The organism is Gluconacetobacter tumulicola (genome assembly GCF_014174215.1).
Taxonomy (GTDB): Bacteria; Pseudomonadota; Alphaproteobacteria; order Acetobacterales; family Acetobacteraceae; genus Gluconacetobacter; species Gluconacetobacter tumulicola.
Map to the genome: position 1 here is coordinate 55,426 of NZ_JABEQL010000010.1, position 55,934 is coordinate 111,359.

Below are 55,934 nucleotides of genomic sequence, written 5' to 3' on the forward strand. Positions count from 1 at the left end.
CGGCCTGCTGCCGGCCATGCTGCGGACGATCCATCTGGGATACGTCACCATGGCGCTGGAGGAGAGGACGGACGGCATCGCGCGCCTGCTGGGCGCCACCCGGCAGGAAATGCTGCGGATGGATGGCGTGCTGGAGCGACTGGCGCGCAATGCCTCGGCCATGTCGTCGTCGATCGACGAGGCACGGCGGCGGACGCGGGTGGTGGCGAAGCAGTTGCGCGGGCTGGACGGGATCGACGCGGCCGCCATCCCGCCGCTGGACGAGGAAGTGGCGGGGCGGGGTGAAACCGAATTTAATGGTGCTTGAGGCGGGGGGAGATCATGCCTGACCGGACCATGAATGCGACATCGACCTCAGAACCGTTTTCCCACTCCGGGGGGGCTGGACCGGGCCGCGAGGGCCGGCCGCGGGTGCTGCTGGTGGAGGATGACGGCAAGATCGCCCAGGAAGTCGCCGAGGAACTGGAAAGCCGGGGCTTTGCCGTTCGTCATGCCCAGACGGGACGGGACGGGCTGGCGGCGGCCATGGCCGAGACGTTCGACGTGATGATCGTGGACCGGATGCTGCCGCAGATGGACGGGCTGACGCTGATCGAGACCCTGCGCGGGCGCCAGGTGCCGAGCCCGGTGCTGGTGCTGTCGGCGCTGTCGGCCGTCGATGACCGGGTGAGCGGGTTGAAGGCGGGTGGCGACGATTACCTGACCAAGCCCTTCGCGATGGAGGAACTGACCGCTCGGCTGGAGGCGCTGATGCGCCGCCCCAACAATACGCGCGAGACCATGCTGCATGTCGGGCCGCTGAGCATGGACCTGATCGAGCGCACGGTGACGCGGGACGGACAGCCGATCGACCTGCTGCCGCGCGAATTCCGGCTGCTGGAGTATCTGATGCGCCGGCCGAACCAGGTGCTGACCCGCACCATGCTGCTGGAAGATGTGTGGAACTACCGCTTCATCCCGCAGACCAACCTGGTGGATGTCCATATCGGCAAGCTGCGGCGCAAGATCGACGACCCGGCCGGGGTGCCGCTGATCCAGAGCATCAGGGGCACCGGATTCATGCTGCGCGTGCCCGAATAGGTCATGCAACTGGGCGAGGTGCTGCGCACCGCGACGTTCCGGCTGACGCTGGCGGTGGTCGTGGCGATGATCGGTACGGCGGCGCTGCAATTCTCGGTCGGATACAGCCAGACCAAGGCGTTCGAGTTCCGGCGCACGGACGAACTGCTGCATCGCGAGGCTGCCCTGCTGGCGCGCGAGCAGAAGCAGGATCTGGAACACAAGATCAGCGAGCGCGCGACCGACGATCTGCGCGTGGTGATCAATCAGGCCGCGCTGTTCGATACCGCCCATCGCCATATCGCGGGCGACCTGCATACCTGGCCCGAAGGGCTGGTGGTCGATGGCCATGTCCATGAAGTGACCGTTCTGCCGAACGAGGATGCGCCCTATGTCCTACGCATCCTGGCCGTGCCGGTTGAGGGCGACCGGGTGCTGGTCCTGGGGCGCGGCCTGCACATGATTGCGGAATGGCGGCTGATGATGCGCCATTCGCTGCTGGTCTCGATCGTGCCCACGGTGCTGTTCGCGCTGCTGTGCGGCATCGTGCTGAGCCATCGCGCGCTGGGGCGCGTGGGCCGGATGCATGAGGCGATCGACCGGATCATGGATGGCGACCTGCATGAGCGTCTGCCTGCCGGGCGCCAGCGGGACGAGATGCAGCGCCTGGCCGGCAGCGTAAACCGCATGCTGGACCGGCTGGAGCATCTGATGGGCGAGATCCGCGATGTCGGCAACGACATCGCCCATGACCTGCGCACGCCCCTGGCCCGCGTACGCGCCCGTCTGGACCGCGCGCAGGCGGGCATGCTGTCAGCCGATGACCTGCGCACCGTCATCGCGCGCTCGATCGACGATCTGGACCAGTGTTTTTCCATCATCACCGCCCTGCTGCGGATCGGCGAGATCGAGAATGCCCGTCGGCGGGTCGGATTCTCGGTCGTGGACCTCAACGAGATCGCGACCGATATCGTCGATCTGTACGAGCCGATCGCCGAAACGCGGCAGATCAGGCTGGCATTCCGCGCGGCATCGGGGCCCGTGCCGGTGCATGGCGACCGGGACCTGCTGATCGAGGTGCTGGCGAACCTGATCGATAATGCGTTGAAATTCACCGATCCCGGCGGCGACGTCACGCTGGCGACCTATCCGGACGGCCAGGGCGGGGTGCGGCTGGAGGTCGCCGATACCGGCATCGGCATCATGCCCGAGGAGCGGCAGGCGGTGATGAACCGGTTCTACCGTTCGGACAAGAGCCGCCATGTGCCGGGCAGCGGGCTGGGCCTCAGCCTGGTTTCGGCCATCCTGCGCCTGCATAACGCGCAACTGACCATTTCGAGCGCCCGCCGGCACGATGCCCGGCCCGGCGCGCTGTTCGGGGTGGCATTCCCGCCTTCCACGCCGGTCGCGGCCCCGCCGGCCCAGGCCGGTTTTTAAATGGGAATTTCATTGGCGCGTTCGCATGGCGTGCTAACGAGGCCCCCGAACGATCGGGAGTGACGACGATGCACGCTTGCGGGCCAGATCGCAGGGGCGTGGCGGACAGGCGGGATGGACGGCGCGCGGACCCGCGCGCAGGAGGTTCGCGCCGCGCATGAACGCCATTGTCGTCACCGCGCTCAAGCGGCCCTATACGTTCGTCGTCCTGTCGATTCTTATCGTCGTCTTTGGTGTCCGGTCGATGGTCCAGACCCCGACCGACGTCTTCCCCAGCATCAAGATCCCGGTCGTCGCCATCGTCTGGACCTATACCGGCCTGATGCCGGAAGACATGTCGGGGCGCGTCATCTACTATTACGAGCGCGCGCTGACCGCGACCGTCAACAATATCGAGCATATCGAGAGCCAGTCCTATTACGGGCGCGGCATCGTCAAGGTGTTCTTCCAGCCCGGCACCGATACCGCGGTGGCGCAGACGCAGATCACCTCGGTCTCGCAGACCGTGATCAAGCAGATGCCGGCGGGCATGACGCCGCCCCTTGTGCTGACCTACAATGCGTCCTCGGTGCCGGTACTGACGCTTCAGGTGTCGTCGGACTCGATGACCGCGTCGCAGATCTACGACATGTCGTCGAACCTGATCCGGCCGGCCCTGGTGTCGGTGGCGGGGGCCGCGATTCCGAACCCCTATGGTGGCCAGCCAGGCAATATCATGGTCGATTTGGATCAGGCGAAGCTGCTGGCGCATGGGCTGTCGGCCACCGACGTAGGCAATGCGCTGGGCAAGCAGAATATCGTGCTGCCGGCGGGTGACCAGAAAATCGGGGCGCTGGACTTCATGGTCCAGACGAATGCGACGCCCCGCGCGATCGACGAATTCAACGCGATTCCGATCAAGCAGGTCGGCAATGCGGTCGTCTATATGCGTGACGTGGCGTGGGTGCATCAGGGCGGGCCGCCGCAGACCAACATGGTGCTGGTCAAGGGGCATCAGGCGGTCCTGATCGTGATCATGAAGAGCGGCGACGCCTCGACGCTGGACGTGGTCAGCGGGGTGAAGGCGCTGCTGCCCGGCGTGACCGCGACGCTGCCGCCCGGGGTGCAGATCAAGGTGCTGAACGACGCCTCGACCTTCGTGAAGGAGGCGGTGCGCGACGTGGTGCAGGAAATGGGCACGGCGGCGCTGCTGACCAGCCTGGTGGTGCTGGTGTTCCTGGGCTCCTGGCGCTCCACGGTGATCATCGCCACCTCGATCCCGCTGGCCATGCTGTGCTCGATCATCGGGCTGGGCTGGGCTGGGCAGACGATCAACGTCATGACGCTGGGTGGCCTGGCGCTGGCGGTCGGCATCCTGGTTGATGACGCCACCGTCATGATCGAGAATATCGATGCCCATCTGGAGATGGACAAGGATCTGGAAACCGCGATCATCGACGCGGCCAACCAGATCGTGATCCCGACCTTCGTCTCCACCATGTGCATCTGCATCGTCTGGATGCCGTTGTTCCAGCTGACCGGCGTTGCGGGCTGGCTGTTCATGCCGATGGCCGAGGCCATCATCTTCGCGATGATCGCCTCTTTCATCCTGTCGCGTACCCTGGTGCCGACCATGGCGAAATACCTGCTGGCGGCCCAGGTCGCGGCCCATCATGCCGCCAAGCATGGTCATGCGGCGCCGAAGGGCTTCTTCGGCCGCTTCCAGCAGGGATTCGAGGCCCGGTTTACCGCCTTCCGCCATGCCTATCGCGACCTGCTCACGGCGCTGGTGGCCGCGCGCATGCGCTTTATCGGCACCTTCCTGGGGCTGGCCGTGGGCTCGGTGGGGCTGCTGGTGTTCGTGGGGCAGGATTTCTTCCCCGAGATTAATTCGAACGCGCTGGCGATGCATATGCGCGCCCCGCTGGGCAGCAAGATCAACGAGGCGGGCAAGATCTCGATGCTGGTCAGCGGCGAGATCCATCGCCTGCTGCCCGGCGAGGTCGATGACATCGTGGCCAATTGCGGCCTGCCGTTCAGTGGCCTGAACCAGGCCTTCATCCCGACCCCCACCGTCGGCGCGCAGGATTGCGACCTGACCATCACCCTGCGCGACGAGGAGGCGCCGGTCGCGGCCTATCGCGATATCCTGCGCAAGGGGCTGGCCGAACGGTTTCCGGGCACCGAACTGACCTTCATGCCGGCCGACCTGACGGCGAAGATCCTCAATTTCGGCCTGCCGGCACCGCTCGACGTGCAGATCAGCGGCCGTAACCTGGCGGAGAATTTCACCTTCGCCCAGCATCTGGCCGAGCGGCTGCGGCATGTGACGGGCGTGACCGACGTGTCGGTGCAGGAGCCGATGACGACGCCCACCCTGCGGGTGAACGCCCGGCGCTCCTACGCGCTGGGGACCGGCCTGACGGAAGCCGACATCGCCAACAACGCGCTGGCGACCCTGTCGGGCAGCGGCCAGGTCTCGCCGACCTACTGGCTGGATCCGAAGACCGGCGTGTCGCATCTGGTCGATATCCAGACGCCGCTGCAGTTCCTGCAGAGGCTGAACGATCTGGAGACGATTCCGATCGACCGGGGCGACGGCAACCCGATGAGCAAGGCGCCGCAGATCCTGGGCGGGCTGAGTCAGATCGTCCAGACCGGCACGCCCGGCGAGGTCTCGCACTACAACATCCTGCCGGTGTTCAACATCTACGCCACCAATAACGGTCTGGACCTGGGTGCGGTCTCGCGCGCGGTGAGCCGGGTGGTCGAGGCGTCGCGCCATGACCTGCCGATGGGCTCCAGCCTGGTCGTGCGCGGGCAGGCGGTGACGATGAACGACGCGTATCGCCAGTTGGGCATCGGATTGGCGATGTCGATCCTGCTGGTGTACCTGATCATCGTCGTCAATTTCCAGTCGTGGCTGGACCCGTTCATCATCATCACCGCGCTGCCCGGCGCGCTGGCGGGGATCGCGTGGAGCCTGTTCCTGACGCATACCGCGCTGTCTGTGCCGGCGCTGACGGGGGCGATCATGTGCATGGGCACCGCCACCGCCAACTCGATCCTGGTCGTGTCGTTCGCCCGTGAGCGGCTGGAAGTGCATGGCGATGCCGTGAAGGCCGCCATCGAGGCCGGGTTCGAACGTATCCGGCCGGTGTTGATGACGGCATCGGCCATGATCATCGGCATGCTGCCGATGTCCCTGAGCAATTCGCAGAACGCGCCGCTCGGCCGGGCGGTGATGGGCGGGCTGATGGTAGCGACGGTGGCGACGCTGCTGTTCGTGCCTTCCGTCTTCGCCCTGCTGCATGGCAGGCGGTCCGAGAGACACCGTAGCGCCGAAGGAGAACGCGCATGAGCGCCGTGGAACAGACCCGCGGACCAAAACCGTCGGGGCGCGGGAAGCTGCTGGCCGGCGTCGGCGTCATCCTTGCGGTGGTGGTGGTCGGCGGCGGGATCATCCAGCGGCAGGCGCATCTGGGCGCGCTGCGTCACCAGACGGAAGATGCCGCGATCCCGCGGGTGCAGCTGATCTCGCCCGGCAAGGGGCCGAGCATCCGCACGCTGGACCTGCCGGGCAATATCTCGGCCTGGTACCTGGCGCCGATCTATGCCCAGGTCTCGGGCTATGTGCGCATGTGGTACAAGGATTTCGGCGCCGAGGTGAAGGCGGGCGACGTGCTGGCCACCATCGACACGCCGGGGCTGGATGCGCAGTACGCCGCGTCGAAGGCGAATTTCGACGTGGCGATGGCGCGCTACAAGCTGGCACAGATCACGGCGAAGCGCTGGAAGGCGCTGCAGGGCACGCAGGCCGTATCCCAGCAGGAAGTCGACGTGCAGGCCGCGAACGCCGAGGCCGAGCAGGCGCAGGTGGAGGCCGCCCGGCATGAGGTGTCGCGCTATGCGGCGCTGATCGGCTTCAAGCAGATTGTCGCCCCCTTCGACGGGGTGGTGACGTCGCGCCTGGCCGATGTCGGCGATTATGTGAATGCCGGCGGCGGCGATGTCAGCGCACGCGGGACCGCGACAGAGCTGTTCAGCGTGGCCGACGTGCATCGCATGCGCGTGTTCGTCTCGGTGCCGCAGGATTATGCCGATATCATCAGCCCCAAGCTGACGGCCGAAGTGACGGTACCGCAGCATCCGGGGCGGGTGTACAAGGCCACGTTCCTGGCCACTGCCGGCGCGTTCAACGCGACGACCCGCACGGTGACCACCGAACTGACGCTGGATAACAGCGACCGCACGCTGTGGCCGGATTCCTATGCCACCGTTCATTTCCGCGCGCCGGGCGACCCGGACATTCTGGTGATTCCGGAAGGTGCGCTGATCTTCCGGGCCGAGGGCATGCAGGTGGCGCTGGTCGACGAGCATAACCGTATCCGCCTGCATAATGTGACCGTCGGGGCCAATCTGGGCACCACGGTGCAGATCCGGGGCGGGCTGAAGGCGACCGACCGGCTGGTCAACAACCCCTCGGCCGGCCTGCTGGACGGGCAGGAGGTCCGGGTGGTGGATGCGACGCCGGGCTATAACGCGCAGCCGGCCGTGGCGAACGATTCGGCCCGTACCGACGATGTCCGTGCCATGCCGAACGATCGGTCGGGTGCGGAGGAGGCGGGAGCCCGTCAATGACTCTGTCCTCTCCCGCGCGGCGATTGCGGCGCCGTTCCGCCGGCCGGCTGCAGCACGCGGCCCGCTGGGCCGGCGGCCTGGCGCTGCTGACCGGCCTGGCCGGGTGCGACATGGCGCCCGCCTATCACCCCGACCATTTCGTCTTTCCCGACAATTGGAAGGGCGAGGGCACGGTGCGCTACGCCGCGCCCGACGAGGCCGCGTTGCGGGGGGATTGGTGGACCCTGCTCGGCGACCCGATGCTGAACCGGCTGGAAGAGCAGGCCAATCGCGCCAATCCGGACCTTCAGGTCGCGGCCGAGACCTTCACCCAGGCGCGCGACATGGCGGCCGAGGCCCAGGCGGGCCTGTATCCGCAGGTGACGGCGGGTGCGGGCATGGCCAAATACAAGGGCTCGGCGCATCGGCTGTGGCGCGGGGCAGGATCGACCGGCCCGACTTATATGTCGTCGGAGCAATATAGCGGCACCGCGACGTGGGAGCCTGATTTCTGGTCGGCGATCCGCAATCGCAAGCGGATGCGCGTGCAAGCGGCGCAGGAACGCGCCGCCGATTACGCGCTGACGCGGCTGAGCACCGACGCCGAACTGGCGTCCGATTACATCGCCCTACGCGGGCTGGACGTGCAGGACGCGGTCTATCGCGACTCGATCAATACCTACAAGCTGGCGGTGCAGATCACGCATATGCGCCAGGCCGGGGCGATTGCCGCCGGGTTGGACGTCTCGCGCGCCGAAAACCAGCTCTATGCCACCCAGGCGCAGGAGACCGACCTGCTGGCGCGCCGGGCGGTGCTGGAACATGCGATCGCGGCGCTGGTGGGCGTAGCGCCGGCATCCTTTCGTCTGGAGCCGGAAAACCAGATGCATTTCCCCGATGTCGGAGTGCCGATGCTGCTGCCCTCGGCGCTGCTGGAGCGTCGGCCGGACGTGGCGGCCGCCGAGCGCGAGATGGCCCAGGCCAACCGCGCCATCGGCGTGTCGCGCGCCGCGTTCTATCCGAACGTGTCGGTGAACGCGATGACCGGATTCATGGATAACGGCTTCACCCTCGCCGACTTGTCGAACAGCATGTATTCCTATGCCGTGCAGGCGGCGATGCCGCTGTTCCAGGGGGGGCTGCGCCGGGCGGAGCTGCAACGCACCTGGTCGCAATATCGCCAGGCAGAGGATAATTATCGCGGCGTGGTGCTACAGGCCTTCCAGGATGTCGAGGACGGGCTGACCATGACCGGGCAGCTACGTACCGAACTGGCGCAGCAGCACCGTTCGGTGCAGGCCGCCGTCCGGACCCAGGGCATGACCATGGCGCTCTATACGGGCGGGCTGACCAACTATCTGGACGTGGTGGTGGCCCAGATCGCCGCCCTGACCGCGCGCACTGCCGAGGTCCAGGTCGAGACCCGCCGCCATCAGGCGACGGTGGCGCTGATCCGCGCGCTGGGCGGCGGATGGTCGCGGGCCCAACTGCCGTCCGACAAGTCGGTCATGCCCTTCGCGCCCCTGCAGTATGAGGGGCTGCGTGTGCCCAGGGAGGCCGGGGGCATCGCGACCGGCAGCGGGCCGGACCAGCTGAACCTGACCGGGACCGGCCTGGCCGGAGCGGGGTTGACAACCCCGGCCCAATAGGGTTAGGGACCCGCCTCTTACGGAACGCGGGAGGCCGCGTCCGCCGTCTTGCACGGCGGGCCGGCCGCAGGAACCGCGGTCCGGGTGAAACAGTCAGGAGCCCCGGATATGGCCAAAAAGATCGTTGGCTACATCAAGCTACAAATTCCCGCCGGCAAGGCGAATCCGTCCCCGCCGGTCGGCCCGGCGCTGGGTCAGCGCGGCCTGAACATCATGCAGTTCTGCAAGGAGTTCAACGCCAAGACGCAGGGTCTCGAGCCCGGCATGCCGATCCCGGTCGTCATCACCGCCTATGCCGACCGCACGTTCACCTTCATCACCAAGACCCCGCCGAACACCTATTTCCTGATGAAGGCTGCCAACATCAAGAAGGGCAGCTCGACGGTGGGCAAGTCGGCCGCGGTCGGCAGCGTCACGATGACGCAGCTGCGCGAGATCGCCGAGCAGAAGAAGCAGGACATGAATGCCAACGACATCGACGGGGCTGTGCGGATGCTGATCGGCTCCGCCCGTTCGATGGGCCTTACGGTGGTGGAGGGCTGATCCAATGGCCAAGAACAAGCGTCTGACGGCCGGCCAGGCCTCTGTCGACCGTAACAAATCCTATGGCCTCGACGAGGCGATCGGTCTGGTGAAGCAGACGGCGACCGCCAAGTTCGACGAGACGATCGAGATCTCGCTGAACCTGGGCATCGACCCGCGTCACGCCGACCAGATGGTCCGTGGCCTGCTGTCGCTGCCGAACGGCACCGGCAAGACCCTGCGCGTGGGCGTGTTCGCCCGTGGCGCGAAGGCCGAAGAAGCCCTGGCCGCCGGCGCCGACGTGGTGGGCGCCGAGGATCTGGCCGAGAAGGTGCAGGCTGGCGAAATCGCTTTCGACCGCTGCATCGCGACGCCGGACATGATGGCCCTGGTCGGTCGCCTGGGTAAGATCCTGGGTCCGCGCGGCCTGATGCCGAACCCGAAGCTGGGCACCGTGACGATGGACGTGAAGGGCGCCGTGACGGCGGCCAAGTCCGGCCAGGTCGAGTATCGCGCGGAGAAGGCTGGTATCATCCATGCCGGTATCGGCAAGGCGTCTTTCGACAGCGAGAAGCTGATCGAAAACATCCGCGCCTTCGTCGATGCGGTGCAGAAGGCCAAGCCGACGGGCGCCAAGGGCACCTATCTGCGCAAGGCCGCTCTGTCGTCCACGATGGGCCCCGGCGTGCGCGTCGACGTGTCCTCGTTCTCGGCGGGCTGACACGCAAGAGATGACGTGATGCCTGCAAGGGTATCGCGGACAGGAGGCGGGGCGCCTGCGTGCCTCGTTCTTCCGAACCTGTCCATGACCGGATGTGGCTGATGCCTTGATGGACCTTCGGGTCCGCAATCGGAAGACGGGGATTGCCGGATAGGGGTGGCTACGCCGCCCGCACTGGTTGTTCCGTTGTTCACAGGACAGGCGAACCGGAGGGTGGGCCGCAAGGTTTCGTCCTCCTAGGGTAAACCCGGCCTGTTGGGGCATCCCCGGCAGGTCACGACGGAGACGGGAATTGGACCGTACGGAGAAGCGGGAGTTTGTTGCCTCCCTCGCAGCCGTGTTCGCCGAGACGTCCATGGTTGTCGTAACCCGCAATGACGGGCTGACGGTGGCTGATGCGACGATCCTTCGGCAGCGCGTGCGCGCGGCTGGAGCGACTTACAAGGTCGCGAAGAACCGGCTGGCCAACCTCGCCCTGGCAGGGACCCGATTCGAAGGCATTTCGCCGCTGCTGAAGGGGCCGACCGCGATTTCGTGGTCTGCCGATCCTGTGGCCGTGGCCAAGGTGCTTGTCGAGTTCGCCAAGACCAACGAAAAGCTCGTTCTGCTCGGTGGAGCGCTCGGCACCCAGACATTGAATGTCGATGGGGTCAAGGCGCTGGCCGAGCTGCCGTCCCTGGATACGCTCCGGGCGCAGCTGGTGGGGATGATCTCCACGCCGGCCACGCGCATCGCGGGTGTTCTCCAGGCGCCGGCCGGACAGCTTGCGCGGGTTTTCGGGGCCTACGCCAAGAAGGACGAGGCTGCCTGAGCCATCTGCGCTCCGCATGCGCGGGGTGATGAAATTTGCACAGTCTCGTGAAATCGGGATTGTGTTGCGCCAATCAGTGTATACATTAGGAAGACCAAATCATGGCCGATCTGACCAAACTCGTTGACGAGCTGTCCGCCCTCACGGTTCTCGAGGCCGCCGAGCTCTCGAAGCTGCTGGAAGAGAAGTGGGGCGTTTCTGCCGCCGCTCCGGTTGCCGTTGCCGCCGCGCCGGCCGCTGCCGCTGCTGCTCCGGTTGAAGAGCAGACCGAGTTCACTGTTGTCCTGGCCAAGGCCGGCGACAAGAAGATCAACGTCATCAAGGAAATCCGTGGCATCACCGGCCTGGGCCTGAAGGAAGCCAAGGACCTGGTCGAGGGTGCGCCGAAGACCGTGAAGGAAGGCGTGAACAAGGACGAAGCCGAGAAGATCAAGAAGGTTCTTGAAGAGAACGGCGCGACCGTCGAAGTGAAGTAATCTGCCGGGTGTTGGCGGCCCCCGGGCTGCCTCTCCTGCTTGATGCCAGGTGAGGGCGGGAACCCGAAAGGGTCCCGCCCCCTTGGCCGTTCTGGCGCCCTGACCGCAAGGTCTCGGGCGCCTTCGGCGGTAGAAGGCCCATCCTTCGGGGTGGGCGGGGGTGCCGGCTGCGGTGCCCAGGCATAGACGGTTTGTGATGATCCGCTTTCGGTCGCCGTGGCTCCGGGTTCCGGGCGCGGAAAGGTACGGGTCGTCGGGGATGGGGGCAGGATAGACGATGAACGCGATTACGAAATCGTTCACGGGACGCAAGCGCATCCGCAAGAGCTTCGGGCGGATACCCGAAATCGCTCCGATGCCCAATCTGATCGACGTGCAGCGCGCCAGTTACGAGGCGTTCCTGCAGATGAACGTGTCGCCCGACAGCCGGACGCAGACCGGCCTGCAGGAAGTGTTCCGTTCGGTCTTCCCGATCAATGATTTCGCCGGGCGCGGCCGCCTGGAGTTCGTGCATTACGAACTTGAGGAGCCGAAATACGACGTTGAGGAATGCATCCAGCGCGGCCTGACCTTCGCGGCCCCGCTGAAGGTGGTGCTCCGTCTGATCGTGTGGGATGTCGACGAAGATACGGGTTCACGCTCGATCCGCGACATCAAGGAGCAGCCCGTCTATATGGGCGACATGCCGCTGATGACGGATAACGGCACCTTCATCATCAACGGGACCGAGCGCGTCATCGTCAGCCAGATGCACCGCAGCCCCGGTGTGTTCTTCGACCACGACAAGGGCAAGACCCATTCGTCGGGCAAGTTCCTGTTCGCCGCCCGCGTCATCCCCTATCGCGGCTCGTGGCTCGATTTCGAATTCGACAGCAAGGACCTGATCTACGTCCGCATCGACCGCAAGCGGAAGCTGCCGGTGACGACGCTGCTGTACGCCCTCGAGGGCGAGGCTTCGGCGGCGGCCCGCGCCGCTAAGATCGCCGAGGGCGGCGACGTCGACGCGCTGGAGATCCGTGGCATGGATGCCGACGAGATCCTGGGCTATTTCTACAATCAGGTCGTCTTCACCAAGACCCCCAAGGGCTGGGCCCGTCCGTTCGACGCCGAGTCGTTCCGCGGCATGAAGCTGCTGGAGCCGCTGGTGGACGCGCAGAGCGGCGAGGTGGTGGCCGAGGCCGACGCCAAGCTGACCGCCCGCATGGTGCGCAAGATCGCCGAGACGACCAAGGAAGTGCTGGTCGGCGCGGCCGGTCTGGTCGGCCGCTACGTGGCGCATGACCTGGTCAACCCCGAGACGGGCGAGATCTATGCCGAGGCCGGCGAAGAGCTGAGCGAGGCGCGGCTGGAAGCGCTGGAAGAGGCGGGTGTCGATTGCCTGCCGACGCTGGCGGTCGATGCCGCGAACGGCCCGTGGATCCGCAACACGCTGGCGGTGGACAAGAACGGCTCGCGCGATGACGCGCTGACCGACATCTATCGCGTGATGCGCCCCGGCGAGCCGCCGACCCCGGAAACCGCCGAGGCCATGTTCTCGGGCCTGTTCTTCGACGCGGACCGCTACGACCTGTCGGCGGTCGGTCGCGTGAAGATGAACATGCGTCTGGGCCTGGACGCGCCGGACACGATGCGCGTGCTGCGCAAGGAAGACATCCTGCGCACCGTCAAGATCATGTGCGAGCTGAAGGACGGCCGCGGCGCGATCGACGATATCGACAATCTGGGCAACCGTCGTGTCCGCTCGGTTGGCGAGCTGATGGAAAACCAGTATCGCGTCGGCCTGCTGCGCATGGAGCGCGCGATCCGCGAGCGCATGGGTTCGGTCGATATCGACACCGTGATGCCGCACGACCTGATCAACGCCAAGCCGGCGGCGGCGGCGGTGCGCGAGTTCTTCGGCTCGTCGCAGCTCAGCCAGTTCATGGATCAGACCAACCCGCTCTCCGAAGTGACGCACAAGCGTCGCCTCTCGGCGCTTGGCCCGGGCGGTCTGACGCGTGAGCGCGCGGGCTTCGAGGTGCGTGACGTCCATCCGACCCATTACGGCCGTATCTGCCCGATCGAGACGCCGGAAGGGCCGAACATCGGTCTGATCAACTCGCTGGCCACCTACGCCAAGGTGAACAAGTACGGCTTCATCGAGACCCCGTATCGGCTGGTGCGTGACGGCGTGCTGCAGGACGGCTGGAAATACCTCTCCGCCATGGAAGAGGAAAAGCTGATCGTCGCCCAGGCCGATGCCAAGCAGGATGGCGAAGGCCGCCTGACCGACGAGCTGGTCTCCGTGCGCCGTGGCGGCGATTTCCGCTTGGTGAAGCCTGAAGAGGTCACGGCCTGCGACGTGTCGCCCAAGCAGCTGGTCTCGGTCGCGGCGGCGCTGATTCCGTTCCTTGAGAACGATGACGCCAACCGCGCACTGATGGGCTCGAACATGCAGCGTCAGGCGGTGCCGCTGGTGCGCTCCGACGCGCCGCTGGTCGGCACGGGCATGGAAGCGGCTGTGGCGCACGATTCGGGCGCGACGATCGTGGCCAGGCGCAGCGGCGTGATCGACCAGATCGACGGCGCGCGTATCGTGGTCCGCGCCACCGACGCGGCCGGGGCGACCCAGGGCGTCGATATCTACCGCCTGCGCAAATATATGCGCTCGAACCAGTCGACCTGCATCAACCAGCGTCCGTTGGTGCGCGTGGGCGACCAGGTGCTGGCCGGCGACATCATCGCCGACGGTCCGTCGACCGAGCTGGGCGAACTGGCGCTGGGCCGGAACGTGCTGGTCGCGTTCATGCCGTGGAACGGGTACAATTTCGAAGATTCGATCCTGATTTCCGAGCGGATCGCGCGCGATGACGTCTTCACCTCGATCCATATCGAGGAATTCGAGGTCATGGCCCGTGACACCAAGCTGGGTCAGGAGGAAATCACCCGCGACATTCCCAATGTCGGCGAGGAGGCCCTGCGCAACCTCGACGAGGCGGGCATCGTCTATGTCGGCGCCGAGGTGAATCCGGGCGACATCCTGGTCGGCAAGGTGACGCCGAAGGGCGAAAGCCCGATGACGCCGGAAGAGAAGCTGCTGCGCGCCATCTTCGGTGAGAAGGCATCGGATGTCCGCGATACGTCGCTGAAGCTGCCGCCCGGCACCACGGGCACGATCGTCGATGTGCGCGTCTTCTCCCGTCGCGGCGTCGACAAGGACGAGCGCGCGATGGCGATCGAGCGCGCCGAGATCGAGCGTCTGGCCAAGGACCGCGACGATGAGCGCGCGATCCAGGAGCGGTCGTTCTACAACCGGCTGCGTGAGCGCCTGGTGGGTCAGGTCTCAGGCACCGGCTTCAAGGGCCTGCGTTCGGGCACCGAGATCACCGAAGAGGTGCTGGCCGAGCATCCGCGCGGCGCATGGCGGAACATCACCGTTGCCGCCGACGCGGTGATGGTCGAGCTGGAAGTGCTGCGGCGCGAGTTCGATGCCGCCGTGGCCCGCATCCAGGCGCGTTTCGAAAGCAAGGTCGAGAAGCTGCAGCGCGGTGACGAGCTGCCGCCCGGCGTGATGAAGATGGTCAAGGTGTTCGTCGCGGTGAAGCGGAAGCTGCAGCCGGGCGACAAGATGGCCGGCCGCCACGGCAACAAGGGTGTCGTCTCGCGCGTCGTGCCGGTGGAAGACATGCCGTTCCTCGAGGACGGCACGCCGGTCGATCTGGTGCTGAACCCGCTGGGCGTGCCTTCGCGCATGAATGTCGGGCAGATCCTGGAGACGCATCTGGGCTGGGCCTGCGCCAATATCGGCCGCGGCATCGGCGGACTGGTGGACGAGTATCAGCGCACCGGCGAGAAGAAGCAGGAGCTGCTGGACCGCCTGAAGACCGTCTATGGCGACAAGGTGTATGACGATTCCATCGTCACCCTGCCCAACGAGCAACTGGTGGAGCTGGCCAACAATCTGCGCAAGGGTGTGCCGATCGCGACGCCGGTGTTCGACGGCGCGTCGATCCCCGATATCGAGGCGATGCTGACCTATGCGGGGGTCAACAAGTCGGGCCAGTCGCAGCTGATCGACGGGCGCACGGGCGAGACGTTCGAGCGTCTGACCACGGTGGGCTACATCTACATGCTGAAGCTGCATCACCTGGTCGACGACAAGATCCACGCCCGCTCGATCGGTCCGTACTCGCTGGTCACGCAGCAGCCTCTGGGCGGCAAAGCCCAGTTCGGCGGTCAGCGCTTCGGCGAAATGGAGGTCTGGGCACTGGAAGCCTACGGTGCGGCCTACACGTTGCAGGAAATGCTGACGGTGAAGTCGGACGACGTGTCCGGTCGTACCAAGGTCTACGAAGCGATCGTGCGCGAGAACGACGATTTCGAGGCCGGTATTCCCGAGAGCTTCAACGTTCTGATCAAGGAACTGAAGTCGCTCGGCCTGAACGTGGACCTGGAGCAGAGTGGCGACTGACGTCGGCGTCAGTCACACCATTCCGTCTCTGTCTGTTCTTTTTTCATGGATGGTTGCGGCCCGGCGGGTCGCAGCCATTCATTTCCCCCAGGGGGTTTGCGGCGCATGAACGAACTCATGAAGATCCTGGGCCAGACTGGCCAGACCACGGTCTTCGATCAGATCAAGATCCAGCTCGCCTCGTCCGAGCAGATCCGGTCCTGGTCGTACGGCGAGATCAAGAAGCCCGAGACCATCAACTACCGGACCTTCAAGCCCGAGCGCGACGGCCTGTTCTGCGCGCGCATCTTCGGGCCGATCAAGGACTACGAGTGCCTGTGCGGCAAGTACAAGCGCATGAAGTTCCGCGGCATCATCTGCGAGAAGTGCGGCGTTGAGGTCACGTTGGCCAAGGTACGCCGCGAGCGGATGGGCCATATCGAGCTGGCCAGCCCGGTCGCGCATATCTGGTTCCTGAAGTCGCTGCCCAGCCGTATCGGCCTGATGGTCGACATGACACTGAAGGATCTGGAAAAGATCCTGTATTTCGAAAGCTACGTGGTGCTGGAGCCCGGCACCTCGCCGCTGAAGCAGTACAGCCTGCTGACTGAAGACCAGTATCTCGACGTCATGGACGAGCATGGCGAGGAAGGAATCGAGGTCGGAATCGGCGCCGAGGCCATCAAGAAGGTCCTGGAGCGAATCGACTGCCGCGCCGACAAGGACCGGCTGCGCCAGGAGCTGAAGGACACGACGTCCGAGGCCAAGCGCAAGAAGCTGGTCAAGCGGCTGAAGCTGATCGAGGCGTTCGCCGACAGCGATTCGCGCCCCGAATGGATGATCATGGACCTGATCCCGGTCATCCCGCCGGAACTGCGTCCGCTGGTCCCGCTGGATGGCGGCCGCTTCGCCACGTCTGACCTGAACGACCTGTACCGCCGCGTCATCAACCGTAACAACCGCCTGAAGCGGTTGATCGAGCTGCGCGCGCCGGACATCATCGTCCGCAACGAAAAGCGCATGCTGCAGGAATCGGTCGATGCGCTGTTCGACAACGGCCGTCGCGGACGTGCGATCACGGGCGCCAACAAGCGGCCGCTGAAGTCGCTGTCCGATATGCTGAAGGGCAAGCAGGGCCGCTTCCGCCAGAACCTGCTGGGCAAGCGCGTCGATTATTCGGGCCGTTCGGTGATCGTGGTCGGGCCGGAACTGAAGCTGCATCAGTGCGGCCTGCCCAAGAAGATGGCGCTGGAGCTGTTCAAGCCGTTCATCTACTCGAAGCTCGAAAAATACGGTCACGCCACCACCATCAAGGCCGCAAAGCGGATGGTGGAGAAGGAGCGTCCCGAGGTGTGGGACATCCTCGAAGAGGTGATCCGCGAGCATCCGGTGATGCTGAACCGCGCGCCGACGCTGCATCGCCTGGGCATCCAGGCGTTCGAGCCGGTGCTGATCGAAGGCAAGGCGATCCAGCTTCATCCGCTGGTCTGCACCGCCTTCAACGCGGATTTCGACGGCGACCAGATGGCCGTGCACGTCCCGCTGAGCCTTGAGGCGCAGCTGGAAGCGCGCGTGCTGATGATGTCGACCAACAACATCCTCAGCCCCGCCAACGGCAAGCCGATCATCGTGCCGTCGCAGGACATCGTGCTGGGGCTGTACTATCTCAGCCTCGAGACGCCCGAATTCCTCGTCACGCCCGACCGCAACGAATATGATGCCGAAGGCCGGATCACGGTGCAGGGCGCGTCGTCCTTCGCCACGGTCGGCGAGGTCGAGTACGCCCTGTCGGCCGGCGCCATCAAGCTGCATGACAAGATCGTGGCGCGTTTCGAGACGGTCGATGCCGACGGCAAGCCGGCGCGCCAGACCGTCATCACCACGCCGGGCCGCATGCTGATCGCGCAGATCCTACCGCGCCATGCCGCGATTCCCTTCTCGCTGATCAACAAGCAGCTGACGAAGAAGAACGTGTCGGACGTGATCGACGCGGTCTATCGCCACTGCGGCCAGAAGGAAGCGGTGATCTTCTGCGACCGGATGATGGGGCTGGGCTTCCGCCACGCGGCGAAGGCCGGCATCTCGTTCGGCAAGGATGACATGATCATCCCGAACGAGAAGAAGGGCCTGGTCGAGCGGACCGCCACCGAGGTGAAGGAGTTCGAGCAGCAGTATCAGGACGGTCTGATCACCGCTGGCGAGCGCTACAACAAGGTGGTCGACGCCTGGTCGCGCTGCACCGACGAGGTGCAGGCCGCAATGATGAAGGAGATCTCGCGCCAGGAGGTCGGCAAGGTCACGAACTCGGTGTGGATGATGAGCCACTCCGGTGCCCGTGGGTCGCCGGCGCAGATGAAGCAGCTGGCCGGTATGCGCGGCCTGATGGCCAAGCCGTCGGGCGAGATCATCGAGCAGCCGATCATCGCCAACTTCAAGGAAGGCCTGTCGGTTCTCGATTATTTCACTTCGACCCACGGCGCCCGCAAGGGCCTGGCGGACACCGCGCTGAAGACCGCGAACTCCGGCTATCTGACGCGTCGTCTGGTCGACGTGGCGCAGGATTGCATCATCGTCGAGGAAGATTGCGCCTCCGAGCGCGGCCTGACGGTGCGCGCCGTGATGGATGGCGGCGAGGTCGTCTCGTCCCTGTCCGAGCGGATCCTGGGCCGCACGGTCGCGGCCGATGTGCTGGACCCGGCCACGGGCGACGTGCTGGTCAAGCGCGACCTGCTGATCGACGAGGCCCTGGCCGAGAAGATCGAGAAGGCGGGCGTGGAAAGCATGCTGATCCGCTCGGTCCTGACCTGCGAGAGCCGGGTCGGCGTCTGCGGCCTGTGTTACGGCCGCGACCTGGCGCGCGGCACGCCGGTCAATATCGGCGAGGCGGTCGGCGTGATCGCCGCCCAGTCTATCGGCGAGCCGGGCACCCAGCTGACCATGCGTACCTTCCATATCGGCGGTGCGGCGCAGCGTGGTGCCGAGCAGTCGATGGTCGAGGCGTCGCGTGACGGGCATGTGACGATCAACAACCGCAACGTCGTCCATAACAGCCAGAACGTGCCGATCGTGATGTCGCGTAACTGCGAGATCGTGCTGACGGACGAGAAGGGGGTCGAGCGTGCCCGCTTCCGCGTGCCTTACGGCGCGCGCCTGCTGGTGGACGAGGGCGCGGCGGTCACGCGCGCCCAGAAGCTGGCCGAATGGGACCCGTACACCCTGCCGATCATCACCGAGCAGTCGGGAACGGTCGAGTATCTGGACCTGATCGACTCCATCACGCTCGTCGAGCGGATGGACGAGGTGACGGGCCTGACCTCGAAGGTGGTCGTCGACTACAAGCAGGCGGCCAAGGGTGTGGATCTGCGTCCGCGCCTGCAGCTGAAGGATGCGAACGGTCACGTCATCAAGCTGTCCAATGGCAACGACGCCCGCTACTTCCTCTCGCCCGATTCGCTGCTGTCGGTCGAGAACGGCGCGCAGGTCAGCGCCGGTGACGTGCTGGCCCGTATCCCGCGCGAAGGCTCGAAGACCCGTGACATCACGGGTGGTCTGCCCCGCGTCGCCGAACTGTTCGAGGCACGGCGTCCGAAGGACCATGCGATCATTTCCGAGACCGACGGTCGCGTCGAGTTCGGCAAGGATTACAAGGCCAAGCGCCGGATCATCGTGAAGAACGACGAGACGGGCGAAGAGACGGACTACCTGATCCCGAAGGGCAAGCATGTCTCGGTCCAGGAAGGTGATTTCGTCCGCGTGGGCGATCCGCTGGTCGACGGTCCGCGCGTGCCGCATGACATTCTGAAGGTTCTGGGTGTCGAGGCGCTGTCGGACTATCTGGTGAACGAGATCCAGGACGTCTATCGACTGCAGGGCGTGAAGATCAACGACAAGCACATCGAGGTGATCGTTCGCCAGATGCTGCAGAAGGTCGAGATCCTCGAGCCCGGCGACACGACCTATCTGGTCGGCGAGACGGTGGACCGGATCGAGTTCGAGACCGAGAACACGAAGCGCCTGAACATGGGCGAGCGCCCGGCCGCGGCCATGCCTGTGCTCCAGGGCATCACCAAGGCCTCGCTGCAGACCCAGTCCTTCATCTCGGCGGCTTCGTTCCAGGAGACGACTCGTGTCCTGACCGAGGCAGCGACGGCCGGCAAGCGCGACACGCTGAATGGCCTGAAGGAAAACGTGATCGTCGGGCGCCTGATCCCGGCGGGCACGGGCAGCGTGATGAACAAGCTGCGGGCGATCGCGGCGGGGCAGGACCGCCAGCGCCTGGCGCAGGGCCGTCCGGTGGTCACCAAGGCCGGCTGAGCGGCGTCTGGCTGGGCGCCTCTCTGGGGGCGTCTGGCGCAGCTGTGAAGATGCGCAGTGATGAAGGGGCCGGGTGGCAACACCCGGCCCCTTTCATATAGGAGCGTGCTCCTGTATCTGATGGCCGACCGGATCGTGCCGAATCGGATGATTGGCACGATCGGGATGCGCGATGATGGCGCGACGGCGGGCCTGCCGTAACTGCATGCCCGCCATCGCCGGCCCGACGAGATAATTCGGCGGGAATCGGCCGCGAATCCCGAGGTAACACTTGACTCAAGGGCAGGGGCTTCGTAGGTTCCGCGCCCTCGGCTAGCCCCGTCTTGTATGACGTCGTTGGCCGTCGAATGCAGCATGCAGGCATGCGGCGCCGTGATCCGAGAGGGTCGCCAAGGCCGGATGTAAATATGATGCCCAGGCGAATGATCCTCATTCGGTGGGATTTTGTTGTGAACGACAGTCGGCAACCTAAGACGCGGTTGGCCGGCCGAAATTTGTAAGGATCGGGAAAGGCGTATGCCGACCATCAACCAGCTGATCGCCAAAGGCCGCGAGCCCGCAGCCAAGCGCAATAAGGTGCCTGCTCTGCAGGGTTGCCCGCAGAAGCGCGGTGTCTGCACCCGCGTCTACACAACCACACCGAAGAAGCCGAACTCGGCTCTGCGTAAGGTTGCGAAGGTGCGTCTGACGAACGGCTATGAGGTCGTCAGCTACATCCCCGGTGAAGGCCACAACCTGCAGGAGCATAGTGTGGTCCTGATCCGTGGTGGCCGCGTCAAGGATCTTCCGGGCGTGCGTTACCACATCCTGCGTGGCGTTCTGGATACCCAGGGTATCGCCAAGCGTCGTCAGCGTCGCTCGCTCTATGGCGCGAAGCGTCCGAAGTAAAAGGAATAACCAGGCATGAGTCGCCGTCATCGCGCCGTGAAGCGCGAGATTCTTCCCGATCCGAAATTTGGTGATGTCGTCATCACGCGCTTCATGAATGCGCTTATGTATGACGGCAAGAAATCCACCGCCGAAGGCATCGTCTATGGTGCGCTTGAGGTGTTGCGTCGCCGTGGTGGCGCAGCTGCCGATCCGGTTGTGATGTTCCACAGCGCGCTGGACAACGTGAAGCCGGCCGTCGAGGTCCGTTCGCGTCGCGTCGGTGGTGCCACCTACCAGGTGCCCGTCGAAGTGCGCACGGAGCGTCGTCAGGCTCTGGCGATCCGCTGGCTGATCGACGCCTCGCGCAAGCGTGGCGAGAACACCATGCAGGAGCGTCTGTCCAACGAGCTTCTGGACGCGGTGAACAATCGCGGGTCCGCCGTGAAGAAGCGTGAAGACACGCATCGCATGGCCGAGGCCAACAAGGCGTTCAGTCATTACCGCTGGTAAGAGGCGCTGCTCCGGTCTAAAGACCGGCACGCTTCCGGTTAGGAACATTTCAACCCGACTCCCGGCCCGAGGGCCGAGGTAACGGAGATAGACGATGGCAAAGGCTAAATTCGAGCGGACGAAGCCGCACTGCAATATCGGCACGATCGGTCATGTCGACCATGGCAAGACGTCGCTGACCGCCGCGATCACCAAGACGCTGGCGAAGACCGGTGGTGCGATCTTCAAGGCGTACGACCAGATCGATGCGGCGCCGGAAGAGCGCGCCCGTGGTATCACGATCTCGACCGCCCATGTCGAGTACGAGACCGCCGCGCGCCACTATGCGCACGTCGACTGCCCCGGCCACGCCGACTACGTGAAGAACATGATCACCGGTGCGGCGCAGATGGACGGCGCCATCCTGGTGGTTTCGGCCGCCGACGGCCCGATGCCGCAGACCCGCGAGCACATCCTGCTGGCGCGCCAGGTCGGCGTTCCGGCACTGGTCGTGTTCCTGAACAAGGTTGACCAGGTCGACGATCCGGAGCTGCTGGAGCTGGTCGAGATGGAAGTGCGCGAGCTTCTGTCGGCCTACCAGTTCCCGGGCGACGATATCCCCATCGTCAAGGGTTCGGCTCTGGTCACCCTGGAAGATGGGGATCCGGAAGTCGGTGAGAACCGGGTGCGCGACCTGATGGACGCCGTTGACGCCTACATCCCGCAGCCGGAGCGTCCGATTGACCGTCCGTTCCTGATGCCGATCGAAGACGTGTTCTCGATCTCGGGCCGCGGCACCGTGGTGACCGGCCGTGTCGAGCGTGGCGTCGTGAACGTCGGCGACGAAATCGAAATCGTCGGTCTGCGTGCGACGCAGAAGACGACGGTGACGGGCGTCGAAATGTTCCGCAAGCTGCTGGATCGCGGCGAGGCCGGTGACAATATCGGTGCGCTGGTCCGTGGCACGAAGCGTGAAGACGTCGAGCGTGGTCAGGTTCTGGCCAAGCCGGGTTCGATCACCCCGCACACGAAGTTCAAGGCCGAGGCGTACATCCTCACGAAGGAAGAGGGTGGCCGTCACACGCCGTTCTTCACCAACTATCGCCCGCAGTTCTATTTCCGCACCACCGACGTGACGGGTGTCGTTCACCTGCCCGAGGGCACGGAAATGGTTATGCCGGGCGACAACGTCGCGATGGATGTCGAGCTGATCGCCCCGATCGCGATGGACGAAGGTCTGCGTTTCGCCATCCGCGAAGGTGGCCGCACCGTCGGCGCCGGCGTGGTGGCCTCGATCACGGCCTGATCGGGTTTGTAACCAGAACTGGAGGCGCCCCGGCCGGAGTAATCCGGCCGGGGTCTCCTTTGGCGGCTCGGGTTCCCCCGAACCATTGAAGTTGGACTGAATAGACGATGGACAACCAGAACATCCGCATTCGCCTGAAGGCGTACGATCATCGGGTGCTCGATAACAGCACCAAAGAGATCGTCAATACGGCGAAGCGTACGGGTGCGCGGGTTCGGGGTCCTATCCCGCTGCCGACGCATATCGAAAAATTCACCGTTAACCGCTCTCCCCATGTGGACAAGAAAAGCCGCGAACAGTTCGAAATTCGGACTCATCGCCGGCTGCTCGACATTGTCGAGCCGACCCCGCAGACCGTGGACGCACTCATGAAGCTCGACCTCGCCGCCGGCGTGGATGTCGAGATTAAACTTTAAGGTCCAGACGATGCGCACCGGATTGATCGCAAAGAAGCTGGGCATGACCCGGCTGTTTAAGGAAGACGGCACCCATGTGCCCGTCACTGTCCTGCATATCGACAATGTGCAGGTGGTGGATGTCCGCACCCAGGAACGCGACGGCTATACCGCCGTGCAGCTCGGGCTCGGCAACGCCAAGGTGAAGAACGTCTCCAAGCCGAACCGCGGCCATTTTGCCCGCGTGAAGGTCGAACCCAAGAAGAAGCTGGTTGAATTCCGCGTTGCGGAAGATGCCGTGCTGGAAGCAGGCGCCACTCTCTCTGCCGCCCATTTCGTGGTGGGGCAGAAGATCGACGTGACGGCCACCAGCAAGGGCAAGGGCTTCGCCGGCGCCATGAAGCGCTGGAATTTCGCGGGTCTCGAAGCTTCGCACGGCGTGTCCATCAGCCATCGTTCGCATGGTTCGACGGGTAACCGCCAAGATCCGGGCAAGACCTTCAAGAACAAGAAGATGGCCGGGCACCTGGGCTCCGAGCGCGTGACCACCCTCAACCTTGAGGTGGCGGCGGTGGATGCCGAGAAGAACCTGCTCCTGGTCCGCGGCTCCGTGCCCGGCGCCAAGAACGAGCTGGTGCTGGTTCGTGATGCGATCAAGAAAGCCCGTCATGCCGAGGCGCCGTATCCGGCGGCCCTGGTTGAGGCTGCGGGCTGAGGATAGAGGGCAATGGATTACGAGATCAAAACCCTCGACAACGGGAGCGCCGGTACGGCCGTGCTTCCGGACGAGATTTTCGGGGTGACGCCGCGGGCGGATATCATGGCGCGTGTGGTGCACTGGCAGCTGGCCAAGCGCCGCGCCGGCACGCACAAGGTCAAGGGGATGGGCGAAGTCTCCGGCACGACCAAGAAGCCGTACCGCCAGAAGGGCACGGGTAGCGCGCGTCAGGGCTCGCTGCGTGCGCCGCAGTACCGCACCGGTGGTGCCGTGCATGGGCCGGTCGTGCGCGATCATGGCTATGACCTGCCTAAGAAGGTGCGTCGTCTGGGCCTGATTTCCGCGCTGTCCCAGAAGGCCGCCGAAGGCAAGCTGGTGGTGCTGGACGCCGCCACGTCGTCGGGCCGCACGGCTGAACTGGCCGCCAAGGTCCAGGCGCTGGGCTGGAAGTCCGCCCTGATCGTCGATGCGACGGTCGAGGAGAATTTCGGTCGCGCCACCCGCAACCTGCCGAAGATCGACGTGCTGCCCACGGTTGGCGCGAACGTCTACGACATCCTCAACCACGACGTGCTCGCGATCACCCGCGCCGGCGTCGAAGGCCTGAAGGAGCGCCTAGCATGACCAACGTGCTCGCAATCCGCAAGAAGGCGGAGCGCATGTCGCGTGAGACGATGTATGACATCGTCCGTGCGCCGCTGATCACCGAGAAGGCGACCGCGCTGTCCGAGAAGAACCAGGTGGTCTTCAAGGTCGCGATCGACGCCACGAAGCCGGAGATCAAGGTCGCGGTCGAGGGGCTGTTCGGCGTGAAGGTCCTGGGCGTGAACACGCTTGTCCAGAAGGGCAAGACGAAGCGCTTCAAGGGTCGCCCGGGCCAGCGTTCCGATGTGAAGAAGGCGTTTGTGCAGCTTGCCGAGGGTCAGTCCATCGACCTGACCGCGAAGCTGGTCTGACGCGGGGTAGCAAGACATGGCACTGAAGCACTTTAATCCGGTCACCCCCAGCCTGCGCAACACGGTCCTGATCGACCGCAAGGAGCTGTGGAAGGGCAAGCCTGTCAAGGCGCTGACCGAAGGCAAGAACAAGTCCGGCGGACGCAACAACCATGGGCGCATCACCTCGCGCTTCATCGGTGGCGGCCACAAGCAGTCCTATCGCTTCGTCGACTTCAAGCGGCGCAAGTTCGATGTGGTCGGTACGGTCGAGCGTCTGGAATACGACCCGAACCGCACCGCCTTCATCGCGCTGGTGAAGTACGAGGACGGCGAGTTGGCCTACATCCTGGCGCCGCAGCGCCTGAAGGTGGGCGATCAGGTCGTTGCCGGCGCGCGAGTCGACATCAAGCCGGGCAACGCGATGCCGCTCTCGGCCATTCCGGTCGGCACGATCGTGCATAATCTTGAGCTGAAGCCTGGCGCCGGCGGCAAGCTGGCCCGTTCGGCCGGGACCTATGCGCAGCTGGTCGGCAAGGATGCCGGCTATGCGCAGATCAAGCTGCAGTCGGGCGAGCTGCGCGTCGTGCGCGGCGAGTGCATGGCGACGGTCGGCGCGGTGTCCAACCCGGACAACATGAACCAGCACATGGGCAAGGCCGGTCGCGGCCGCTGGCTGGGTCGTCGTCCGCATAACCGCGGCGTCGTGATGAACCCGGTCGACCATCCGCATGGTGGTGGCGAAGGCCGCACCTCGGGCGGCCGTCATCCGGTCACGCCGTGGGGCAAGCCGACCAAAGGTTACAAGACCAGGGTTAACAAGCGTACGGACAGTCTGATTATCCGTCGCCGGAAGACCGGTAAGTAAGGGGCAAAGAAGATGGCACGTTCCGTCTGGAAGGGCCCGTTCGTGGACGGGTATCTGCTGAACAAAGCCGATGCGTCGCGCGCGTCGGGCCGTAACGAAGTGATCAAGATCTGGTCGCGTCGCTCGACAATCCTGCCGCAGTTCGTCGGTCTGACGTTCGGCGTCTATAACGGGCACAAGTTTCTGCCCGTGCAGGTGTCGGAAAACATGGTGGGGCATAAGTTCGGCGAGTTCTCGCCGACGCGGACCTTCACGGGGCATTCCTCGGACAAGAAGGCGAAGCGGGGCTGATATGAGCAAGCCGAAGCATCCGCGCACGCTCGCGGAAACCGAGGCGCAGGCCGTCACGCGGAACATCCGCGTGAGCCCGCGCAAGCTGAACCTGGTCGCGGCGCTGATTCGCAACAAGCCGGCGGCGCAGGCCGTGGCGACGCTGACGTTCTCGAAGCGTCGTATCGCGCAGGATGTCAAGAAGACCCTGCAGAGCGCGATCGCAAACGCCGAGAACAATCATCAGCTGGACGTCGACCAGCTGGTGGTCGTGCGCGCCGAGGTTGGCAAGTCGATTGTCATGCGCCGCTTCCATGCGCGTGGCCGTGGTCGTTCTTCGCGGATCGAGAAGTTCTTCAGCCATCTGAAGATCGTCGTGGCCGAGCGTTCGGCCGAGGCTGAGACAACCGAGCAGAAGGCGGCCTGATCCATGGGACATAAAGTCAATCCGATCGGGCTGCGGCTCGGCATCAACCGCACCTGGGACAGCCGCTGGTATGCCGGCGCGGACTATTCGCGCCTGCTGCATGACGATCTGAAGCTGCGTTCGCACCTGCGACGCAAGCTGTCGGGCGCCGGCGTGTCGCGCGTTGTGATCGAGCGTCCGGCGAAGAAGCCACGCGTGACGATCTATGCCGCCCGTCCGGGTGTCGTGATCGGCAAGAAGGGCCAGGATATCGACGTCCTGCGCAAGGATCTGACCCGTATGGCGAAGACCGACGTTGCGCTGAACATCGTCGAGATCCGCAAGCCCGAGATCGACGCGACGCTGGTGGCCGAGAACATTGCCCAGCAGCTGGAGCGCCGCGTGGCCTTCCGCCGCGCCATGAAGCGCGCCGTGCAGTCGGCGATGCGTCTGGGCGCTCAGGGTATCCGGATCAACTGCTCCGGCCGTCTGGGCGGGGCCGAGATCGCGCGTATCGAGTGGTATCGCGAAGGGCGGGTGCCGTTGCACACGCTGCGCGCGGACATCGATTATGGCGTGGCCACGGCGAAGACCACCTATGGCACCTGCGGTGTGAAGGTCTGGATCTTCAAGGGTGAGATCCTCGCCCAGGACCCGCTGGCGCAGGATCGTCGCGCCGCCGAGCAGGCCCCGCAGCGCTAAGACGCGGGACCTAAGGATCTAGAACGGCGCCAGGCGGCGCGTGAGGATTTAGAACAATGCTTTCTCCCAAGCGGACAAAGTACCGCAAGGCCCACAAGGGCCGCATTCATGGGCTGGCGAAGGGCGGAACGACACTGAATTTTGGTGCGTTCGGCCTGAAGGCCCTAGAGCCGGAGCGGGTCACCGCCCGGCAGATCGAGGCCTCCCGCCGGGCTATCACCCGCGCGATGAAGCGCGCCGGTCGCGTCTGGATTCGGATTTTCCCCGATCTTCCGGTCTCGACAAAGCCCGCCGAAGTGCGTATGGGCTCCGGCAAGGGGTCGCCGGAATATTGGGTGGCCCGTGTGAAACCGGGTCGTATCCTGTTCGAGATCGAAGGCGTTTCGCCGGAACTGGCGCGTGAAGCGCTGGCGCTGGGCGCTGCGAAGCTGCCGATCAAGACCAAGTTCGTGACCCGCATCGGAGAGGCGTGAGATATGGCAAAGGCAACGAAGCCGGCCGATCTGCGTGCCAAGACCGCGGAAGAACTGGAGGCGCTTCTCATTGACCTGAAGCGCGAGCAGTTCAACCTGCGGTTCCAGCGCGCGACCGGCCAGAATGAAGGACAGGCGCGTGTTCGTACGGTGCGTCGTGAGATCGCCCGTCTGAAGACGATCGCGTCCGAGGCGTTGAAGAAGAGTGCAGCCGGCGCGGACGCGTCGGCCGCGAAGTCCTGAAGGGAGACGGGCGATGCCGAGGCGCGTCCTGAGCGGACGGGTGACCAGCGACAAGATGGACAAGACGGTGACCGTCCTTGTCGATCGTCGCGTCATCCACCCGCTGTATAAGAAGTTCATCCGCCGCTCGAAGAAGTATGCGGCGCATGATGAGCAGAACGAGTGCAAGGTTGGCGACACGGTGCGCATTGAAGAGTGCAAGCCGATCTCCAAGCGCAAGACCTGGACCGTGATCGTCCGTAACGGTGCCCCGCTGGGCGCCGCCGGCGTCGAGTCCGGCGCGCAGGCGTAAGAAGGGCATAGGTTATGATCCATCCCGAGACCAACCTGGACGTCGCCGATAATTCGGGCGCGCGTCAGGTGCAGTGCATCAAGGTGCTGGGCGGTTCCAAGCGGAAGACTGCCTCGGTCGGCGACGTGATCGTCGTGTCCGTCAAGGAAGCGATCCCGCGCGGCAAGGTCAAGAAGGGCGATGTTCACCAGGCGGTGATCGTGCGCACTTCCTACCCGGTACGTCGTCCCGATGGCAGTGCCATCCGCTTTGACCGGAACGCGGCCGTCCTGATCAACAAGCAGCAGGAGCCGATCGGCACCCGCATCTTTGGACCGGTTGTCCGTGAGCTGCGTGCGCGCAAGTTCATGAAGATCATCTCGCTGGCGCCGGAGGTGCTGTAATGGCCGCGCGTATCAGGAAGGGCGACCAGGTCGTCGTCACCACCGGCTCCTCCAAGGGCGTCCGGGGCGAGGTGCTTTCGGTCCTGCCCGGTGACAACAAGGCCGTGGTGCGCGGCGCGGCTGTGGCCAAGCGTCACACGCGTCCGAACCGCATGGGTGAGCAGGGAGGCATCATCGAGAAGGAGATGCCGATCCACCTGTCGAACCTGAAGCTGGTCGATCCCAAGAGCGGCAAGCCGACGCGCGTCGGTTTCCGTGTTCTGGAAGATGGCCGCAAGGTCCGCGTCGCCAAGGCGACCGGCGAAGTCATCGAAGGCTGAGGAGGCGCGGATGTCTGAAGTACAAGCCACTCGCTCGGTGCCGCGTCTGCAGAAGCGTTATCAGGACGAACTGCGTGCGAAGCTGCGCGAAGAGTTCGGCTACAAGAACGTGATGCAGGTTCCGCATCTCGAGAAGATCGTCATCAACATGGGTGTTGGCGAGGCCGCGGGCGACCAGAAGAAGCTGGACGCCGCCGTTGCTGAGCTGACGCTGATCGCCGGGCAGAAGCCGGTCAAGACGGTCGCCAAGAAGGCGATCGCCGGCTTCAAGATCCGCGCCGGTCTGCCGATCGGCTGCAAGGTCACCCTGCGCCGTGCCCAGATGTACGAGTTCCTCGACCGTCTCGTGACCATCACGCTGCCGCGCGTCCGTGATTTCCGCGGCCTGCCCGGCAACAAGGGGTTCGACGGCCATGGCAATTTCGCCATGGGCATGAAGGAACAGATCGTGTTCCCGGAAATCGAGTACGACAAGGTCGACGATATCCGTGGCATGGACATCATCTTCGTCACCAGTGCGAAGACGGATGCGGAAGCGAAGGCTCTTCTGAAGGCGTTTGATCTGCCCTTCGCTGCTTAATTGCAGCGATTGGGGCTTCCGCCCAGAGGTCAGAAGACCTATTAGACACGTTGTTTGGAAAACCGTCGGGATGGCCCGACAGGTTCCGGAGGGTAGAACAAGGCATGGCCAAGATCTCCGCCGTTAACCGGAATGCCAAGCGTCAGCGCATGGCAAGCCGGGACAAGGCTAAGCGGATTGCGCTCAAGAACATTGTCATGGACCGGACACTTCCGGTCGAGGACAGGTTTGAGGCAACTATGAAACTCGCAGAGCTTCCCCGCAATGGTTCGCGCGTCCGCGTGCGTCTGCGGTGCAAGCTGACCGGGCGTTCGCGCGCCAATTACAGGAAGTTCGAACTCTGCCGTATCGCCCTGCGCGATCTGGCTTCCAGTGGCCAGATCCCTGGCATGGTCAAGTCGAGCTGGTAAGGGCAGGGAACGATGTCACTTTCTGATCCGTTGGGTGATATGCTCACCCGGATCCGCAACGCGCAGCGCGCGCGTCATGCGGCCTGTGTCGCGCCGGCTTCCAAGCTGCGCGCCAATGTTCTCGAGGCCCTGCGCCGCGAGGGCTACATTCGTGGCTACGCCCAGGAAGAGGTGCGCAAGGGCATTGCCCAGCTGCGCATCGAGCTGAAATACCTGGATGGCGAGCCGGTCATCAAGGAGATCCACCGCGTGTCCAAGCCGGGCCGCCGGGTCTACTCGAAGATCAAGGAACTGCCGCGGGTCTATGCCGGCCTCGGCGTGTCGATCCTGTCGACGCCGCGTGGCGTCCTGTCCGATGCGGAAGCCCGCGCTGCCAATGTTGGCGGCGAGGTCCTCTGCCGCGTGTTCTGAGGAGGGATACATGTCGCGTGTAGGCAAATATCCCGTCGATGTTCCGTCGGGCGTCCAGGTTTCGATCGTCGATGGCGTGTTCGTGGCCAAGGGCAAGCTGGGCGAGCTGAAGCTGCCCCTGTCGCATCATGTCGAAACCGAGATCGCCGACAACAAGGTCGCGGTTCGTCCGGTCGGCACCCAGGCACAGGCCCGGATGATGTGGGGCACGACGCGCTCGCTGGTGGCCAGCATGGTCAAGGGCGTGTCCGAAGGCTTCTCCAAGACCCTGGAAGTGACCGGCACCGGCTATCGCGCAGCCGTGCAGGGCAGCAACCTGGTCATGAACCTCGGCTATTCGCATGACATCGTCTATGCGATTCCGCCGGGCATCAAGATCTCGACGCCGCGTCCGACCGCCATCGTGGTCGAGGGCATGGACAAGCAGCGGGTCGGTCAGGTTGCGCTGGATATCCGCAGCTTCCGCAAGCCCGAGCCGTACAAGGGCAAGGGTGTCCGCTACGACACCGAGACCATCCGTCGCAAGGAAGGCAAGAAGAAGTAATGAGCACGCAGCAGGATCTGCGGGAGCGTCGGCGTCAGCGTCTGCGCTTCCAGCTTCGCCGCAAGGGCGGCGGGCGTCCGCGCCTGTCGGTGTTCCGGTCAGGCAAGAACATCTACGCCCAGGTCATCGACGATGCCGCCGGGCGTACCCTTGCCGCCGCTTCGAGCCTGGACAAGGCGCTGCGCGAGCAGCTGAAGACCGGTGCCGACGCCGATGCGGCGGTCGCGGTTGGCAAGCTGGTTGCCGAGCGTGCGGTCGCGGCCGGCGTGACGCTGGTGGTCTTCGACCGCGGTTCGTATCTGTATCATGGGCGTATCAAGGCCCTGGCGGAGGCTGCCCGCGAGGGTGGTCTCGCCTTCTGAGGAAAGGGGCACGCAATGGCACGTGAACCGAGAGAAGGCGGCCGGGGTGGCCGCGAGCGTGACCGCGAAGGCGACGATCTCGTCGACAAGCTGGTCACGATCAACCGTGTGGCGAAGGTCGTCAAGGGCGGCCGTCGCTTCGCCTTTGCCGCGCTGGTCGTGGTTGGTGACCAGAAGGGTCGTGTCGGCTACGGCGCCGGCAAGGCCCGCGAGGTCCCCGAGGCGATCCGCAAGGCGACCGAGCGCGCCAAGCGCGCGATGATCCGCGTCCCGATGAAGGAGGGCCGTACCCTCCATCATGACGTGGCCGGTCATTTCGGTGCCGGCAAGGTGGTGCTGCGGTCGGCTGACGCCGGCACGGGTATCATCGCCGGTGGTCCGATGCGCGCCGTGTTCGAGAGCCTGGGCATCAACGACGTGGTGGCCAAGTCGCTCGGAACCCGGAACCCGCATAACATGGTCAAGGCGACCTTCGATGCGCTGGAGCGTTGCGCCAGCCCGCGTTCGGTTGCCAACCGTCGGGGCAAGAAGGTTTCCGACATCCTAGGTCGCCGTGAGGTGGCCGGGGCCGCGGAGGTGAGCGCCGATGTCTGAAGGCAAGACCGTCCGCGTCACGCAGGTGGCGTCGGGCAACGGCCGCAAGCCGGGCCAGCAGGCGACGCTGGTCGGGCTGGGCCTGAACAAGATCGGCCGCACGCGGGAACTGGAGGACACACCTTCGGTTCGCGGCATGATCACCAAGGTGGCCCACCTCGTGAAGGTGGAGGATTGAGATGAACCTCAACGAACTGCGCGATAACGCGGGCTCGCGTTATCGCAAGAAGCGTCTGGGTCGCGGCATCGGGTCCGGCAAGGGCAAGACGTCGGGTAAGGGCGTGAAGGGCCAGAAGGCGCGTGAGGGCGTGTCCCTCAACGGCTTCGAGGGTGGTCAGCTGCCGCTGTATCGCCGTCTGCCGAAGCGTGGCTTCAAGAACATCTTCCGTAAGGTCTTCGCTCCGGTGAATCTGGGTTCGCTGGATCAGGCGATCGAAGCCGGCAAGATCGATGCCGGCGCGACCGTGACCGAGGATGTGCTGCGCGCGGTCGGTCTGGTCGGCTCCGGCAAGTTTGCCGGTGTCCGCCTGCTGGCGAAGGGCGAACTCACCCGCGCGGTGACCATCGAGGTCTCCGGCGCTTCCGCCACCGCGATCGCGGCGGTCGAGAAGGCCGGTGGGACCGTTCGGGTCGCCGGTGCGCAGGACGAGGCCGCGGCCTCGGCTTGACGACGGTTCCGGGATGGCGTGCCCGCCATTCCATCCCGGACCGGCCCCATCCTTGGGACTTGACCGGAAGTGCGTGCCGGGAGCGACCCGCCGTGCATTTCCCATGCTTCGCGAAGGGCGGCTTTCCAGGCCGCTTCGCCCCGATGCCCGGAAATATCATGACGGACGTGTCGCTTTGCGGCGTTCCCGTTTTCCAGCCCACATTTCCAGTCAGGTCTTACGGATGTGCTCCGCCGGCGTTGTCTCTTGCGCTGACGCAAGGCGACGCCTTACACTCTTTGCAGATGTGTCATGACAGCGTCCCGTTTCGTGCGGTGACGCTGTTGTTGTTGAAAGGGACGGGCGCATGGCCTCCGCGGCCGAGCAGCTGGCTGCCAATCTGAATTTCAGCTCTTTCGCCAACGCGACGGAGCTGAAGAAACGAATCTGGTTCACCCTGGGGGCGCTGATCGTCTACCGTCTGGGGACTTATATTCCGGTTCCCGGCGTCGACGCGACGGTCATGGGCCAGCTTCTGGCGCAGCACCAGGGCGGCATTCTGGGAATGTTCGACATGTTCACCGGCGGTGCGCTCGGTCGTATGACCGTCTTCGCCCTGAACATCATGCCGTATATCAGCGCCTCGATCATCGTGCAGCTGATGTCCTCGGCGATTCCCTCGCTTGAAAACCTGAAGAAGGAAGGCGAGCAGGGGCGGCGCAAGCTGAACGAATATACCCGCTACCTGACCGTGCTGATCGCGCTGTTTCAGGCCTATGGCATCGCCGTGGGGCTTGAGAACATGCACAGCGCCGCCGGTTCGGCGGTGATCGCGCCGGGCATGTTCTTCATCGTCTCCTGCGTGGTGACGCTGCTGGGCGGCACGATGTTCCTGATGTGGCTGGGTGAGCAGATCACTTCGCGCGGGGTGGGCAACGGCATTTCGCTGATCATCTTCGCCGGTATCGTCGCCAACCTGCCGCATGCGTTGGCCAGCCTGTTCCAGCTTGGCTACACGGGCGCGCTGTCGCCGTTCTTCGTGCTGGTTTTCCTGGTGCTGGCGGCGGTGACCATCGCCTTCATCGTCTTCATGGAGCAGGCGCAGCGCCGGGTGGTGATCCAGTATCCCAAGCGGCAGGTCGGCCAGCGCATCTACGGCGGCGACTCGACACATATGCCGCTGAAAGTGAATACCGCCGGCGTAATTCCGCCGATCTTCGCGTCTTCGGTGCTGCTGATTCCCGTGACGATCGCGGGCTTCATGAACAGTGCGTCGATGCCTGGGTGGCTTTCGTTCCTCGGGCAGGAGCTGGGGCAGGGGCAGCCGCTCTACATGCTGTTCTATGCGGCCATGATCGTCTTCTTTTCGTATTTCTATGCGGCTGTGACGTTCAATCCGCAGGAGACGGCCGATAATCTGCGCAAGCAGGGCGGCTTCATTCCGGGCATCCGGCCGGGTGCGAACACGGCGGCCTATTTCGATCGGATCCTGACGCGGCTGACGACCATCGGCGCTGCCTATCTGGTGGCGGTGTGTCTGCTGCCGCAGGTCCTGATCAGTCACTATAACGTGCCGTTCTATTTCGGCGGGACCAGCTTGATCATCATCGTGTCGGTGACCATCGACACCGTGACGCAGATCCAGTCCCACCTGGTGGCTCACCAGTACCAGGGGCTGATGCGGCGGGCGCGTGGGAAAGGCAGAGGGCGGTGAACGTCATATTTCTTGGCCCCCCGGGGGCCGGCAAGGGAACCCAGTCCAAGCGGCTGGAGGCACGCTACGGGATCGCCCAGATCTCGACCGGAGACATGCTGCGGGCCGAGGTCGCGGCAGGGACTCCGATCGGGAAGGAGGCGAAGGCGCTGATGGACTCGGGACAGCTTGTTCCCGATGACGTGATCATCGCGATGCTCGAATCGCGGATCGCGCAGCCCGATTGTGCCAAGGGATTCATCTTGGATGGATTCCCCCGGACGGCGGGGCAGGCGGCGGCTCTGGATTCGATGCTCAAGCGGCGCGGGGCGCGAATCGACGTCGTGCTGTTTCTCGGGGTCGACGAAAACGCGCTGGCGGACCGGATCGCGGGCCGCTTTACCTGCGGGACCTGCGGGGCCGGATATAACGACCTGTTCAAGAAGCCGAAGGTCGAAGGCATCTGCGACGTCTGCGGTGGGCATTATTTCGTCCGCCGTGAGGATGACCGGCGCGAGACCGTGGCGGCCCGGCTGGCGGCCTATCGGGAGCAGACAGCGCCTATCCTGCCGTATTATGAAGCCGAGGGCCGCCTGTATCCAGTGGACGGCATGGCCGACATCGACACGGTGACGGAGCAGGTCTTCAAAATCATGGATGGCATCACAAAGAAGTGATCGTTATTCATTGACTCTCAAGGGCGCGCGGGTATATTGCGCGCCCTCAAGGTATCGGCTCCCGTGTCCTGCTGGCACGAAGGGCAGAGATCACGAATCCGATTGATGATGGGGTTGACCGGCGGTGCCGGCACGTTCACGACGCTCCGGCTAGCCGGTGGTGTGGAAAAGCCCCGGCGACGATCTTAAGGGCCCGAGTGACGCGGGCGGACGAGGAGTAAGTGGCGTGGCGCGTATTGCCGGCGTGAACATCCCAACCAACAAGCGGGTGACGATTGGCCTGCGTTATATTTATGGCATTGGCCCGACCAAGGCCGAGCAGATCTGCCAGCAGCTCGAGATTCCGGCCGAGCGCCGGGTGAACGAGCTGTCGGACGACGAGATCCTGAAGATCCGTGAGCTGATCGACAGCGAATATCGGGTTGAAGGCGATCTGCGTCGCGAAGTGGCGATGAACATCAAGCGTCTGATGGACCTGGGCTGCTACCGTGGCCTGCGTCACCGTCGCGGTCTTCCGGTTCGTGGCCAGCGGACGCACACCAACGCCCGTACCCGCAAGGGTAAGGCGGTGGCGATCGCCGGTAAGAAGAAGGCTACCCGCTAAGCGGCTCCAGCCGCATTCGCGGCCAGTGCGGGGTGCCCCGGTTACGATTTTCCAGGGGCATCCGGCGCGGCTCGCGTTGATGAACAGACAGGACCAGGAAGACTATGGCGAAGGCTGCTGCTCCGCGTATTCGGAAGAAAGAGCGGAAGAACATTATCTCGGGGGTGGCGCATGTGCTCTCCACCTTCAACAACACGATGATCACGATCTCCGATGCCCAGGGCAACGCGATCGCGTGGTCTTCCGCTGGTGCCCAGGGCTTCAAGGGCTCGCGCAAATCCACTCCGTACGCCGCGCAGGTTGCGGCCGAGGATGCGGGTCGCAAGGCGCGCGAGCACGGTATGGAGACGCTGGAGATCGAAGTGTCGGGTCCGGGTTCGGGGCGTGAGAGCGCACTGCGCGCGCTGCAGGCGGTCGGTTTCGCGATCACCTCGATCCGCGACATGACGCCGGTGCCGCATAACGGCTGCCGTCCGCGCAAGCGCCGTCGCGTCTGAACGTCAGGCTCGGATTCGTTTTCCGCCGGCCCTTGCGCCGGCGGGGTTGAGTGTCATCCGGCACCCGTTCGCACGGGTGCCATCTGCCTTGGTGCAGATCAGTTTTGAAAGGCCATCACCTTGGTCCTCCAGAAAAACTGGCAATCTCTGATCAAGCCGGAGAAGCTGGAAGTCGAGCCGGGCGGGCAGCCGTTGCGCACAGCGACTGTGGTGGCGGAACCGCTCGAGCGTGGCTTCGGCATGACGCTCGGCAATGCCATCCGGCGCGTGCTGCTGTCCTCCCTGCAGGGGGCGGCGGTGACGGCGATCCAGATCGACGGCGTGCTGCATGAGTTCTCGTCGGTGGCCGGCGTCCGTGAGGACGTGACGGACATCGTGCTGAACATCAAGCAGCTCGCGCTGCGGATGCATGGCGAGGGCCCGAAGCGCATGGTGCTGACGGCCACCGGGCCGGGCGAAGTGCGCGCGGGCCAGATCCAGACCGGCCACGATATCGAGGTGATGAACCCCGATCTCGTGATCTGCACCCTCGACGAGGGCGTGAAATTCGGGATGGAATTTACCGTCAATCTCGGCAAGGGCTATGTTCCCGCAGCGGCCAACCGCCCCGAGGACGCGCCGATCGGCCTGATTCCGGTGGATGCCATCTACTCGCCCGTTCAGCGCGTGTCCTACAAGGTCGAGCCGACCCGCGTGGGCCAGGTGACCGACTATGACCGGCTTCTGCTGACGGTCGAGACGAATGGCGCGGTGACGCCCGAGGATGCGGTGGCCCTGGCTGCTCGGATCCTGCAGGACCAGCTGCAGCTGTTCATCAATTTCGACGAGCCGCGCCCGGTCCGGACCGAAGAGCCGCAGGACGATCTGCCGTTCAATCGGAACCTGCTGCGCAAGGTCGACGAACTGGAACTGTCGGTCCGCAGTGCCAACTGTCTGAAGAACGACAATATCGTCTATATTGGCGATCTGGTGCAGAAGACCGAGCAGGAGATGCTGCGGACGCCGAATTTCGGCCGCAAGTCCCTGAACGAGATCAAGGAAGTCCTGACCTCGATGGGGCTGTCCCTTGGTATGAACGTCCCGGCCTGGCCGCCGGAAAATATTGAAGACCTGGCCAAGAGGCTCGACGAGCCCTTCTGACCGGAAAGACAGGAAGACTTTATCATGCGTCACGGTGTTGCCGGCCGGAAGCTCGGCGTTACCTCCACCCATCGCGCCGCCATGTTCCGCAACATGGCTGTCGCGCTGATCAAGCACGAGCAGATCACTACGACTCTGCCCAAGGCGAAGGAACTTCGCCCGGTGGTCGAGAAGCTGATCACGCTCGGCAAGCGCGGCGATCTGCACGCCCGCCGTCAGGCTTATGCGCAGCTCCGTGACGACGTGATCGTCTCCAAGCTGTTCGCGGCCGTGGCGGATCGCTACAAGGCCCGCAATGGCGGCTATATTCGCGTTCTCCGCGCGGGTATCCGTCATGGCGACGCTGCAGACATGGCGGTGATCGAACTGGTGGACCGCGATGTGTCCGCCAAGGGCCAGGATAGCGGCCCGCGTCCGGAAGTCGTTTCGGACGAGGGGCTGGCGGCGTAAGTTCAGCGCCCCGGCTTGATGAAAAAACCCGGCCTCTCGGCCGGGTTTTTTTTATGTCTGAACGGATCGGACAGGCGGACAGTTCCTTGCCCGGCGTGAGGGGGTGCTTTACGCCGGGCCTCAATCCAGGCGGCAGGACAGCGCGAAAATAAATTGTCTCCACTGGAATAATGATCATGCGGCGGCGTTTGCCCTCAGATTGCAGGGAAGCACGCATCATGATGGCAACGATACGCGAGACGCTGGCGGAGAAAGGGGGATGGCTCCGGCTGGCGGCGGTATGCGCGGCGCCTACCCTGCTTGCGCTGGCGTTCGCTCTGGCGGCCGGATGGCTGGTGCCTGGCCGCCTGACCCCCGGGACGTTCATGCGAATATTCGGGCTGGTCGATGGGCCGCATCCGGGCTTTCGGCGCAACCATGCCAAGGGCGTCTGCGTGAAAGGCTGGTTCGAGGGCAGCAGGGAGGCGGCATCGCTTTCCCGTGCTGTGCTGTTCAGAAGCCGTTCGCCGGTCGTCGGCCGGTTCGCGCTGGCCGGCGGGATGCCCTTTCAGGATGACGAACCAGAGAAGGTCCGCAGCCTCGCGTTGAGGATCATGCCGGCGCATGGCGGCGAATGGCGTATGGGGATCAACGATATCCCTGTCTTTCCAGTCCGTAATGCGGCCGAGTTCAATGATTTCCTGCTGGCATCGCGCCCCGATCCGCAGACACATGGGCCCGATCCGTCACGCATGGCAGCCTTTCTGGCACGGCATCCGGAAACGCAGCAGGCGCTGGCGTTGCTGAAGACACGCGCCCCGACCTCGGGTTTCGCGGACGATACCTATAACAGCCTCGACAGTTTCACGTTCATCAATGGGGAGGGCACGACCACCCCCGTGCGGTGGGCAATGGTTCCCGAGCAGGCGGCGCGCCCGCCCGCCGGGCCCGGGGTGGGGCGCGATTATCTGTTTCATGATCTGATCGAAGCATTGGCGCGTGGGCCGTTGCGCTGGCACCTGGTCGTGACCGTCGGCGGGGCCGGGGATGTCACGGCCGATCCGACCGTGGCCTGGCCGGCCGGCCGTCGGCAGGTCGATGCAGGAACCCTGACACTGGTTCGGGCGGAGAGCGAGGATGGCGGCCCCTGCAGGGGCATTACGTACGACCCGCTGATCCTGCCCGAGGGAATCGCACCTTCCGACGATCCCATCCCCGCCGCGCGATCGGCGGTCTATGCCCGCTCTTTTGCCTTGCGGTCAGGAGAGCCGGAAATTGCGAGCGCAATCAGCGGGGCCGATATCCGGCTGGGAGAACCATGATGCATCCGGTCGAGCATTTTTCCCTTTTCGCCCGTATCCTGCACTGGCTGATGGCCGCGATGATTCTGGCGATGCTGTTCATCGGCATCATCATGGTGACGACCGTGGAGCCGGCCTATCACCGGCTGGTCGATCTGCATCGCCCGCTGGGGATCAGCATCCTGCTGCTGGCAGTGGTCCGGCTGGTCAATCGCTGGCTGATCCGGGTCCCGCCCTTGCCGAACACGCTGCCACCGGCCCTGAGCCTGGCGGCGCGGCTGTCGCATATCGTGCTCTATGTCCTGATGATCGCGCTGCCGCTGGTGGGATGGGGCATGTTGTCGGCTGGGGCCTATCCGGTGGTGATGTGGTCGGGCTTTGTCTTGCCGCCCATCCTGGCGCACGACCCGGCCCTGTTCGCGGTATTGCGCCGTCTGCATACATGGCTGGCGCTCATCCTGTTCGGCGTCGTCCTGGTCCATCTCGCAGCGGCACTGATGCATGGGTTGCTGCTGCGCGACGATGTTCTGCCGAGCATGACAGGTGGCAGGGGGAACAGGACGGCGGACGACTCCGCCTCTTAGCCCGGCTTGATGGGCATATAATGTGCGCCGGGCGCGATCGCGGTGACGTAGGGGCCCGTCCAGTCGCGCGTGAAGATCCGGTTCAGGGTCGCGGCCGGGTTATGGCCGTGGACGAAGATCGAGGCATCGACGGTGGTGTTGAAATAGCTCCATTCCCAATTGCCGGTGCCGATATAGACAGCATCGTCGTCGGCAACGGCATATTTGCAATGCTCGACGCGGGCGAACGGGATGAAGCCTGTGCTGGCCTGTGGAATGGTGCTGAATTTCACCTCGATGTTCGGCATCGCGGCCAGGCTCTTCAGATAGGATTGCATCGGCTCGTTCAGCGCCCAGTTCGACACGATGATCTGCACCGACACCCCACGGGCTGCCGCATCGCGCAAGGCCGTGTCCAGCTCGGGCCAGTATCCTTTCGGTCCGTAATGTTTCAGGGCGCTCAGCGTCAGCACCTGAAGCCGGAAGACGTGCCGGGCTGCGTGGATCATCGTGATCAGTGACGGTTCTTCCGCCGTCAGTGTAACCGGCATCATCATCGGCGGACTGAAGGCGGGGAAGGCGATCACGCTTTCGCCGCCCGGATCGCGCAGCGTAACGGGGGCAAACTGGGTCGCGACCGGCCGGTCGGCTGGCGGCTGCATGCGCGTCTCGGGCAGGGTGCGGCCGCTCCCCAGCGCCCACAGCGTGTCGAATGCCGTCTCGAAGCTTCCGGCAATGGCGGTATCGTCGATCGCGGCCCCGATCTCATGGATTTCCTCCAGCGCCCGCCAATCCCAGTTCTGGCTGCCGACGAAGACCTGCCGCCCGTCGATGACCATGAACTTGGCATGCAGCACGCCGCCCGTCAGACGATGCGTGGGCAGGGTCTCGATCTGGATGTTGGGGATGGGCTTCAGCCGCTCCAGAACCGGTGAGGTTTCCTTCAGGAAGCTGTCATCCACGATCAGACGGATGTGGATGCCGGCATTGGCGCGCTCGATCAGCGCCTGAAGGACCGCCGACATCGCGCGGCCGGGACGATCGGCGATATAGAACTGCCCCACATCGATCGTTCGGCTGGCATGGCGGATCATGTCCAGCCATACTGGCTGGGTACGCGGGACACCCGGTTCGCCATAGATGGTTTCTTCCGGCACGCTCTCGACGATCTGGAAGGTCGGGGCAGCGCTTTCGGCCTGCGCGGCGTGGGAGGGAAGAGAGAAAGATCCGAGAAGAGCGAGAAGAAGGCCGGTCTTGTGCCGAAACCTGAGGGTCGGAAATCTGTCGGCCATATCCTGCTCCACATTATGTCCCGGGCAGCGGTGCCGCGCTACTTCCTCAGAGGCCGGCATTTTGACCATGCGATCGCGCGCACGACAAGACAGGCCGTGGACTGGATGTGTGAAAGCGTGCTGAAATGTCTGGCCATTGCGGCCGCCCGCTGGTAAAAACCTCTGATTCTCGCCCGTTCAGTACCGAACTTGATGACGATCCGGACTTCGCACCTCCGGGACAGGGCTTCATCGCGACAGGGTGGTCACCGCCCTGACATTCGGTACCGGGGGAACCGTCATGACGGTCGATCTGCTGATCAGGAATGCTTATCTTTACATTGATCGCGACTGGGAAGTCGCGAATGGCTGGCTGGCCGTCAAGGACGGCCGCGTCCATGCCGTCGGCGATGGGGCCGAGGATGCGCCGGCGGCAAAGTCTGTGATCTCGGCTCACGGGCGGCTGGTCACGCCCGGACTGGTCAATGCGCATCATCATATGTACCAGAACCTCACCCGGGCCTATGCGCCGGTGACGAACGGCACGCTGTTCGAATGGCTCAAGGGCCTGTATCCGCTTTGGGCCGATCTGGACGCGGAATCGGTCTATCTGTCGACCTCCGTCGCTATGGTCGAACTGCTGATGGGTGGCTGTACGACCTCGATGGACCATATGTATGTCCATCCCCGGCCATTCCTGATCGACGCGCAGTTTCGCGCGGCGCGGGATATCGGGTTCCGTTTCCATGCCACACGCGGGTCGATGACGCGTTCGGTCGAGGATGGCGGCCTGCCGCCCGCGTCGGTGGTGCAGGACGAGGACACGATCCTGGCCGACAGCGAACGGCTGGTGGCGGCCTTCCATGACCCCACACCGGGCGCGATGGGGCGGGTGGCGCTGGCGCCCTGTTCGCTGTTCAGCGTGTCGGAACGGATCATGGTGGAATCCGCGCGCCTGGCGGACAAGCACGATCTGCGCCTGCATACCCATCTGGCGGAAGATCCCGACGAGGACAGTTATTGCGCCGAAATCTATGGCTGCACGCCGACGGAATATTTCGAGCATGTCGGCTGGGCCAGTCCGCGTTCGTGGGTTGCGCATTATATCTACCCGACGGGTGACGAGGTCGACCGGCTGGCCCATGCCGGGGTCTGCACGGCGCAATGTCCATGCTCCAACATGATGATCGGCGGCGGCACGGCCGATGCGATGGACATGCGGCGGCGTGGCATGCGCGTCGGGCTGGGCTGCGACGGTTCGGCGTCGACCGACCATGCGTCGATGTGGCTGGAAACCCGCATGGCAATGCTGCTGGGACGATTCCGGCATGGTCCGCATGCCATGTCGGCGCGTGACGCGCTGGACATGGCGACGCGCGGCGGCGCCGCCTGTCTGGGCTGGGAGGATGAGATCGGGCATTTGCGGCCCGGCGCCTGCGCCGACCTGGTCGTCTGGTCGATGTCCGAGGTTGCGGCCGCCGGCGCGCTGAGCGATCCGGTCGAGGCGTGGCTGCGCTGCGCGCCCGCCGTGGCGGGCACCACCATCGTCAATGGCAAGGTGCTGGTATCGGACGGGGTGCCGCTATTGGCCAATCTTGGCGACATCCTGCGCGATCATGCGCGGGAGGCACGGCGCATCCAGCGGTTGGACGGATGAAGAGAAGCAAAGAGACTTTATTCGTTCAGGGCCATCGTATGTCCCCGGCATAAGCCTCCTGAATGGATCAGAGGTTTTGGGGTGCTTTTTTCAAAAAAGAACGAGACCCTTGTTCGTTTCGGTTCCGATGATACCGTGCCGCCAAACAGCGAGGTAACAAATGAACGGAAGAAGAATCGGTCCGAAGGTAATGGCGGTCGGGGTGTTGGCGGCTTGCCTGTGGTCCGGTGGACAGGCGCGGGCCGATACGGTGCCGGTGATGGTGATCCATGGCGGCGCCGGGGTGATCAAGGCCGACATGTCTGCCGAACGCCAGCAGATCGTGAAGGCGGCGCTGGCGCGTGCGTTGCAGGCCGGATACGCGGCACTGAAGGCCGGGCAGCCGGCGAAGGACGCCGTGGTCGCGGCCATCCGGGTGCTGGAGGACGATCCGAACTTCAATGCCGGCAAGGGCGCCGTCTTTACCCATGACGGGCATAACGAGATGGATGCCGCGATCATGGACGGCGCGACGCTCCAGGCGGGAGCGGTTGCCGGCGTGCAGCATGTACGCAATCCGATCACGCTGGCCCGCGTGGTCATGGAACAGTCCAAGCATGTGCTGCTGATCGGCGCAGGGGCGGAGGCTTTCGCCCAGACCCAGAAGATTCCGCTGGTGGATTCGTCTTATTTCTGGACCCAGCATCGATGGGACCAACTGCAGAAGGCACTCAAGGAGGACGCGGCGCACAGCCAGCATGCCGACGAGACGACCGACCGGCATTTCGGCACCGTCGGCGCGGTCGCGCTGGATCGCGAGGGCCATCTGGCCGCCGGAACATCGACTGGTGGCATGACCGACAAATTATGGGGCCGGGTGGGCGATTCGCCGCTGATCGGGGCCGGGACCTACGCCAATGCCGGCTGTGCCATGTCCGGGACGGGATGGGGCGAGTTCTATATCCGCACCGTCGCCGCGCATGAGATCTGCATGCGCGTGACCGCGATGCATGAAGCGTTGGATCTTGCAGCGCAGGATGTCATCAACCACGAAATTCCGGCGCTGGGTGGCGATGGTGGTGCGATCCTGGTCGATGCCCAGGGCGATATCGCGATGCCCTTCAACACCAGCGGCATGTACCGTGCCTGGGTAGGGCGCGATGGTGTGTCGCATGTCGCGATCTTCGGCGACGGGAAGAAATAGGGGAAACGCCAGCCGCAAGGCTGGCGCCTCACCCCGCTTGCATTACGGCGCCGCGTTGGTCGCGAACAGGGCGGATATGGCGGTCGTTGCCTCATCCTGGATGCGGTGCAGATGATCGTCGCTGACGAAGCTCTCGGCGTAGATCTTGTAGACATCCTCGGTGCCCGAGGGGCGGGCGGCGAACCAGCCATTGTCCGCCACCACTTTCAGCCCGCCGATTTCGGCGTCGTTGCCCGGCGCGCGGGTGAGCGTGGCGCGGATGGGTTCGCCGCCCAGCTCGTGCAGCCCGACCTGCTCGGGCGTCAGCGATTTCAGCAGCGCCTTCTGGGGCGCCGTGGCGGGGGCGTCGATCCGCGCGTAATAGGGCGTACCGAACTCGGCGGTCAGCCTGCGATAGGCGACGCCCGGATTATGGCCGGTACGGGCGGTGATCTCGGCAGCAAGCAGGCCAAGGATGATGCCGTCCTTGTCGGTGGTCCAGGCCGTGCCGTCCTTGCGCAGGAACGACGCGCCGGCGCTTTCCTCGCCCGCGAAGCCGAATCCCCCGTCGATCAGCCCATCTACGAACCATTTGAAACCCACGGGAACTTCGACCAGCCTGCGACCCAGCCGGGTGGTGACGCGGTCGATCAGGCTGCTGCTGACCACCGTCTTGCCGACGGCAGCCTGAGGGCTCCAGCCCGGACGGTTGGCGAACAGATAGTCGATGGCGGTGGCCAGATAATGGTTCGGGTTCATCAGCCCGTCGGTGCCGGCGACGATGCCATGCCGGTCGGCGTCGGTATCGTTGGCGAAGGCCACATCGAAACGGCTGCCCAGTTCGATCAGGCGTGCCATGGCATAGGGCGATGAGCAGTCCATGCGGATCTGCCCGTCCCAGTCGGCCGTCATGAACGAGAAGGTGGGGTCGACCACGGTGCTGACTACCGTGGCGTTCAGGCGATAGTGCTCGATGATCGGCTGCCAGTAGGCGACGGCCGCCCCGCCCAGCGGGTCTATGCCGATCGCGACGTCGGAGGCGCGGATGGCCTCCATGTCCAGCACGGCGCCCAGGTCCGCGACATAGGGGGTAATGTAGTCGTGCCGATGCACGCAGGCGGCGCGCAGCGCCTGTTCGTGCGGGATGCGGCGCACGCCCGCCAGTCTGGCAGCGAGGAAATCATTGGCCGCGCGCTCGACGATCTTCGTGATGTTGGTATCGGCCGGCCCGCCATGGGGCGGGTTGTATTTATAGCCTCCGTCTTCCGGCGGATTGTGTGACGGGGTGATAACGACGCCGTCAGCCAGGCCGCTGCTGCGCCCCCGGTTGTAGGTCAGGATGGCGTGGGAGATCACCGGCGTCGGGGTGTAACCATCCTGCGCGTCGATGAAGGTTTCCACCCCGTTGGCGGCGAAGACTTCCAGCGCCGAGGCGAGGGCGGGTTTCGAGACCGCATGGGTGTCGATACCGATGAAAAGCGGTCCGTCGATGCCGGCCGAGGCCCGGTAGTCGCACACCGCCTGGCTGACGGCGAGGATATGGTCTTCGTTGAAGCTGGTATGGAATGGCGAGCCACGATGGCCGGAGGTGCCGAACGCGACGCGCTGCGCGGCAATGGCCGGATCGGGCTTCAGATCGTAGTAGGCCGCTGTCAGTTTCGCGACATCGATCAGACGCGAGAGCGGAACCGGTTTGCCGGCCAGCGGGTTGATCGTCACCATTCCTGTGTTTCCTTCCCTGTGGGCGCTGTGCCTCCGTCCCATGCAGGCGTGGCATCATTATGGAGCGCGATCAAAACGCCTGCCGGAGCGCCGGGATGCGGTGCGTGACGGCAGGCGCTGGAAAAAACGTGCGCTCAGTGGCCCGTGGGGGCGCCGGATGCGCCAGTGGTGCCCGTGCCCTCATGCACGGTGGTCGACGGCGTGACGATGCGGTTCAGGACTTCGAACGACACGGCGTCCATCGTCGTCACGTCGACAGTGTCGCCCACCTTCAGGGTCGGCAGCAGGGCCTGCATGGCCTTGGTGTGGACGGTGATCGTCTGGGTGGCATCGGCCGGGCCAATGGTCGTGACGACGTTATGCGCCGCATCGACCGCCGCAATGCGCACCCGCTTGCGGCGGAAGGAGACCATCATGCCATGGGGGTGGCGGTTGGTCACGCCATGCGCCGAGGTCACGGTCGATTCCGGCGGGGGCGCGTCGGCGGGCACGACGTCGGCGCCGATGGTCTGGAAGAAACGGATATTGATCCGGTCGCCCGGCTGGATATGGGGAAGGTTGTGCACCGAGCGGGGCATATCGACCGTAATCAGCCCGCCATCGGCATCGCGCAGCAGGACCTCGCCCGAGGCCGGGTCGATTGTCTCCACCGTTGCCTGGGTGACCTGGTTGCCGGTGATGACCGAGGCCTGGGCATGGGCGCGCAGTGGCATGGCCAGCGCCAGGGCTGCGACGGGCAGCAGCCGCGCTGACCGCGACAGGCGGTCGAGGAGGTGACGCGTGTTTCGGGGTGCCATCATGTCTGTTCCTGCTCTCTCATCCGATTTGGCGCGGCTTTGAAAGTGATATTAAGAGACTGTTTTCAAAGTGTCGATGCCGGGCAGGCGCGGTCCGCCACGACCAGCGGCAGCCGGCCCGGTTCCGGTGGGATGGAGAGGGAAGGCGGCATGGTACGCTCGGTCACGATTTACGGTATCAAATCATGCGACACGATGAAGAAAGCGCGGGCTTGGCTGGATGCGCATGGCGTGGCCTACGCATTCCATGACTACAAGGCCGGCGGCATTGCGCGCCCGGTAATCGAAGGCTGGGTCCGGCAGGTCGGGTGGGAGGTCCTGCTGAACCGTTCCGGCACTACCTTCCGCAAGCTGCCCGATTCCGACAAGGCCGATCTGAACGAGGCACGAGCCGTCGCACTGATGCTGGCCCAGCCTTCCATGATCAAGCGGCCGGTGCTGGATGTGGACGGCGCGCTGACCGTGGGGTTCAAGCCCGAAGCCTACGCCGCCCTTTTTTGAGAAAATCAGGCTGCGATTTCGAACCCGGCGTCCTCGACGGCCATGCGCAGGGCAGCGGGTGAGGTGAAGGCCGGGTCGTAGCTGATCTTGGCGCGGCGGGGTTCCAGCGTGACATCGGCGGCGCTGACGCCGTCGGTCCGTTCCAGTGCGTTTTTTACCGACGTGACGCAGCCATTGCAGGTCATGCCCGTGATGTTCAGCGTAAGCGTTTCCATTGTCCTGTCTCCTTAATATGTTATATGGGGCGGGGTCGCCATGTCTTTCAGCTATGCGCGGGCCCGGGTTGGCGCAAGGACGGCTTCCAGCGATTGAGCAGCAGGGCGTTCGAGACCACCGAGACCGAACTGGCGGCCATCGCGGCCCCTGCCAGAGCCGGGTCCAGCCAGCCTAGTGCCGCCAGCGGAATGCCGATGACGTTGTAGACGAACGCGAAGAACAGATTCTGCCGCACCTTGGCCAACGTCGCGTGGGAGAGGTCCATCGCGTCGACCAGCCCCCGCAGTTCACCGCGCATCAGCACCACGTCGGCGGTCTCCAGCGCGATGTCCGACCCGCTGCCCATGGCAATGCCGATATCCGCCGCCGCCAGCGCCGGGGCGTCATTGATGCCGTCGCCTACCATTCCCACAAGCTGCCCCGGCGCGCGGCGGCGCGCGATCTCCTGCGCCTTGCCCTCGGGCAGCACACCGGCGATCACGTCATCCAGCCCCAGCCGGCTGGCTACGGCAGCAGCAGTGCGGGGATTGTCGCCGGTCAGCATCACCAGGCGAATGCCGCGTGCGCGTAGCGCGGCCAGGCTTTCGGCGGCATCGGGCCGGATCTGGTCCGCAAGCGCGATATGACCCAGCAGACTGGTCTCGCGCGCGACGCCGATCACCGTCTTCCCCTCCTGTTCCAGTCGCTCGACGGTGGCACTGTCGGGATCACAGCCAGCTTCCGACAGGAAACGGGCCGAGCCCAGGCGCAAGGTACCGCCGGACGCCTCCCCGCTCTCGCCTTCGATGCCACGGCCGGGCAGGGCACGAACCGCGCGGACCGGGGCCGGGACGGCACCGGCGGCAAGGGCATGGGCAACGATGGCCCGCGCCAGCGGATGTTCGGAATTCTCTTCCAGCGCCAGTGCGGCAGAGAGCAAGGCCGCGACGGGCACGCCGGGGGCCGGCACGATGTCGGTCACGCCCGGTTGGCCCTCGGTCAGGGTGCCGGTCTTGTCCAGCACCAGGGTGGTGATCCTGTGGACGCGTTCCAGCGCCTCGGCATTGCGGAACAGCAGCCCGGCCCGTGCGCCCAGGCCGGTTCCGACCATGATCGCCGTCGGCGTCGCCAGCCCCAGCGCACAGGGGCAGGCGATGACCAGGACGGCGATCGTGCCGGTCAGCGCGCCGCCGGGGTGCCCGGTCAGCACCCAGCCGGCGATGAAGGTGATGGTGGCGACAACCAGTACCGCCGGCACGAAGACGGAAGAAACCCGGTCCACCAGATGCTGCACCGGGTCCTTGCTGCCCTGGGCCTGCTGCACCATGCGGACAATGCGCGACAGGGTCGTGTCTGCTCCCACGCGCCGGGCGCGGACATGCAACACGCCGTCGCGGTTGATGGTGGCGCCCGAGACCGGATCGTTGACGCCCTTGGCCACGGGGACGGGTTCGCCAGTCAGCATCGATTCGTCGATGTCCGACCGCCCATCCAGGATCGTGCCGTCCACGGGGATGCTCTCGCCGGGACGGACCACGAACACATCGCCCACGCGCAGGCTCTCCACCGGTCGGTCTTCGACGGCACCGTCCACCACGACATGCGCGATCTGCGGTTGCAGGCGCATCAGCCGTTCGACCCCTTCGCGCGTGCGGTGGCGGGCCCGGCTTTCCATCAGGCGGCCCAGCAGGACCAGGGTGATGACAGTGGCGCCCGATTCAAAATAGAACGGCCCGGACAGGCCCAGCAGCAAGGTCGCGGTGCTGGACAGCCACGCGACGCTGGTACCCAGCACCACCAGCACATCCATGTTGGCACCGCCGCCGCGCAACGCGTTCCACGCCTGGCGATAGAACGACCGGCCGCAGATGAACTGTACCAGCGTGGCCAGCAGCCATTGCACCCACATCGGCAACAGGTCGGGCCAGCCGGCTGCCATCGTCACCATGCCGGCCAATAGCGGCAGGGTGAGGACGAGTGACAGCGCGAAAAGCCCCACCTGCCGCCACCAGGCGGTGCGCCTGCGGGCTGGATCGTCCTGGGCCACATCGTTGGAGTCGCGGGGCAGGGCGGCGCTGTAACCGGCCTTTTCCACCTGTCGGATCAGGGTGGGCGGATCGGCCAGGCCGGGCAGATAATCGATCTCCGCCCGCTCGCCGGCAAAACTGATCTGCGCCGTGACCCCCGGCAGGCGGTTCAGCACCTTCTCGATGCGGGTGGCGCAGGCGGCGCAGCTCATGCCCGCGATCGCCAGGGCGATATGGCGGGTCGGTACGTCGAAACCCGCCTTGCGGATCGTGCCAACAATCGCATCGACCGGCGTGGTCTGGTCCGCACGCTCCACCGTGGCGGTCGCGGCAGCGAAATTGACCGACGCGGTGACCCCCGGCAGGCGATTCAGCACCTTCTCGATGCGCGCGGCGCAGGCGGCGCAGGTCATGCCTTCCAGCGGAAGGGTGAGGGGTTGCGCGGATGTCATGGGCGCGATGCGGCCTCCTGTCCATGCGCCCGCCCATGGACGGATGCCATGTAAAAGGTGTGGCGCCAGACAGGTCCCGTCAACCGGCTCTTTTAATCGACCGGGGTAGCCCGGGATTCATCCACGAAAGTCTCGGTCGCGTCGTCGATGGCGCGGCTGCGGCGCCCGGCCGGGTTGTGGACATACAGCGCCTTGCGGTCGACCTTATCCTCGGCCTCGGGTTGCAGAGGCATTTCATAGCGCGGCTTGCGTCGATGATCGGCCAGTTGCAGCTTGGGATTGAAGACCGAATTGAACTTCCAGATCATGGTCAGGAAGTTCGTCTGCCCGCGCAGCGCCAAGCGGAGCGCGAGGCCCATCGTGTCCTTGATCGCGTTCCAGCCCAGATGTTTCTGGTTGAGCACCTGCTGGGTCTTGACCAGTTCCTCGTAGAATTCCTCCAGCTTCAGGGTGGTGGGCAGCACCGCATGCTGAATGTCGAACAGGCGATAGTCCCGCGTCGTCAACCGCCGGGCCTCGCGGTGCCAGATCTCGGTGCCCGGATAGGGTGTGGCGACCGAGATGTTCACGATGTCCGGGATCTCCAGGCACCATTGGCGGATGACCTCGAAGCGCTTCAGGTCCCATGACGGATCGGCGATGATGTTGATCGCGACGATCAGGCCCAGCGAGCGGGCGAATTCCAGGGCTTCGAAATTCCGGTCCTGCAACACGCGCTTGCGGAAATGCTTCAGCCCCTCCTCGTCCACCGCCTCCATGCCGATAAAGATGTAGCTCAGTCCCAGTTCCTTCCAGAACCGGAAGACCTCCTTGTTGCGCGGCAGCACGTCGGCGCTGGTTTCCAGATAATATTCCTTGCGGATGCCGCGCCGCTTGATCTCCTCGCCGATCGCCATTCCATGTTCGGCATGGACAAAGGCCACGTCGTCGACGATGAAGATGCCCGGTTCGCGGATTGCCTCCAGTTCGTCGGCAATCACGCTCGGGCTGGCCGTGCGGTAGGACCGCCCGTAGAAGGTCCAGGCACTGCAGAACGTGCAGTCCCACGGGCAGCCGCGCGCGAATTCGATCAAGGCCGCCGGGTCGAGCGTGCCGATGAAATATTTGCGGCGATGGCGCAGCAGGTCGCGCGCCGGTCGGATCGTGTCCAGCGACGGGACGAAGATCGGCGGCGGCCCTTCGCCTGTCAATGTCACCACGCCCGGGACGGTGGTGATGTCGCCGCCTTCCTGCCGTGCGTCCAGCAACTGCCCGACGGTGGCGTCACCTTCGCCCTTCAGGATGCAGTCGATCGCGCCCTCGGCCAGTTCCAGGATGTCGCGGGCGATGAACGAGACCGAATGGCCGCCGACGAACAGGAAAACGGTCGGCATGCGCGCGCGTCCCACGGCACAGATCGACAATCTCCGGCACGTTGGCCAGATAGTTTCCGGAAAAACAGACAGCGTGGGGCCGGAAATCCTCGATCATGCGCCAATAGTCGCGGTGGGTTTCCACCTGCAGATCAATGATCTTCACTTCGTGCCCGGCCTGTCGGGCCGCGCCTGCCACCAGCTCCAGGCCCAGCGGCTCCAGTCGCAGGAAGACCTTGGTGTACATCAGCGCGCTGGGATGGACGGCGAGTATTCTCATTCTGACACCTCGCTTTTCGCCACCTGAGCATGGCGGAATGACGTGGCGGCCATGCCGAAAGGATACGGCGGCTCGCTTGGGCAATGGCTTGTCGTGGGCCCCAATATTTTTTTCAGAAGGAGCTGGGTCCGTCATCCGAATTGTGGGTAATGACACCTATGCATGCAGGGGGATGACCCCCATCCCGTGGTAGGCCGAACCCGATTATTGCTGGATTTCTGGGGGGATGCGGTTGGATATTGTTGCACAATCGACAGGTTGGCGATGAATTCATGAAGACGTGAACGAGCCATGCCATTCTGTCATGCACCCGGCGCCCTATCGCGGGCGGACGATCCATGGCAAGCTAATTGGAAACAAAGTGTCCCGATATCGTTCCGTTCAGGCGGTATCGGGCGCGAATCACGGTATGGACGGCTCCGAAAAGGGCTGCGGCGGTCGGAATGAAGCATAAGAACGGAACGGCTTTTGGTTGGGTTGCCGGTGCCGCGATCCTCCTGGCGGGGTGTTCGTCGGAAATCGGGCGTCGCCCCACGGATACCGACATCTCCTGCCTGCGGGCCCAGATGAGCGCCGAGTTGAAGCTGAGCTTCCCGCTGGCGGCCAATACCTGCCAGCGCATGACGGACCATAATTTCGTCATCGGCACGAAGAACCCGAAGCCCGTGCCGCTGAACCTGCGTGGCGCCCCGGACCTGCAGGCCCTGGCCGATCAGTACGGCTACAGCTACACCCGCTGACGCCCCACGGTTTCGGAAGAAGCCGCCCCCTGCGGGGGCGGGTCGTTGCCCCTTATGGATATGATAGTAGCGACTGTGCGTTCCTGACGCCGATCGCCCCTTCCGCGCCCGAACGGCGCCCCCCAGACAATGCGTGCGCCGAGAGCGCAAGATGCCCGCCGGTCCGGCGGCAGAAATCTCCCGCATCGCGATCCTGAAAACAGCCTGGTCGGGCGGCTTTGCCTGCCCGCTGGCCAAGTGTGCCGCGATTGTTTCCGGTATCGGGCGCCCGTCATCCATTCAGCTGATGGCAGCGTTGTCCGGATGTTTTGAAAACAACGTGTGATCTATGTGTAATCAATTGACATGTCGCAAAATGTTGTATTATGAAATACGCACTATTTTATGTTGTGAAATATAGGATGCTGCGGACATGATGAAACGGATCTGGATCGGGGAGCGATGTCCCGAGGACTGTAGCGGCCCCGCCTGAGGGCCGCCGGTCACGTCATGAAGCAGGCCGGAACAAGCCGGCACATCAAGGTTCAGGGGCATTCCGCCATGCTGAGTTCCACGATCATCGAAGTCGACGGCATTTTCGTCGGCGCCGCCATCCTGGTGGATGGTTTCAACGCGCGGCGTTTCTACGCGGCCCATGACAAGGTCCGTTCCCTACATAACGAGACCTCGCCGGACCTCGCGGTGCTGTTACGGACAGTGACCCGGCAGTTCCGCGCGGGTCAGGGCGGCCCGGCGGCCGCATGAGCGACCATTGCGACCGGGTGGTGCTTCCGTCCGAATCCTGCGGGGCAGGGGGCGAGAATGCCCTTGTCGTCGTTCTGCTCTGCGTCGGCATCCTGGCGGTCCTGGCCGGGGCAGGGGCCATGGATATGTCGACGCTTTCGGAGGCGACGGCGGTTCTGTTCACCTCCTGAAGGTCCCGGTCGGAGGCGGGGCGGGCGGAGACTGCGTTTTCATGTCGTGCAGGGCATAATCCAGCATCGCATGGGCGATTTCGCGCTCACCCATAATGACGATATCCGCCCCCAGTTGGCGCAGATGATCGACCGCGCTGTCGAAATGCGCGCGGGCGATGATGGTAATCTTCGGGTTTGCCGTTCGCGCCTGTTCGACCACCTGCCCAGCTTCGAAAGCCTCGGGGATCGCCACCACCAGCAATCGTGCCGCCGCGATGTTCGCCTCGGCCAGAATGGCCGGATCGGCGGCATTGCCCAGAATGGCCTCGCCTCCCTGCGCACGTACGGCCGATATCGCGCTGTCCCCGGTTTCGATGACCAGCAGCGGCCAGTGCCGGCGCAGCAGCCCCTCCGCCACCAGCGCGCCGACCCGGCCATAGCCGACCACGACGGCATGGTTGCGCAGTGGCCCGGCGGCATGGGGCGCTGCGTCGGGTGCCGTGCCGGCCCGCGCGGCATCGCGCCGTTCCGCCCATGGCGCCAGCAGCCCGACGATCAGGAATGCCAGCGGGTTCATCAGGATCGACAAGATCGAAACCGCGAGGATCAGCGAGCGTGTCGATGAATCCACCAGTCCCAGATCAGCCCCTAGCGTGGTCAGGATGAACGAGAATTCGCCGATCTGTGCCAATCCCGCCGCCATCGTCAGGGCCGTCTGCCGCCGTTCCCCCAGCAGGCACAGAATCGCAAAGACGATCATCGGCGTGATAACGCAGACGACCGCCAGCGCGGCCAGCAGGACGCCGGGATGGCGCAGCAGAACCGAGGGATCGAACAGCATGCCGATCGAGATGAAGAACAGCACCGCGAAGGCGTCGCGCAGCGGCAGCGTTTCCTCGGCCGCGTGCTGGCTCAGGGCGGATTCGCTCAGCACCATGCCGGCCACGAAAGCCCCCAGCGCAAACGACACGCCGAAAAAGCCCGACGCCACAAAGGCCACGCCCAATGCCACTGCCAGCAATGCCAGCCGGAACAGTTCGCGAGAGCCCGTTCGCGCCACGTAATGCAGGGCGGCAGGGATGACGCGGCGGCCGACCAGCAGCATCAGCCCCACGAAGGCTGCCACCTTGCCCAGCGTCAGACCCAGAGTCCATGCAAGGTCCAGCAGGGCAGGGGCATGCGTGGCGCCGTTCTTCATCAACGGCATCAGGGCGGGCAGCATGACCAGCGCCAGCACGGTGATCACGTCTTGGATCACCAGCCAGCCGATCGCCAGCCGGCCGCGTTCGGTCTCCATCAGCCGCTGCTCTTCCAGCGCGCGCATCAGCACCACCGTACTGGCGACGCCGAGCGACAGACCGAAGATCAGGGCGGTCGGCACGCCCCAGCCCATCAGCAGCCCCAGCCCCATGCCGGCACCGGTCGACAGCGCGACCTGCGCGATCGAGCCCGGCAGGGCGACCGCCCGCACCGCCAGCAGATCCTTGACCGAGAAATGCAGGCCAACACCGAACATCAGCAGGATGACGCCGACATCGGCCAATTGCGGCGCCAGCCCCTGGTCGGCGACGAAGCCGGGGGTGAAGGGCCCCACCATCACGCCGGCCAGTAGATAGCCGACCAGCACCGAGATCCCCAGCCGAGTGGCCACCATCCCCAGCAGAAAGGCCAATGTCAGGCCGATGACCAGAATCGTGATCAGTGGGCTGGCATGCGGCATGGCCGGAGACTCCTGTCTGAGGCCATGACAATGGCTTGTCCCCGATCCGCGAGCACTCTCTTTTTTTGAGACGTTTTTGCGATGCCGTGGTCGCATCTGCACCATATCTGACGTTTCAGAACAGAGCACCGCCGGAAGCGTTTTCCGGTCTATCCGCTCATGTCAAACAGCACTTTCGATGATTGATGCCGGTTCAGGGATGTTGCGAATGCCTCGTCGAACGCCGTCAGCCCGAAACGATGGGTCACCAGTCCGTCTGCGATCCACGGATGGGCGGCCAGCAGGTCGAGGGCCGTGCCGAATTCCGCGTCGAACCGGAATGAACCACGATAATCCAGTTCCCGCGCGAGGATCTGGCCTAGGGGGATACCGACATTGCCGTGCGGGAACATGCCCACCTGGACCAGAATGCCACCCTTGGCGGTGCAGGCGATGGCCGTCGGCAATGCGCTGGCGGCACCCGAGGCTTCGAACACGATGTCATGCTCCGCAAGATAAGGAGCTGATGCGGTGTTGATGACGAATGTGGCGCCCATCCGGCGGGCAATCGAGAGCGGAAAATTCTGAAGATCGGTAGCGAAGACCGCCCCGGCTCCCGCGATTGCCAGCCCGGCCACGATCAGCGCCCCGATGGGGCCGGCGCCCTGAACCAGGATGGTCTTGCCACGCACGTCTCCGGTGCGGGCAATGGCATGCAGCGCCACCGACAGCGGTTCGCCCAGGCAGGCACTGCGTACGTCCAGATCCTGCGGTAGCGGATAGACCTGGCTTGCGGCGACGGTCATCAGGCGTCGAAAGCCGCCATCCGTGTGCGGCAGAAAGGCGGCACTGCCCAGAAAGCGCGTCTCGCGGCACAGATGGCGCAGCCCCCGCCGACACTCGGGGCAGTCCCCGCAGGGACGAGCCGGATGAATCGCGACCGGGGCGCCCGGCGCCAGCCCGCTGACGCCAGGCCCGGGCCGTTCGACAAAGCCCGAGATTTCATGGCCGAGGATCATTGGCTTACGCAGGACCGATGCGCCCACCCCGCCATGTTTGAGATAATGCATGTCGGAACTGCATATCCCGCCCCATGCAACCCGGACCGTTACCTCGCCGCGTCCGGGTTCGGCCACCGACACCCTGTCGAGCCGCAGATCCTCCCTGGCGTGGATCACCAACGCCTCGGTGGCGCGTAAAATATCGGACATCGAAGCAATATCCTGCGCGTGATGAGAAAGTTCGGGGCCACGGCGAACCCGGTCGATCGTGCCCCATGAGGACTTGCGGCCGGTCCGTGCGGTTGCTAACGCCGGACAAGGGGGGGGCCGGATGCCCGGCGGCGGCGCACGTGATCCTGCCGGAAAGGAAAGACCATGATCCTCGATGGGATGCTCATACTGCCGGACCGGCTCGCACCGGGGCGCGTGACGTTCGACGGCACGATCCGGGCCATCGAGCCAGGATCAGTGGTGCATGAGGCCACCCGCTACATCCTGCCCGGCTTCATCGACACGCATGTCCATGGCGGCGACGGGGCCGATACGATGGAGGGCGTCGCGGCAATCGGCCGCCTGGCACGCTTCCACATGGCGCACGGCACCACGACCATCCTGCCCACCACCATCACCCGTCCCTGGCCGGACGTGATGGACGCGCTGCGCGCGGTGGCCGAGGTGCGGCACGCAGGCCTGTCGGGAGGCCCCGCGATCCATGGCGCGCATCTGGAAGGCCCGTTCGTCAGCCCACACCGGCTGGGCGCACAACCGCCCTTCGCCATCGCGCCGGACCCGGATCACGTCGCCCAGGCCCTCGCGACCGGCGTGGTACGGGTGGTGACGCTGGCGCCGGAACTGGAACATGCCGAAACCGCGATCGCCGCGTTCGCTGCCGCCGGCGTGCGGGTGAGCATCGGCCACACCGTCGCCAGCTTCGAACAGACCGAACAGGCAATCTGCCGGATCTGTGCCGCCGGGGGCACCGTGGGCGCCACGCACCTGTTCAACGCGATGGGCGGGATCGAGGGTCGCCGTCCGGGCCCGGC

At 64.7% G+C, this 55,934-nt stretch carries 59 protein-coding genes and 1 pseudogene (2 of these 60 only partly in view); 52 read left to right on the forward strand and 8 right to left on the reverse strand.

Going from position 1 to position 55,934, the window contains the following annotated elements:
• From HLH29_RS09215 to HLH29_RS09430, 44 genes are all read left to right on the forward strand, one after another.
• On the forward strand, nt 1-307 hold the 3' end of the coding sequence (locus HLH29_RS09215; RefSeq protein ID WP_182966032.1) for a DNA recombination protein RmuC. 932 nt of this gene lie to the left of the window's left edge; the window shows 307 of its 1,239 coding nt (coding positions 933-1,239); its start codon lies off the left edge, out of view; its stop codon occupies nt 305-307.
• 29 nt (nt 308-336) lie between these two features.
• Complete coding sequence (locus HLH29_RS09220) at nt 337-1,080, forward strand: response regulator transcription factor (protein WP_182966158.1); 744 nt, start codon at nt 337-339, stop codon at nt 1,078-1,080.
• Nucleotides 1,081-1,083: 3 nt separating this feature from the next.
• Nucleotides 1,084-2,496 carry a sensor histidine kinase gene (locus tag HLH29_RS09225; protein WP_182966034.1) on the forward strand — a complete coding sequence of 471 codons (1,413 nt, stop codon included), beginning with the start codon at nt 1,084-1,086 and terminating at the stop codon, nt 2,494-2,496.
• Nucleotides 2,497-2,653: 157 nt separating this feature from the next.
• Nucleotides 2,654-5,836 (forward strand): efflux RND transporter permease subunit, encoded by a 3,183-nt coding sequence (locus HLH29_RS09230; protein WP_182966036.1) that lies wholly within the window; start codon nt 2,654-2,656, stop codon nt 5,834-5,836.
• Nucleotides 5,833-7,116, forward strand: a complete 1,284-nt coding sequence (locus tag HLH29_RS09235; protein ID WP_182966037.1) for an efflux RND transporter periplasmic adaptor subunit — start codon at nt 5,833-5,835, stop codon at nt 7,114-7,116. Before HLH29_RS09230 ends, HLH29_RS09235 begins: the two co-directional genes overlap by 4 nt.
• Nucleotides 7,113-8,744, forward strand: coding sequence for an efflux transporter outer membrane subunit (locus HLH29_RS09240; RefSeq protein WP_182966039.1), 1,632 nt, complete (start codon nt 7,113-7,115; stop codon nt 8,742-8,744). The genes HLH29_RS09235 and HLH29_RS09240 overlap by 4 nt, the downstream gene beginning before the upstream one ends.
• Before the next feature lie 108 nt (nt 8,745-8,852).
• Nucleotides 8,853-9,287 (forward strand): 50S ribosomal protein L11, encoded by a 435-nt coding sequence (gene rplK / locus HLH29_RS09245; RefSeq protein WP_182966041.1) that lies wholly within the window; start codon nt 8,853-8,855, stop codon nt 9,285-9,287.
• Between the two features lie 4 nt (nt 9,288-9,291).
• Nucleotides 9,292-9,987 carry a 50S ribosomal protein L1 gene (gene rplA / locus HLH29_RS09250; protein WP_182966043.1) on the forward strand — a complete coding sequence of 232 codons (696 nt, stop codon included), beginning with the start codon at nt 9,292-9,294 and terminating at the stop codon, nt 9,985-9,987.
• Nucleotides 9,988-10,279: 292 nt separating this feature from the next.
• A complete protein-coding gene (rplJ, locus tag HLH29_RS09255; RefSeq protein WP_182949581.1) occupies nt 10,280-10,798 on the forward strand; it encodes a 50S ribosomal protein L10 in 519 nt (172 codons plus the stop codon).
• A gap of 101 nt (nt 10,799-10,899) precedes the next feature.
• Nucleotides 10,900-11,274 carry a 50S ribosomal protein L7/L12 gene (gene rplL / locus HLH29_RS09260; protein WP_182966045.1) on the forward strand — a complete coding sequence of 125 codons (375 nt, stop codon included), beginning with the start codon at nt 10,900-10,902 and terminating at the stop codon, nt 11,272-11,274.
• 277 nt (nt 11,275-11,551) lie between these two features.
• Nucleotides 11,552-15,724, forward strand: a complete 4,173-nt coding sequence (gene rpoB, locus HLH29_RS09265; protein WP_182966047.1) for a DNA-directed RNA polymerase subunit beta — start codon at nt 11,552-11,554, stop codon at nt 15,722-15,724.
• 105 nt (nt 15,725-15,829) lie between these two features.
• Nucleotides 15,830-20,017 carry a DNA-directed RNA polymerase subunit beta' gene (gene rpoC / locus HLH29_RS09270; protein ID WP_182966049.1) on the forward strand — a complete coding sequence of 1,396 codons (4,188 nt, stop codon included), beginning with the start codon at nt 15,830-15,832 and terminating at the stop codon, nt 20,015-20,017.
• Nucleotides 20,018-20,533: 516 nt separating this feature from the next.
• Nucleotides 20,534-20,905: a 30S ribosomal protein S12 gene (gene rpsL / locus HLH29_RS09275; protein WP_003621118.1), complete on the forward strand. Its 372-nt coding sequence runs from the start codon at nt 20,534-20,536 to the stop codon at nt 20,903-20,905.
• Nucleotides 20,906-20,920: 15 nt separating this feature from the next.
• Nucleotides 20,921-21,397, forward strand: coding sequence for a 30S ribosomal protein S7 (gene rpsG, locus HLH29_RS09280; protein ID WP_182949575.1), 477 nt, complete (start codon nt 20,921-20,923; stop codon nt 21,395-21,397).
• A 94-nt stretch (nt 21,398-21,491) separates the two neighbouring features.
• Nucleotides 21,492-22,682, forward strand: coding sequence for an elongation factor Tu (gene tuf, locus HLH29_RS09285; RefSeq protein WP_182966051.1), 1,191 nt, complete (start codon nt 21,492-21,494; stop codon nt 22,680-22,682).
• 107 nt (nt 22,683-22,789) lie between these two features.
• Nucleotides 22,790-23,098 (forward strand): 30S ribosomal protein S10, encoded by a 309-nt coding sequence (rpsJ, locus tag HLH29_RS09290; RefSeq protein ID WP_012227960.1) that lies wholly within the window; start codon nt 22,790-22,792, stop codon nt 23,096-23,098.
• Between the two features lie 10 nt (nt 23,099-23,108).
• The gene (gene rplC, locus HLH29_RS09295; RefSeq protein WP_114727489.1) at nt 23,109-23,792 is read left to right on the forward strand and encodes a 50S ribosomal protein L3; all 684 of its coding nucleotides are present in this window, start codon (nt 23,109-23,111) and stop codon (nt 23,790-23,792) included.
• Nucleotides 23,793-23,804: 12 nt separating this feature from the next.
• Nucleotides 23,805-24,419, forward strand: coding sequence for a 50S ribosomal protein L4 (gene rplD, locus HLH29_RS09300; RefSeq protein ID WP_182966053.1), 615 nt, complete (start codon nt 23,805-23,807; stop codon nt 24,417-24,419).
• A 35-nt stretch (nt 24,420-24,454) separates the two neighbouring features.
• Entirely contained in the window at nt 24,455-24,751 is a 297-nt protein-coding gene (locus HLH29_RS09305; RefSeq protein ID WP_174787951.1) for a 50S ribosomal protein L23, read from the forward strand.
• Nucleotides 24,752-24,767: 16 nt separating this feature from the next.
• Entirely contained in the window at nt 24,768-25,598 is an 831-nt protein-coding gene (gene rplB / locus HLH29_RS09310; RefSeq protein ID WP_182966055.1) for a 50S ribosomal protein L2, read from the forward strand.
• Between the two features lie 12 nt (nt 25,599-25,610).
• On the forward strand, nt 25,611-25,889 hold the full coding sequence (gene rpsS / locus HLH29_RS09315; protein ID WP_007399623.1) for a 30S ribosomal protein S19: 279 nt from the start codon (nt 25,611-25,613) through the stop codon (nt 25,887-25,889).
• A 1-nt stretch (nt 25,890) separates the two neighbouring features.
• Complete coding sequence (gene rplV, locus HLH29_RS09320; RefSeq protein ID WP_114727493.1) at nt 25,891-26,295, forward strand: 50S ribosomal protein L22; 405 nt, start codon at nt 25,891-25,893, stop codon at nt 26,293-26,295.
• A 3-nt stretch (nt 26,296-26,298) separates the two neighbouring features.
• Nucleotides 26,299-26,976, forward strand: a complete 678-nt coding sequence (gene rpsC / locus HLH29_RS09325) for a 30S ribosomal protein S3 (protein WP_182966057.1) — start codon at nt 26,299-26,301, stop codon at nt 26,974-26,976.
• A 56-nt stretch (nt 26,977-27,032) separates the two neighbouring features.
• The gene (rplP, locus tag HLH29_RS09330) at nt 27,033-27,449 is read left to right on the forward strand and encodes a 50S ribosomal protein L16 (RefSeq protein ID WP_114727495.1); all 417 of its coding nucleotides are present in this window, start codon (nt 27,033-27,035) and stop codon (nt 27,447-27,449) included.
• Nucleotides 27,450-27,452: 3 nt separating this feature from the next.
• The gene (rpmC, locus tag HLH29_RS09335; RefSeq protein WP_182966059.1) at nt 27,453-27,692 is read left to right on the forward strand and encodes a 50S ribosomal protein L29; all 240 of its coding nucleotides are present in this window, start codon (nt 27,453-27,455) and stop codon (nt 27,690-27,692) included.
• A 13-nt stretch (nt 27,693-27,705) separates the two neighbouring features.
• Entirely contained in the window at nt 27,706-27,984 is a 279-nt protein-coding gene (gene rpsQ, locus HLH29_RS09340; RefSeq protein WP_182966061.1) for a 30S ribosomal protein S17, read from the forward strand.
• Between the two features lie 14 nt (nt 27,985-27,998).
• The gene (gene rplN / locus HLH29_RS09345; RefSeq protein ID WP_042059420.1) at nt 27,999-28,367 is read left to right on the forward strand and encodes a 50S ribosomal protein L14; all 369 of its coding nucleotides are present in this window, start codon (nt 27,999-28,001) and stop codon (nt 28,365-28,367) included.
• Nucleotides 28,367-28,687 carry a 50S ribosomal protein L24 gene (rplX, locus tag HLH29_RS09350; RefSeq protein WP_182966062.1) on the forward strand — a complete coding sequence of 107 codons (321 nt, stop codon included), beginning with the start codon at nt 28,367-28,369 and terminating at the stop codon, nt 28,685-28,687. Before rplN ends, rplX begins: the two co-directional genes overlap by 1 nt.
• 10 nt (nt 28,688-28,697) lie before the next feature.
• Nucleotides 28,698-29,267: a 50S ribosomal protein L5 gene (gene rplE, locus HLH29_RS09355; protein ID WP_182966065.1), complete on the forward strand. Its 570-nt coding sequence runs from the start codon at nt 28,698-28,700 to the stop codon at nt 29,265-29,267.
• Between the two features lie 104 nt (nt 29,268-29,371).
• The gene (gene rpsN / locus HLH29_RS09360) at nt 29,372-29,677 is read left to right on the forward strand and encodes a 30S ribosomal protein S14 (RefSeq protein WP_182966067.1); all 306 of its coding nucleotides are present in this window, start codon (nt 29,372-29,374) and stop codon (nt 29,675-29,677) included.
• A gap of 12 nt (nt 29,678-29,689) precedes the next feature.
• Nucleotides 29,690-30,088, forward strand: coding sequence for a 30S ribosomal protein S8 (gene rpsH, locus HLH29_RS09365; protein ID WP_182949557.1), 399 nt, complete (start codon nt 29,690-29,692; stop codon nt 30,086-30,088).
• A gap of 10 nt (nt 30,089-30,098) precedes the next feature.
• Entirely contained in the window at nt 30,099-30,632 is a 534-nt protein-coding gene (rplF, locus tag HLH29_RS09370; RefSeq protein WP_182966069.1) for a 50S ribosomal protein L6, read from the forward strand.
• Nucleotides 30,632-30,994, forward strand: a complete 363-nt coding sequence (gene rplR / locus HLH29_RS09375) for a 50S ribosomal protein L18 (RefSeq protein WP_182966071.1) — start codon at nt 30,632-30,634, stop codon at nt 30,992-30,994. Before rplF ends, rplR begins: the two co-directional genes overlap by 1 nt.
• Before the next feature lie 15 nt (nt 30,995-31,009).
• Nucleotides 31,010-31,588, forward strand: a complete 579-nt coding sequence (rpsE, locus tag HLH29_RS09380; RefSeq protein WP_182949553.1) for a 30S ribosomal protein S5 — start codon at nt 31,010-31,012, stop codon at nt 31,586-31,588.
• On the forward strand, nt 31,581-31,766 hold the full coding sequence (rpmD, locus tag HLH29_RS09385; RefSeq protein WP_114727505.1) for a 50S ribosomal protein L30: 186 nt from the start codon (nt 31,581-31,583) through the stop codon (nt 31,764-31,766). Before rpsE ends, rpmD begins: the two co-directional genes overlap by 8 nt.
• 1 nt (nt 31,767) lies before the next feature.
• On the forward strand, nt 31,768-32,256 hold the full coding sequence (gene rplO / locus HLH29_RS09390) for a 50S ribosomal protein L15 (RefSeq protein WP_182966073.1): 489 nt from the start codon (nt 31,768-31,770) through the stop codon (nt 32,254-32,256).
• A gap of 346 nt (nt 32,257-32,602) precedes the next feature.
• Nucleotides 32,603-33,949, forward strand: coding sequence for a preprotein translocase subunit SecY (gene secY, locus HLH29_RS09395; protein WP_182949550.1), 1,347 nt, complete (start codon nt 32,603-32,605; stop codon nt 33,947-33,949).
• A complete protein-coding gene (locus HLH29_RS09400; RefSeq protein ID WP_182966074.1) occupies nt 33,946-34,605 on the forward strand; it encodes an adenylate kinase in 660 nt (219 codons plus the stop codon). Before secY ends, HLH29_RS09400 begins: the two co-directional genes overlap by 4 nt.
• Nucleotides 34,606-34,831: 226 nt before the next feature.
• Nucleotides 34,832-35,209, forward strand: coding sequence for a 30S ribosomal protein S13 (rpsM, locus tag HLH29_RS09405; RefSeq protein WP_114727509.1), 378 nt, complete (start codon nt 34,832-34,834; stop codon nt 35,207-35,209).
• A gap of 104 nt (nt 35,210-35,313) precedes the next feature.
• The gene (rpsK, locus tag HLH29_RS09410; RefSeq protein WP_182966076.1) at nt 35,314-35,706 is read left to right on the forward strand and encodes a 30S ribosomal protein S11; all 393 of its coding nucleotides are present in this window, start codon (nt 35,314-35,316) and stop codon (nt 35,704-35,706) included.
• A 120-nt stretch (nt 35,707-35,826) separates the two neighbouring features.
• On the forward strand, nt 35,827-36,846 hold the full coding sequence (locus HLH29_RS09415; RefSeq protein WP_114727510.1) for a DNA-directed RNA polymerase subunit alpha: 1,020 nt from the start codon (nt 35,827-35,829) through the stop codon (nt 36,844-36,846).
• Nucleotides 36,847-36,870: 24 nt separating this feature from the next.
• A complete protein-coding gene (gene rplQ / locus HLH29_RS09420) occupies nt 36,871-37,296 on the forward strand; it encodes a 50S ribosomal protein L17 (RefSeq protein WP_182966078.1) in 426 nt (141 codons plus the stop codon).
• Between the two features lie 218 nt (nt 37,297-37,514).
• A complete protein-coding gene (locus HLH29_RS09425) occupies nt 37,515-38,597 on the forward strand; it encodes a catalase family peroxidase (RefSeq protein WP_182966080.1) in 1,083 nt (360 codons plus the stop codon).
• The gene (locus tag HLH29_RS09430) at nt 38,594-39,160 is read left to right on the forward strand and encodes a cytochrome b (RefSeq protein WP_246374060.1); all 567 of its coding nucleotides are present in this window, start codon (nt 38,594-38,596) and stop codon (nt 39,158-39,160) included. Before HLH29_RS09425 ends, HLH29_RS09430 begins: the two co-directional genes overlap by 4 nt.
• Here the strand turns inward: HLH29_RS09430 and HLH29_RS09435 are convergent.
• Nucleotides 39,157-40,431 carry a phospholipase D-like domain-containing protein gene (locus HLH29_RS09435; protein WP_182966082.1) on the reverse strand — a complete coding sequence of 425 codons (1,275 nt, stop codon included), beginning with the start codon at nt 40,429-40,431 and terminating at the stop codon, nt 39,157-39,159. The two genes, HLH29_RS09430 and HLH29_RS09435, sit on opposite strands and share 4 nt — an antisense overlap.
• A gap of 280 nt (nt 40,432-40,711) precedes the next feature.
• Between HLH29_RS09435 and HLH29_RS09440 the strand changes: the two genes are divergently transcribed.
• Nucleotides 40,712-42,067: an 8-oxoguanine deaminase gene (locus tag HLH29_RS09440; protein ID WP_182966084.1), complete on the forward strand. Its 1,356-nt coding sequence runs from the start codon at nt 40,712-40,714 to the stop codon at nt 42,065-42,067.
• Between the two features lie 160 nt (nt 42,068-42,227).
• Nucleotides 42,228-43,250: an isoaspartyl peptidase/L-asparaginase family protein gene (locus HLH29_RS09445; RefSeq protein ID WP_220791449.1), complete on the forward strand. Its 1,023-nt coding sequence runs from the start codon at nt 42,228-42,230 to the stop codon at nt 43,248-43,250.
• Nucleotides 43,251-43,292: 42 nt separating this feature from the next.
• Here HLH29_RS09445 and pgm read toward each other — a convergent pair whose 3' ends face one another.
• Nucleotides 43,293-44,951 (reverse strand): phosphoglucomutase (alpha-D-glucose-1,6-bisphosphate-dependent), encoded by a 1,659-nt coding sequence (pgm, locus tag HLH29_RS09450; protein WP_182966086.1) that lies wholly within the window; start codon nt 44,949-44,951, stop codon nt 43,293-43,295.
• A 134-nt stretch (nt 44,952-45,085) separates the two neighbouring features.
• Nucleotides 45,086-45,751, reverse strand: coding sequence for a preprotein translocase subunit YajC (locus HLH29_RS09455; RefSeq protein WP_246374062.1), 666 nt, complete (start codon nt 45,749-45,751; stop codon nt 45,086-45,088).
• A gap of 147 nt (nt 45,752-45,898) precedes the next feature.
• Here HLH29_RS09455 and HLH29_RS09460 point away from each other — a divergent pair, with 147 nt between their 5' ends.
• The gene (locus HLH29_RS09460) at nt 45,899-46,249 is read left to right on the forward strand and encodes an ArsC family reductase (protein WP_182966088.1); all 351 of its coding nucleotides are present in this window, start codon (nt 45,899-45,901) and stop codon (nt 46,247-46,249) included.
• Nucleotides 46,250-46,254: 5 nt separating this feature from the next.
• Here the strand turns inward: HLH29_RS09460 and HLH29_RS09465 are convergent, their stop codons facing one another.
• The 3 genes and pseudogenes from HLH29_RS09465 to hpnR form a co-directional block, all read right to left on the reverse strand.
• Nucleotides 46,255-46,464 (reverse strand): heavy-metal-associated domain-containing protein, encoded by a 210-nt coding sequence (locus tag HLH29_RS09465; protein WP_182966090.1) that lies wholly within the window; start codon nt 46,462-46,464, stop codon nt 46,255-46,257.
• Between the two features lie 47 nt (nt 46,465-46,511).
• Nucleotides 46,512-48,923 carry a heavy metal translocating P-type ATPase gene (locus tag HLH29_RS09470; RefSeq protein WP_182966092.1) on the reverse strand — a complete coding sequence of 804 codons (2,412 nt, stop codon included), beginning with the start codon at nt 48,921-48,923 and terminating at the stop codon, nt 46,512-46,514.
• Nucleotides 48,924-49,015: 92 nt separating this feature from the next.
• Nucleotides 49,016-50,555, reverse strand: a pseudogene (gene hpnR, locus HLH29_RS09475) (hopanoid C-3 methylase HpnR).
• A 443-nt stretch (nt 50,556-50,998) separates the two neighbouring features.
• Between hpnR and HLH29_RS09480 the strand changes: the two are divergent.
• The 4 genes from HLH29_RS09480 to HLH29_RS09495 all read left to right on the forward strand — a co-directional run bounded on the left by HLH29_RS09480 (nt 50,999) and on the right by HLH29_RS09495 (nt 52,209).
• A complete protein-coding gene (locus HLH29_RS09480; RefSeq protein ID WP_182966094.1) occupies nt 50,999-51,295 on the forward strand; it encodes a hypothetical protein in 297 nt (98 codons plus the stop codon).
• A gap of 151 nt (nt 51,296-51,446) precedes the next feature.
• Nucleotides 51,447-51,620, forward strand: coding sequence for a hypothetical protein (locus tag HLH29_RS09485; protein ID WP_182966096.1), 174 nt, complete (start codon nt 51,447-51,449; stop codon nt 51,618-51,620).
• Between the two features lie 215 nt (nt 51,621-51,835).
• Complete coding sequence (locus HLH29_RS09490; RefSeq protein WP_182966166.1) at nt 51,836-52,039, forward strand: hypothetical protein; 204 nt, start codon at nt 51,836-51,838, stop codon at nt 52,037-52,039.
• The gene (locus HLH29_RS09495) at nt 52,036-52,209 is read left to right on the forward strand and encodes a hypothetical protein (RefSeq protein WP_182966098.1); all 174 of its coding nucleotides are present in this window, start codon (nt 52,036-52,038) and stop codon (nt 52,207-52,209) included. The genes HLH29_RS09490 and HLH29_RS09495 overlap by 4 nt, the downstream gene beginning before the upstream one ends.
• Here HLH29_RS09495 and ybaL read toward each other — a convergent pair.
• Both ybaL and HLH29_RS09505 read right to left on the reverse strand, forming a co-directional pair.
• Nucleotides 52,199-53,911: a YbaL family putative K(+) efflux transporter gene (gene ybaL / locus HLH29_RS09500; RefSeq protein ID WP_182966100.1), complete on the reverse strand. Its 1,713-nt coding sequence runs from the start codon at nt 53,909-53,911 to the stop codon at nt 52,199-52,201. The two genes, HLH29_RS09495 and ybaL, sit on opposite strands and share 11 nt — an antisense overlap.
• Before the next feature lie 149 nt (nt 53,912-54,060).
• Nucleotides 54,061-55,101 carry an L-idonate 5-dehydrogenase gene (locus HLH29_RS09505; protein ID WP_182966102.1) on the reverse strand — a complete coding sequence of 347 codons (1,041 nt, stop codon included), beginning with the start codon at nt 55,099-55,101 and terminating at the stop codon, nt 54,061-54,063.
• Between the two features lie 165 nt (nt 55,102-55,266).
• Here HLH29_RS09505 and nagA point away from each other — a divergent pair, with 165 nt between their 5' ends.
• A protein-coding gene (gene nagA, locus HLH29_RS09510) for an N-acetylglucosamine-6-phosphate deacetylase (protein ID WP_182966104.1) crosses the window boundary here: on the forward strand, nt 55,267-55,934 show its 5' portion. It continues 442 nt past the right edge of the window; only the first 668 of its 1,110 coding nucleotides appear in the window; the start codon lies at nt 55,267-55,269; its stop codon lies off the right edge, out of view.

Coding starts and splice junctions, on each gene's coding strand:
- HLH29_RS09220 (WP_182966158.1), top strand. CDS start 337: ATGAATGCGACATCGACCTCAGAACCGTTTTCCCACTCCGGGGGGGCT.
- HLH29_RS09225 (WP_182966034.1), top strand. CDS start 1,084: ATGCAACTGGGCGAGGTGCTGCGCACCGCGACGTTCCGGCTGACGCTG.
- HLH29_RS09230 (WP_182966036.1), top strand. CDS start 2,654: ATGAACGCCATTGTCGTCACCGCGCTCAAGCGGCCCTATACGTTCGTC.
- HLH29_RS09235 (WP_182966037.1), top strand. CDS start 5,833: ATGAGCGCCGTGGAACAGACCCGCGGACCAAAACCGTCGGGGCGCGGG.
- HLH29_RS09240 (WP_182966039.1), top strand. CDS start 7,113: ATGACTCTGTCCTCTCCCGCGCGGCGATTGCGGCGCCGTTCCGCCGGC.
- rplK (WP_182966041.1), top strand. CDS start 8,853: ATGGCCAAAAAGATCGTTGGCTACATCAAGCTACAAATTCCCGCCGGC.
- rplA (WP_182966043.1), top strand. CDS start 9,292: ATGGCCAAGAACAAGCGTCTGACGGCCGGCCAGGCCTCTGTCGACCGT.
- rplL (WP_182966045.1), top strand. CDS start 10,900: ATGGCCGATCTGACCAAACTCGTTGACGAGCTGTCCGCCCTCACGGTT.
- rpoB (WP_182966047.1), top strand. CDS start 11,552: ATGAACGCGATTACGAAATCGTTCACGGGACGCAAGCGCATCCGCAAG.
- rpoC (WP_182966049.1), top strand. CDS start 15,830: ATGAACGAACTCATGAAGATCCTGGGCCAGACTGGCCAGACCACGGTC.
- rpsL (WP_003621118.1), top strand. CDS start 20,534: ATGCCGACCATCAACCAGCTGATCGCCAAAGGCCGCGAGCCCGCAGCC.
- rpsG (WP_182949575.1), top strand. CDS start 20,921: ATGAGTCGCCGTCATCGCGCCGTGAAGCGCGAGATTCTTCCCGATCCG.
- tuf (WP_182966051.1), top strand. CDS start 21,492: ATGGCAAAGGCTAAATTCGAGCGGACGAAGCCGCACTGCAATATCGGC.
- rpsJ (WP_012227960.1), top strand. CDS start 22,790: ATGGACAACCAGAACATCCGCATTCGCCTGAAGGCGTACGATCATCGG.
- rplC (WP_114727489.1), top strand. CDS start 23,109: ATGCGCACCGGATTGATCGCAAAGAAGCTGGGCATGACCCGGCTGTTT.
- rplD (WP_182966053.1), top strand. CDS start 23,805: ATGGATTACGAGATCAAAACCCTCGACAACGGGAGCGCCGGTACGGCC.
- HLH29_RS09305 (WP_174787951.1), top strand. CDS start 24,455: ATGTCGCGTGAGACGATGTATGACATCGTCCGTGCGCCGCTGATCACC.
- rplB (WP_182966055.1), top strand. CDS start 24,768: ATGGCACTGAAGCACTTTAATCCGGTCACCCCCAGCCTGCGCAACACG.
- rpsS (WP_007399623.1), top strand. CDS start 25,611: ATGGCACGTTCCGTCTGGAAGGGCCCGTTCGTGGACGGGTATCTGCTG.
- rplV (WP_114727493.1), top strand. CDS start 25,891: ATGAGCAAGCCGAAGCATCCGCGCACGCTCGCGGAAACCGAGGCGCAG.
- rpsC (WP_182966057.1), top strand. CDS start 26,299: ATGGGACATAAAGTCAATCCGATCGGGCTGCGGCTCGGCATCAACCGC.
- rplP (WP_114727495.1), top strand. CDS start 27,033: ATGCTTTCTCCCAAGCGGACAAAGTACCGCAAGGCCCACAAGGGCCGC.
- rpmC (WP_182966059.1), top strand. CDS start 27,453: ATGGCAAAGGCAACGAAGCCGGCCGATCTGCGTGCCAAGACCGCGGAA.
- rpsQ (WP_182966061.1), top strand. CDS start 27,706: ATGCCGAGGCGCGTCCTGAGCGGACGGGTGACCAGCGACAAGATGGAC.
- rplN (WP_042059420.1), top strand. CDS start 27,999: ATGATCCATCCCGAGACCAACCTGGACGTCGCCGATAATTCGGGCGCG.
- rplX (WP_182966062.1), top strand. CDS start 28,367: ATGGCCGCGCGTATCAGGAAGGGCGACCAGGTCGTCGTCACCACCGGC.
- rplE (WP_182966065.1), top strand. CDS start 28,698: ATGTCTGAAGTACAAGCCACTCGCTCGGTGCCGCGTCTGCAGAAGCGT.
- rpsN (WP_182966067.1), top strand. CDS start 29,372: ATGGCCAAGATCTCCGCCGTTAACCGGAATGCCAAGCGTCAGCGCATG.
- rpsH (WP_182949557.1), top strand. CDS start 29,690: ATGTCACTTTCTGATCCGTTGGGTGATATGCTCACCCGGATCCGCAAC.
- rplF (WP_182966069.1), top strand. CDS start 30,099: ATGTCGCGTGTAGGCAAATATCCCGTCGATGTTCCGTCGGGCGTCCAG.
- rplR (WP_182966071.1), top strand. CDS start 30,632: ATGAGCACGCAGCAGGATCTGCGGGAGCGTCGGCGTCAGCGTCTGCGC.
- rpsE (WP_182949553.1), top strand. CDS start 31,010: ATGGCACGTGAACCGAGAGAAGGCGGCCGGGGTGGCCGCGAGCGTGAC.
- rpmD (WP_114727505.1), top strand. CDS start 31,581: ATGTCTGAAGGCAAGACCGTCCGCGTCACGCAGGTGGCGTCGGGCAAC.
- rplO (WP_182966073.1), top strand. CDS start 31,768: ATGAACCTCAACGAACTGCGCGATAACGCGGGCTCGCGTTATCGCAAG.
- secY (WP_182949550.1), top strand. CDS start 32,603: ATGGCCTCCGCGGCCGAGCAGCTGGCTGCCAATCTGAATTTCAGCTCT.
- rpsK (WP_182966076.1), top strand. CDS start 35,314: ATGGCGAAGGCTGCTGCTCCGCGTATTCGGAAGAAAGAGCGGAAGAAC.
- rplQ (WP_182966078.1), top strand. CDS start 36,871: ATGCGTCACGGTGTTGCCGGCCGGAAGCTCGGCGTTACCTCCACCCAT.
- HLH29_RS09425 (WP_182966080.1), top strand. CDS start 37,515: ATGATGGCAACGATACGCGAGACGCTGGCGGAGAAAGGGGGATGGCTC.
- HLH29_RS09430 (WP_246374060.1), top strand. CDS start 38,594: ATGATGCATCCGGTCGAGCATTTTTCCCTTTTCGCCCGTATCCTGCAC.
- HLH29_RS09435 (WP_182966082.1), bottom strand. CDS start 40,431: ATGGCCGACAGATTTCCGACCCTCAGGTTTCGGCACAAGACCGGCCTT.
- HLH29_RS09440 (WP_182966084.1), top strand. CDS start 40,712: ATGACGGTCGATCTGCTGATCAGGAATGCTTATCTTTACATTGATCGC.
- HLH29_RS09445 (WP_220791449.1), top strand. CDS start 42,228: ATGAACGGAAGAAGAATCGGTCCGAAGGTAATGGCGGTCGGGGTGTTG.
- pgm (WP_182966086.1), bottom strand. CDS start 44,951: ATGGTGACGATCAACCCGCTGGCCGGCAAACCGGTTCCGCTCTCGCGT.
- HLH29_RS09455 (WP_246374062.1), bottom strand. CDS start 45,751: ATGATGGCACCCCGAAACACGCGTCACCTCCTCGACCGCCTGTCGCGG.
- HLH29_RS09460 (WP_182966088.1), top strand. CDS start 45,899: ATGGTACGCTCGGTCACGATTTACGGTATCAAATCATGCGACACGATG.
- HLH29_RS09465 (WP_182966090.1), bottom strand. CDS start 46,464: ATGGAAACGCTTACGCTGAACATCACGGGCATGACCTGCAATGGCTGC.
- HLH29_RS09470 (WP_182966092.1), bottom strand. CDS start 48,923: ATGACATCCGCGCAACCCCTCACCCTTCCGCTGGAAGGCATGACCTGC.
- HLH29_RS09480 (WP_182966094.1), top strand. CDS start 50,999: ATGAAGCATAAGAACGGAACGGCTTTTGGTTGGGTTGCCGGTGCCGCG.
- HLH29_RS09485 (WP_182966096.1), top strand. CDS start 51,447: ATGCCCGCCGGTCCGGCGGCAGAAATCTCCCGCATCGCGATCCTGAAA.
- HLH29_RS09490 (WP_182966166.1), top strand. CDS start 51,836: ATGCTGAGTTCCACGATCATCGAAGTCGACGGCATTTTCGTCGGCGCC.
- HLH29_RS09495 (WP_182966098.1), top strand. CDS start 52,036: ATGAGCGACCATTGCGACCGGGTGGTGCTTCCGTCCGAATCCTGCGGG.
- ybaL (WP_182966100.1), bottom strand. CDS start 53,911: ATGCCGCATGCCAGCCCACTGATCACGATTCTGGTCATCGGCCTGACA.
- HLH29_RS09505 (WP_182966102.1), bottom strand. CDS start 55,101: ATGTCCGATATTTTACGCGCCACCGAGGCGTTGGTGATCCACGCCAGG.